The organism is Pseudomonas sp. GW821-FHT02B10, from assembly GCF_059421865.1.
Genome location: NZ_JBWKVU010000006.1, coordinates 226,825 through 273,714, shown reverse-complemented (window position 1 = coordinate 273,714; position 46,890 = coordinate 226,825). Strand labels below are relative to the sequence as shown.

General features: G+C 62.3%; 40 protein-coding genes and 4 tRNA genes (1 of these 44 only partly in view). 23 read left to right on the top strand and 21 right to left on the bottom strand.

Annotated features, from left to right (window positions below):
- Position 1: 1 nt before the first annotated feature.
- The 4 genes from AC07VU_RS16215 to gltX all read right to left on the bottom strand — a co-directional run bounded on the left by AC07VU_RS16215 (position 2) and on the right by gltX (position 2,067).
- A tRNA-Ala gene (locus AC07VU_RS16215) sits at positions 2–77 on the bottom strand.
- A 53-nt stretch (positions 78–130) separates the two neighbouring features.
- Positions 131–206: transfer RNA gene (locus tag AC07VU_RS16210), tRNA-Glu, on the bottom strand.
- A 78-nt stretch (positions 207–284) separates the two neighbouring features.
- Positions 285–360: transfer RNA gene (locus AC07VU_RS16205), tRNA-Ala, on the bottom strand.
- Between the two features lie 225 nt (positions 361–585).
- On the bottom strand, positions 586–2,067 hold the full coding sequence (gene gltX / locus AC07VU_RS16200) for a glutamate--tRNA ligase (protein WP_495030134.1): 1,482 nt from the start codon (positions 2,065–2,067) through the stop codon (positions 586–588).
- 236 nt (positions 2,068–2,303) lie between these two features.
- On the opposite strand from gltX, the gene AC07VU_RS16195 reads away from it, so the two are divergent.
- Positions 2,304–3,365, top strand: coding sequence for an HlyD family secretion protein (locus tag AC07VU_RS16195; protein WP_274306110.1), 1,062 nt, complete (start codon positions 2,304–2,306; stop codon positions 3,363–3,365).
- Entirely contained in the window at positions 3,355–4,905 is a 1,551-nt protein-coding gene (locus AC07VU_RS16190) for an MDR family MFS transporter (RefSeq protein WP_476644206.1), read from the top strand. Before AC07VU_RS16195 ends, AC07VU_RS16190 begins: the two co-directional genes overlap by 11 nt.
- 126 nt (positions 4,906–5,031) lie before the next feature.
- Here AC07VU_RS16190 and uvrB read toward each other — a convergent pair whose 3' ends face one another.
- Positions 5,032–7,047, bottom strand: coding sequence for an excinuclease ABC subunit UvrB (uvrB, locus tag AC07VU_RS16185; RefSeq protein WP_007923725.1), 2,016 nt, complete (start codon positions 7,045–7,047; stop codon positions 5,032–5,034).
- 336 nt (positions 7,048–7,383) lie between these two features.
- On the opposite strand from uvrB, the gene AC07VU_RS16180 reads away from it, so the two are divergent.
- Both AC07VU_RS16180 and AC07VU_RS16175 read left to right on the top strand, forming a co-directional pair.
- Positions 7,384–8,580 carry an amino acid aminotransferase gene (locus AC07VU_RS16180; protein ID WP_274306109.1) on the top strand — a complete coding sequence of 399 codons (1,197 nt, stop codon included), beginning with the start codon at positions 7,384–7,386 and terminating at the stop codon, positions 8,578–8,580.
- 134 nt (positions 8,581–8,714) lie between these two features.
- Positions 8,715–8,909: a hypothetical protein gene (locus AC07VU_RS16175; RefSeq protein WP_274306108.1), complete on the top strand. Its 195-nt coding sequence runs from the start codon at positions 8,715–8,717 to the stop codon at positions 8,907–8,909.
- A gap of 6 nt (positions 8,910–8,915) precedes the next feature.
- Here the strand turns inward: AC07VU_RS16175 and AC07VU_RS16170 are convergent, their stop codons facing one another.
- Positions 8,916–9,149 carry a hypothetical protein gene (locus AC07VU_RS16170; RefSeq protein WP_007923734.1) on the bottom strand — a complete coding sequence of 78 codons (234 nt, stop codon included), beginning with the start codon at positions 9,147–9,149 and terminating at the stop codon, positions 8,916–8,918.
- Positions 9,150–9,419: 270 nt separating this feature from the next.
- Here AC07VU_RS16170 and AC07VU_RS16165 point away from each other — a divergent pair.
- Together AC07VU_RS16165 and AC07VU_RS16160 are read left to right on the top strand one after the other, a co-directional pair.
- Positions 9,420–9,495: transfer RNA gene (locus tag AC07VU_RS16165), tRNA-Asn, on the top strand.
- 567 nt (positions 9,496–10,062) lie between these two features.
- Positions 10,063–11,220 carry an MFS transporter gene (locus tag AC07VU_RS16160; RefSeq protein WP_274306107.1) on the top strand — a complete coding sequence of 386 codons (1,158 nt, stop codon included), beginning with the start codon at positions 10,063–10,065 and terminating at the stop codon, positions 11,218–11,220.
- Positions 11,221–11,271: 51 nt separating this feature from the next.
- On the opposite strand, the gene AC07VU_RS16155 is transcribed toward AC07VU_RS16160, so the two are convergent.
- A complete protein-coding gene (locus tag AC07VU_RS16155; RefSeq protein ID WP_087088548.1) occupies positions 11,272–12,810 on the bottom strand; it encodes a nucleobase:cation symporter-2 family protein in 1,539 nt (512 codons plus the stop codon).
- Between the two features lie 239 nt (positions 12,811–13,049).
- Between AC07VU_RS16155 and AC07VU_RS16150 the strand changes: the two genes are divergently transcribed.
- Entirely contained in the window at positions 13,050–13,475 is a 426-nt protein-coding gene (locus tag AC07VU_RS16150) for a hypothetical protein (RefSeq protein ID WP_274306106.1), read from the top strand.
- 55 nt (positions 13,476–13,530) lie between these two features.
- Positions 13,531–13,953 (top strand): DUF4952 domain-containing protein, encoded by a 423-nt coding sequence (locus AC07VU_RS16145; RefSeq protein WP_274306105.1) that lies wholly within the window; start codon positions 13,531–13,533, stop codon positions 13,951–13,953.
- Positions 13,954–13,965: 12 nt separating this feature from the next.
- Here AC07VU_RS16145 and AC07VU_RS16140 read toward each other — a convergent pair whose 3' ends face one another.
- On the bottom strand, positions 13,966–14,802 hold the full coding sequence (locus tag AC07VU_RS16140; protein WP_274306104.1) for an arylamine N-acetyltransferase family protein: 837 nt from the start codon (positions 14,800–14,802) through the stop codon (positions 13,966–13,968).
- 271 nt (positions 14,803–15,073) lie between these two features.
- On the bottom strand, positions 15,074–16,636 hold the full coding sequence (locus AC07VU_RS16135) for a sensor domain-containing diguanylate cyclase (RefSeq protein ID WP_274306103.1): 1,563 nt from the start codon (positions 16,634–16,636) through the stop codon (positions 15,074–15,076).
- 257 nt (positions 16,637–16,893) lie between these two features.
- Between AC07VU_RS16135 and AC07VU_RS16130 the strand changes: the two genes are divergently transcribed.
- Complete coding sequence (locus tag AC07VU_RS16130) at positions 16,894–17,382, top strand: hypothetical protein (RefSeq protein ID WP_009043006.1); 489 nt, start codon at positions 16,894–16,896, stop codon at positions 17,380–17,382.
- Positions 17,383–17,433: 51 nt separating this feature from the next.
- Here the strand turns inward: AC07VU_RS16130 and AC07VU_RS16125 are convergent, their stop codons facing one another.
- The gene (locus AC07VU_RS16125; protein ID WP_101337314.1) at positions 17,434–18,288 is read right to left on the bottom strand and encodes a LysR family transcriptional regulator; all 855 of its coding nucleotides are present in this window, start codon (positions 18,286–18,288) and stop codon (positions 17,434–17,436) included.
- 94 nt (positions 18,289–18,382) lie between these two features.
- Between AC07VU_RS16125 and AC07VU_RS16120 the strand changes: the two genes are divergently transcribed.
- The 3 genes from AC07VU_RS16120 (at position 18,383) to tal (ending at position 21,365) form a co-directional block, all read left to right on the top strand.
- A complete protein-coding gene (locus AC07VU_RS16120; RefSeq protein ID WP_457275982.1) occupies positions 18,383–19,021 on the top strand; it encodes an FMN-dependent NADH-azoreductase in 639 nt (212 codons plus the stop codon).
- A gap of 226 nt (positions 19,022–19,247) precedes the next feature.
- Positions 19,248–20,249: a tRNA dihydrouridine(20/20a) synthase DusA gene (dusA, locus tag AC07VU_RS16115; protein WP_277588244.1), complete on the top strand. Its 1,002-nt coding sequence runs from the start codon at positions 19,248–19,250 to the stop codon at positions 20,247–20,249.
- A 189-nt stretch (positions 20,250–20,438) separates the two neighbouring features.
- Positions 20,439–21,365, top strand: a complete 927-nt coding sequence (tal, locus tag AC07VU_RS16110) for a transaldolase (RefSeq protein WP_007926971.1) — start codon at positions 20,439–20,441, stop codon at positions 21,363–21,365.
- A gap of 74 nt (positions 21,366–21,439) precedes the next feature.
- Here the strand turns inward: tal and rssC are convergent, their stop codons facing one another.
- Positions 21,440–21,922, bottom strand: coding sequence for an anti-sigma factor antagonist RssC (gene rssC, locus AC07VU_RS16105; RefSeq protein WP_007926970.1), 483 nt, complete (start codon positions 21,920–21,922; stop codon positions 21,440–21,442).
- Positions 21,922–23,103, bottom strand: coding sequence for a two-component system response regulator RssB (gene rssB / locus AC07VU_RS16100; RefSeq protein ID WP_274306092.1), 1,182 nt, complete (start codon positions 23,101–23,103; stop codon positions 21,922–21,924). Before rssB ends, rssC begins: the two co-directional genes overlap by 1 nt.
- Before the next feature lie 277 nt (positions 23,104–23,380).
- On the opposite strand from rssB, the gene AC07VU_RS16095 reads away from it, so the two are divergent.
- The gene (locus AC07VU_RS16095; protein WP_101337311.1) at positions 23,381–23,680 is read left to right on the top strand and encodes a PilZ domain-containing protein; all 300 of its coding nucleotides are present in this window, start codon (positions 23,381–23,383) and stop codon (positions 23,678–23,680) included.
- 57 nt (positions 23,681–23,737) lie between these two features.
- On the opposite strand, the gene AC07VU_RS16090 is transcribed toward AC07VU_RS16095, so the two are convergent.
- A complete protein-coding gene (locus AC07VU_RS16090) occupies positions 23,738–24,421 on the bottom strand; it encodes an MlaA family lipoprotein (protein ID WP_007926966.1) in 684 nt (227 codons plus the stop codon).
- A 201-nt stretch (positions 24,422–24,622) separates the two neighbouring features.
- Here AC07VU_RS16090 and pcrP point away from each other — a divergent pair, with 201 nt between their 5' ends.
- Positions 24,623–25,243 (top strand): HAD superfamily inactivated hydrolase PcrP, encoded by a 621-nt coding sequence (gene pcrP / locus AC07VU_RS16085; protein ID WP_274306089.1) that lies wholly within the window; start codon positions 24,623–24,625, stop codon positions 25,241–25,243.
- 113 nt (positions 25,244–25,356) lie between these two features.
- Positions 25,357–25,620 (top strand): DUF4404 family protein, encoded by a 264-nt coding sequence (locus AC07VU_RS16080; protein ID WP_007926964.1) that lies wholly within the window; start codon positions 25,357–25,359, stop codon positions 25,618–25,620.
- 45 nt (positions 25,621–25,665) lie between these two features.
- On the opposite strand, the gene queF is transcribed toward AC07VU_RS16080, so the two are convergent.
- Both queF and copI read right to left on the bottom strand, forming a co-directional pair.
- The gene (queF, locus tag AC07VU_RS16075) at positions 25,666–26,496 is read right to left on the bottom strand and encodes an NADPH-dependent 7-cyano-7-deazaguanine reductase QueF (RefSeq protein WP_007926963.1); all 831 of its coding nucleotides are present in this window, start codon (positions 26,494–26,496) and stop codon (positions 25,666–25,668) included.
- Positions 26,497–26,564: 68 nt separating this feature from the next.
- Positions 26,565–27,119 carry a copper-resistant cuproprotein CopI gene (gene copI / locus AC07VU_RS16070; protein WP_495030133.1) on the bottom strand — a complete coding sequence of 185 codons (555 nt, stop codon included), beginning with the start codon at positions 27,117–27,119 and terminating at the stop codon, positions 26,565–26,567.
- A gap of 155 nt (positions 27,120–27,274) precedes the next feature.
- Here copI and AC07VU_RS16065 point away from each other — a divergent pair, with 155 nt between their 5' ends.
- Complete coding sequence (locus tag AC07VU_RS16065) at positions 27,275–27,955, top strand: heavy metal response regulator transcription factor (RefSeq protein ID WP_124308064.1); 681 nt, start codon at positions 27,275–27,277, stop codon at positions 27,953–27,955.
- Positions 27,955–29,316: a heavy metal sensor histidine kinase gene (locus tag AC07VU_RS16060; protein WP_274306086.1), complete on the top strand. Its 1,362-nt coding sequence runs from the start codon at positions 27,955–27,957 to the stop codon at positions 29,314–29,316. The genes AC07VU_RS16065 and AC07VU_RS16060 overlap by 1 nt, the downstream gene beginning before the upstream one ends.
- A gap of 62 nt (positions 29,317–29,378) precedes the next feature.
- Here the strand turns inward: AC07VU_RS16060 and AC07VU_RS16055 are convergent, their stop codons facing one another.
- From AC07VU_RS16055 to AC07VU_RS16045, 3 genes are all read right to left on the bottom strand, one after another.
- Positions 29,379–30,623, bottom strand: a complete 1,245-nt coding sequence (locus AC07VU_RS16055) for a lipoprotein-releasing ABC transporter permease subunit (protein WP_277588242.1) — start codon at positions 30,621–30,623, stop codon at positions 29,379–29,381.
- Positions 30,624–30,687: 64 nt separating this feature from the next.
- Complete coding sequence (gene lolD / locus AC07VU_RS16050; protein ID WP_164523762.1) at positions 30,688–31,371, bottom strand: lipoprotein-releasing ABC transporter ATP-binding protein LolD; 684 nt, start codon at positions 31,369–31,371, stop codon at positions 30,688–30,690.
- A gap of 7 nt (positions 31,372–31,378) precedes the next feature.
- Positions 31,379–32,629: a lipoprotein-releasing ABC transporter permease subunit gene (locus tag AC07VU_RS16045; RefSeq protein ID WP_007926943.1), complete on the bottom strand. Its 1,251-nt coding sequence runs from the start codon at positions 32,627–32,629 to the stop codon at positions 31,379–31,381.
- Between the two features lie 94 nt (positions 32,630–32,723).
- On the opposite strand from AC07VU_RS16045, the gene AC07VU_RS16040 reads away from it, so the two are divergent.
- Entirely contained in the window at positions 32,724–33,311 is a 588-nt protein-coding gene (locus AC07VU_RS16040; RefSeq protein ID WP_274306083.1) for a PilZ domain-containing protein, read from the top strand.
- Positions 33,312–33,372: 61 nt separating this feature from the next.
- Positions 33,373–34,095, top strand: a complete 723-nt coding sequence (locus tag AC07VU_RS16035) for a glycerophosphodiester phosphodiesterase (protein ID WP_007926940.1) — start codon at positions 33,373–33,375, stop codon at positions 34,093–34,095.
- Positions 34,096–34,137: 42 nt separating this feature from the next.
- On the opposite strand, the gene sthA is transcribed toward AC07VU_RS16035, so the two are convergent.
- Both sthA and AC07VU_RS16025 read right to left on the bottom strand, forming a co-directional pair.
- On the bottom strand, positions 34,138–35,532 hold the full coding sequence (gene sthA / locus AC07VU_RS16030) for a Si-specific NAD(P)(+) transhydrogenase (RefSeq protein ID WP_007926939.1): 1,395 nt from the start codon (positions 35,530–35,532) through the stop codon (positions 34,138–34,140).
- Between the two features lie 201 nt (positions 35,533–35,733).
- Positions 35,734–36,711, bottom strand: coding sequence for an FAD:protein FMN transferase (locus AC07VU_RS16025; protein ID WP_495030132.1), 978 nt, complete (start codon positions 36,709–36,711; stop codon positions 35,734–35,736).
- A gap of 373 nt (positions 36,712–37,084) precedes the next feature.
- Between AC07VU_RS16025 and AC07VU_RS16020 the strand changes: the two genes are divergently transcribed.
- Positions 37,085–38,383: an MFS transporter gene (locus tag AC07VU_RS16020; RefSeq protein WP_092418195.1), complete on the top strand. Its 1,299-nt coding sequence runs from the start codon at positions 37,085–37,087 to the stop codon at positions 38,381–38,383.
- Positions 38,384–38,487: 104 nt separating this feature from the next.
- Here AC07VU_RS16020 and AC07VU_RS16015 read toward each other — a convergent pair whose 3' ends face one another.
- Complete coding sequence (locus AC07VU_RS16015; RefSeq protein WP_007921292.1) at positions 38,488–39,951, bottom strand: glyceraldehyde-3-phosphate dehydrogenase; 1,464 nt, start codon at positions 39,949–39,951, stop codon at positions 38,488–38,490.
- A 350-nt stretch (positions 39,952–40,301) separates the two neighbouring features.
- Here AC07VU_RS16015 and mfd point away from each other — a divergent pair, with 350 nt between their 5' ends.
- The 3 genes in view from mfd to AC07VU_RS16000 are tightly spaced (at most 11 nt apart) and all read left to right on the top strand, a layout consistent with a single transcriptional unit that may run on beyond the window.
- The gene (mfd, locus tag AC07VU_RS16010; RefSeq protein ID WP_495030131.1) at positions 40,302–43,751 is read left to right on the top strand and encodes a transcription-repair coupling factor; all 3,450 of its coding nucleotides are present in this window, start codon (positions 40,302–40,304) and stop codon (positions 43,749–43,751) included.
- A gap of 10 nt (positions 43,752–43,761) precedes the next feature.
- The gene (locus AC07VU_RS16005; RefSeq protein WP_092418193.1) at positions 43,762–44,325 is read left to right on the top strand and encodes a CsiV family protein; all 564 of its coding nucleotides are present in this window, start codon (positions 43,762–43,764) and stop codon (positions 44,323–44,325) included.
- Between the two features lie 11 nt (positions 44,326–44,336).
- Positions 44,337–46,890, top strand: the 5' portion of a protein-coding gene (locus tag AC07VU_RS16000) for a DEAD/DEAH box helicase (protein ID WP_457275979.1). 140 nt of this gene lie beyond the right edge of the window; the window shows 2,554 of its 2,694 coding nt (coding positions 1–2,554); its start codon is at positions 44,337–44,339; the stop codon falls past the right edge of the window.

Here is a 46,890-nt window from a genome sequence, read left to right as displayed (position 1 = left end):
TTGGTGGAGCTAGACGGGATCGAACCGTCGACCTCTTGCATGCCATGCAAGCGCTCTCCCAGCTGAGCTATAGCCCCAGATTTTTCGCCTCGCGGCGGAGCAACATCTTGCAACATCGCTTCTGTAAAACTGGCGTCCCCTAGGGGACTCGAACCCCTGTTACCGCCGTGAAAGGGCGGTGTCCTAGGCCACTAGACGAAGGGGACGCAAACCCTTCTAACAACTGATCAGCGCTGAGAACTGATCGATTCAAGGCCGGTGTGGCCAGACCTTGAACTGTAAATTGGTGGAGCTAGACGGGATCGAACCGTCGACCTCTTGCATGCCATGCAAGCGCTCTCCCAGCTGAGCTATAGCCCCTCGTCGGTGAGGACGGGGCGAATCTTAAGGGCGTATCGGAAGGCTGTCAAATTTTTTTTCAGCTTTTTTTAAAAAAATTTGCCGGCATAACAATCACTTACCGCCCTCCCCCGTAAATCCGGGGCTTTTGCCGACCGTTGCGCCCTCCAGCAACGGTCGCGATCTCACTTCTTGCGCAGGTCCGTGGGAGCCAGCATGCCGGCTCCCGCGAATCAGCAGGCTGAATCAGGCGATCGCGCCCAGCAGCTTTTCCCACTCTTTGTTTTCTTTCTTCGACACGCCACCCAGCAGGTCGATGGCCTGGCGCAGGCGGAAACGGGTCAGGTCCGGGCCCAGAATTTCCATGGCATCGAGCACCGAGACCGAGCTGGCCTGACCGGTGATCGCGGCGAACATCAGCGGCATGGCATCACGCAGCTTCAGCTCCAGGGATTCGACCACGGCCTGGATGGTCGCGGTGATGCTGTCCTTTTCCCACTGGCGCAGGCTTTCCAGCCTCCACAGGATCAGTTGCATCAACTGCCGCACCTGATCGCCCGAAAGCTTCTTCGATTCGAACAGCTTGGCATCCGGGGTCACGCCACCGGCGAAGAAGAACCCGGCCAACGGTGCGATCTGGCTGAAAGTTTCCACCCGGCCCTGCACGTGCGGTGCGATCTTCATCAGGTATTCGGGGTTCAGCGCCCAGGTCTGCACGCGGCTGGCGAACTCTTCCACCGGCAGGTCGCGCAACCACTGGCCATTGAGCCACGACAATTTCTCGATATCGAAAATCGGCCCACCCAGGGAGACCCGCGACAGGTCGAAGTTGTCGACCATTTCCTGCAGCGAGAATTTCTCGCGCTCGTCCGGCATCGACCAACCCATGCGACCCAGGTAATTGAGCATGGCTTCCGGCATGAAGCCCATGCGCTCGTAGAAGGTCACGGAGGTCGGGTTCTTGCGCTTGGACAGCTTGCTCTTGTCCGGGTTACGCAGCAGCGGCATGTAGCACAGCTGCGGCTGCTCCCAGCCGAAATACTCGTAGAGCAGAATCAGTTTCGGCGCCGAAGGCAGCCATTCTTCGCCACGCAATACGTGGGTGATGCCCATCAGGTGGTCGTCGACCACGTTGGCCAGGAAGTAGGTCGGCAGGCCATCGGTCTTCATCAGCACCTGCATGTCCATGCGATCCCACGGGATCTCGACATCGCCACGCAGCATGTCCGGCACCACGCAGACGCCTTCGCTCGGCACCTTCATGCGGATCACGTGCGGCTCGCCAGCGGCCAGGCGCCGCGCGACCTCTTCCTTGGACAGCAGAAGCGCGCGACCGTCGTAGCGCGGCGTCTCGCCACGGGCCATCTGCTCGGCGCGCATCTGGTCCAGCTCTTCGGCGGTGCAGAAGCACGGGAAGGCATGGCCCATGTCGACCAACTGCTGGGTGTACTTCTGGTAGATCTCGCTACGCTCGCTCTGCCGGTAAGGACCGTGCGGGCCACCTACGTCCGGGCCTTCGCTCCAGTTGATGCCCAACCAGCGCAAGGCGTCGAAAATCTGCTGCTCGGACTCGCGGGTCGAACGCAGTTGATCGGTGTCTTCGATGCGCAGGATGAACTCACCGCCATGCTGCTTGGCGAAGCAGTAGTTGAACAAGGCGATGTAAGCGGTACCTACGTGGGGATCCCCGGTAGGCGATGGCGCGATGCGCGTGCGGACGGTGGTCATGGCATGTCTCGGAAAGAATATGAAAAGCGAAGATCAAACAAGAGGCGAATGGTAACAGGCGATGCCGGCCCCGCTCCAGTGAGCAGGGCATTTAAGCCAAGGTTGAGGCCACTCGAGTCGCCCGGGCCGCCGAACCATCGATTGTCCGCCCGTGGCATTTACCACTGGTCGGCCGTATGCCAGATTCGCCCTCTGACAAATTTCCTTACATTTACCTGAGCGCAACCTGCCGCCCCATGCCTGTTCAACTCAAGCGTCGCCTGTTTATTTTCCTGTTTCTGGTCCTGCTGATTGCCCTGGGCTTTCTGGCGCAGTGGTTTTTCCATGGACGCTTTTATGAAAGCACCGATAACGCCTATGTCCAGGGTGAAATCACCCGCGTTTCCAGCCAGCTTGGCGCGCGCATCGACGAGGTGCTGGTGCAGGACAACCAGCACGTCGAAAAAGGCCAGCTGCTGATCAGGCTCGAAGGCGATGATTTCCACCTCGCCGTGGATCGCGCCAACGCTACCCTGGCCACCCGCGAGGCCGAACGCCTGCAAGCCCAGAGCAGACTCACGCAACAGGCCAGCCTGATCGCCGCCGGCGAAGCCCAGGTGGCTTCCAGCCAGGCCAGCCTCGGGCGCTCGCAGATCGACCTGTCCCGCGCGCAAACCCTGCGCAAGCCGGGTTATGTCTCGGAAGAGCGGGTCACCACCCTGTCCGCCGACAACCATATCGCCCGCTCGCAAGTGGCCAAGGCCCAGGCCGACCTGCAAGGCCAGCACCAGCAGGTCAATGCCCTGAGTGCCGAGATCAAGCGCCTCGACGCGCAGATCGCCAACGCCCGCACCGACCTGGCCCAGGCCGAACTGAACCTGACCCGCAGCGAAATCCACGCCCCCATCAGCGGCCTGATCGGCCAGCGCGCGGCGCGTAACGGCCAGTACGTGCAGGCTGGGGCCTATCTGCTGTCGATCGTGCCGGACCAGGACATCTGGGTTCAGGCCAACTTCAAGGAAACCCAGATCGGCCATATGCAACCGGGACAAAAGGCCGAGCTGCTGTTCGACGCCTACGGCGACACGCCGATCGAAGCCCGCGTCGACAGCCTGTTCGCCGCCTCGGGCGCGCAGTTCAGCCTGCTGCCGCCGGACAACGCCACCGGCAACTTCACCAAGGTGGTGCAGCGCATTCCGGTGAAGCTGACCTTTGCCGCCGACAACCCGCTGCACGGCAAGATCCGCCCGGGCATGTCAGTCACTGTCAAAGTGAATATCCAGCCCCTGAACCCAGAACCCTCGAACGATGGCCGGTGACCAACTGTTGCGCCCGGTCGGCGAACCGACCCGGCGCGACTGGATCGCGGTGATGAGCGTGATGCTCGGCGCCTTCATGGCGGTGCTGGACATCCAGATCACCAACGCCTCGCTCAAGGACATCCAGGGCGCGCTGTCGGCAACCCTCGAAGAAGGCTCGTGGATCTCCACTTCCTACCTGGTGGCGGAGATCATCATGATCCCCCTCACCGCCTGGCTGGTGCAGCTGCTGTCGGCGCGACGCCTGGCGGCCTGGGTGTCGGCGGGTTTCCTGATCGCCTCCCTGCTCTGCTCCATGGCCTGGAGCCTGGAAAGCATGATCGTGTTCCGCGCCCTGCAGGGCTTTACCGGCGGCGCGCTGATCCCGCTGGCATTCACCCTGACCCTGATCAAGCTCCCCGAGCACCATCGCGCCAAGGGCATGGCCATGTTCGCCATGACCGCCACCTTCGCCCCGTCCATCGGCCCGACCCTGGGTGGCTGGCTCACGGAGCACTGGGGCTGGGAATACATCTTCTATATCAACATCCCGCCCGGCCTGATCATGATCGCCGGCCTGCTCTATGGCCTGGAGAAGAAGGAAGCCCATTGGGAGCTGCTGAAAAGCACCGACTACGCCGGCATTCTCACTCTGGGGGTCGGCCTCGGTTGCCTGCAGGTGTTTCTCGAGGAAGGTCACCGCAAGGACTGGCTGGAATCGAACCTGATCGTCAGCCTGGGCAGCATCGCCCTGCTGAGCCTGATCACCTTTGTCATTGTCCAGGTGTCCAAGCCCAACCCGCTGATCAACCTGGGCATCCTGCGCAACCGCAACTTCGGCCTGTCGAGCATTTCCAGCCTGGGCATGGGCGTCGGTCTGTATGGCTCCATCTATCTGTTGCCGCTGTACCTGGCGCAGATCCAGAACTACAACGCCTTGCAGATCGGCGAAGTGATCATGTGGATGGGGGTGCCGCAGCTGTTCCTGATTCCGCTGGTGCCGAAGCTGATGCAGTTCATCTCGCCCAAATGGCTATGCACCCTGGGCTTTGGCCTGTTCGGCCTGGCGAGTTTTTCTTCGGGGGTGCTCAACCCGGACTTCGCCGGGCCGCAGTTCAACCAGATCCAGATCATCCGCGCCCTGGGGCAGCCGTTGATCATGGTCACCATTTCTTTGATCGCCACCGCCTACATCCTGCCGCAGGACGCCGGCTCGGCCTCCAGCCTGTTCAACATCCTGCGCAACCTCGGCGGTGCGATCGGCATCGCCCTGCTCGCGACCCTGCTCGATGCGCGGACCAAGACTTACTTCGACTACCTGCGCGAATCCATAGTGCCGAGCAACCCGCAAGTGGCCGAACGCCTGGCGACCCTGGCCGAGAAGTTCGGCAGCGATACCGCCGCCCTCGGCAAGCTCAGCGAAATCACCCACCAGCAGGCGCTGATCATGGCCTACAACGACGCCTTCCATTTTGTCGGGATCGCCCTGGGCGTCAGCATGCTGGCGATTCTGCTGACCAAGGCGCTGCCGGCCGGGATCAAGGCCGGGGAAGCGCACTGACTTGCCAGGGTAACCGCTGTAGCCGCTGCCGCAGGCTGCGATAGGTCCGAAGGACCTTCAGCGGTAGTGATACCGCCACGGCCGTACCGGCCGATCGCAGCCTGCGGCAGCGGCTACAGGTGAGGCTCAAACCGTCAGCAAGCGCTCGCGCAGCTTGCCGATTTCGTCGCGCATCTGCGCCGCGGCTTCGAACTCCAGGTCGCGGGCCAACTGGTACATCTTCTCTTCGAGCTGGCGAATGCGCTTGGTGATCTCGCTGGGCGAGCGCAGTTCGTTTTCGTAGCGGGCGTTTTCCTCGGCGGCCTTGGCCATGCCTTTGCGCTTCTTGCTGCGCGAACCGGGCACGGTGGCGCCTTCCATGATGTCGGCGACGTCCTTGAACACGCCTTTGGGGGTGATGCCATTGGCCAGGTTGAAGGCAATCTGCTTGTCGCGACGGCGCTCGGTCTCGCCAATCGCCCGCTCCATGGAACCGGTGATGCGGTCGGCGTAGAGAATCGCCCGGCCGTTGAGGTTACGCGCGGCCCGGCCGATGGTCTGGATCAGCGAGCGCTCGGAGCGCAGGAAACCTTCCTTGTCCGCATCGAGAATCGCCACCAGCGACACTTCCGGCATGTCCAGGCCTTCGCGCAGCAGGTTGATCCCCACCAGCACATCGAAGGTGCCCAGGCGCAGGTCACGGATGATCTCGACCCGCTCCACGGTGTCGATGTCCGAGTGCAGATAACGCACGCGCACACCGTGATCGGCAAGGTAATCGGTCAGGTCCTCGGCCATGCGCTTGGTCAGGGTGGTCACCAGGACCCGCTCTTCCACGGCCACGCGCTTGGTGATTTCCGACAACAGGTCATCGACCTGGGTCAGCGCCGGACGTACTTCCACCTGCGGGTCGACCAGGCCGGTCGGGCGCACCACCTGCTCGACCACGCGGCCGGCATGCTCGGCTTCATAGTTGCCCGGCGTGGCCGAGACAAAGATCGTCTGCGGGCTGACCCCTTCCCACTCGTCGAAGCGCATCGGCCGGTTGTCCAATGCCGAGGGCAGGCGGAAACCGTACTCCACCAGGGTTTCCTTGCGGGAGCGGTCGCCTTTGTACATGGCGCCAACCTGCGGCACGCTGACGTGGGACTCGTCGATCACCAGCAAGGCGTCCGCCGGCAAATAGTCATACAAGGTCGGCGGCGCCGCCCCGGCAGGCCGTCCGGACAGGTAGCGCGAGTAGTTCTCGATGCCGTTGCAGTAACCCAGCTCGAGGATCATCTCCAGGTCGAAACGGGTGCGCTGCTCCAGGCGCTGGGCTTCCACCAACTTGTTGTTGCTGCGCAGGTACTCCAGGCGTTCCTGCAACTCGACCTTGATCCCCTCGATGGCATCCAGCAGGGTTTCCCGCGGCGTCACGTAGTGGCTCTTGGGATAGAAGGTGAAACGCGGCAGCTTGCGGATCACTTCGCCGGTCAGCGGGTCGAAAGCGGAGATGCTTTCCACCTCGTCATCGAACAGCTCGATGCGGATTGCTTCCAGGTCGGATTCCGCCGGGTAGATATCGATCACATCGCCGCGCACCCGGAAGGTGGCGCGGGCAAAATCCATGTCATTACGGGTGTACTGCAGGTCGGCCAGGCGGCGCAGCAAGGCGCGCTGGTCGAGCTTGTCGCCGCGATCGACGTGCAACACCATCTTCAGATAGGTTTCCGGGCTGCCCAGGCCGTAGATGCACGACACCGTGGTGACGATGATCGCGTCCTTGCGCTCCAGCAGCGCCTTGGTCGCCGACAGGCGCATCTGCTCGATATGGTCGTTGATCGAGGCATCTTTCTCGATAAAGGTGTCGGACGAAGGTACATAGGCTTCCGGCTGGTAGTAGTCGTAGTAGGAAACGAAGTACTCCACCGCGTTGTTCGGGAAGAACGCCTTGAATTCGCCGTACAACTGCGCGGCCAGGGTCTTGTTCGGCGCCAGTACCAGGGTCGGTCGCTGTACCTGGGCGATCACGTTGGCGATGCTGAAGGTCTTGCCCGAGCCGGTCACACCGAGCAGCGTCTGGTGCGCCAGCCCGGCCTCGATGCCCTCGACCATCAGCCGGATGGCCTCCGGCTGGTCGCCGGCGGGCTGGAAGCGGGTGACTAGCTGGAATTCAGACATAACGTACCTCTGGGTTCACTCCAGCACGACGCCGCCGCACAGGAACGAGAAAGACCACAAACGACGAGCGTCGCCGGGAAAATACTGGATTGTGCTGGATGTGGAGGCAAATTCCACAGCTTTCAAGGCAAAGGTCCCTGGGCCCTGTACGACTTTGACGTTGCAATAAGACTAACGGTCGAAAAATAAACCGAAAAACTTGCCGGAAAAGCCCTTTCAGCTGTCGCCGCGCGCAGTGATGTGCCTCTATACTAGCTCCCCGTTTGTGCACCGCTCTAGTGCATTCGGCTGGAGCGCGACACGTCCCTCCACACTCCATTCAGAGCCGCCGTAATAATGAGCCTGTTCTCCGCTGTCGAAATGGCACCACGCGATCCTATCCTGGGCCTCAACGAAGCATTCAACGCCGATACCCGTACCAACAAGGTCAACCTGGGGGTCGGTGTTTACTGCAACGAGGAGGGGCGAATTCCACTCCTGCGCGCCGTTGTCGAAGCCGAGACGATCCGCGCCGCTCAACATGCCTCCCGTGGCTACCTGCCGATCGACGGTATCGCCGCCTATGACCAGGCCGTGCAGAAGCTACTGTTCGGCAACGACTCGCCGCTGCTGGCCGCCGGTCGCGTGGTCACCACCCAGGCCGTCGGCGGTACCGGCGCGCTGAAGATCGGCGCCGACTTCCTCAAGCAGCTGCTGCCTGACGCGGTCGTGGCCATCAGCGACCCAAGCTGGGAGAACCACCGCGCGCTGTTCGAAACCGCCGGTTTCCCGGTGCAGAACTACCGCTACTACGACGCCGCCACCCACGACGTGAACCGCGCCGGCCTGCTGGAAGACCTGAATGCCCTGCCAGCCCAGTCGATCGTGGTCCTGCACGCCTGCTGCCACAACCCGACCGGCGTCGACCTGAGCCCGGAAGACTGGAAAAACGTGCTGCAGGTGATCAAGGCGAAAAACCTGGTGCCGTTCCTCGACATGGCCTACCAGGGCTTCGGTGACGGCATCGCCGAAGACGCCGCCGCCGTGCGCCTGTTCGCCGAATCGGGCCTGACCTTCTTCGTCTCCAGCTCGTTCTCCAAGTCGTTCTCGCTGTACGGCGAGCGCGTTGGCGCCCTGTCGATCGTCAGCGAATCGAAAGAAGAAAGCGCGCGCGTGCTGTCGCAGGTCAAGCGCGTGATCCGCACCAACTACTCCAACCCGCCGACCCACGGTGCAAGCATCGTCGCTGCCGTGCTCAACAGCCCGGAACTGCGCGCCCAGTGGGAAGCCGAACTGGCCGAAATGCGCCTGCGCATCCGCGGCATGCGCCTGCAGATGGTCGACCTGCTGGCCAAGGGCGCGCCACAGCGCGACTTCAGCTTCGTGGCCCGTCAGCGCGGCATGTTCTCCTACTCCGGCCTGACCGTCGATCAAGTGACGCGCCTGCGCAACGAGTTCGGCATCTACGCCCTGGACACCGGCCGCATCTGCGTGGCCGCGCTGAACCAGAACAACATCGACGTTGTGACCAAGGCCATCATCCAGGTGATCTGAGCCAGGCGCGGTGAGTGAAAAGGGGGGAAGCCTGAAGGCTTCCCCCTTTTTTGTGGGCCGCCCTCGCAGCCCGATGCCCACTAGACTGAATCCAGCTTGCCTTCTTCCCCATCGCTTCCCTATCGAGAATCCCCATGAGACACGACGACCTGCGAGCCGACCGCGACGAACTGGACCACTTCCCCCGCCCGCAGAAACGCGAAAGGAACCTGGTCCTGCAAATTTCCCTGGGGGTATTTTTCGGCGGCCTGGCGCTGTGGCTGGTGCAACTGGCCGCCACCTCGCTGGCCGCGAAGCTCATGCTGGGCACCTTCACTTTCGGCGGCTGAGAACGCTCAACCGGCCAGTTCAGCGCTGCGCTGGCTGGCGGCATCATCGAAGGCCACGTACAGCGACTCGGCGACCTGGCTCTTGATGGCCTTGGCGCTTTCCAGCCCGAGGACAAAACCTTCGGCCTTGCCACCCGCGCGGTTCAGTTCAGCGGCCGATCCGGCCTGAGTAATGGCATCCCACAGTTTCATGGCCTGGGGACCGACACCTTTGGGCAGGCTGATCTGCTCGATGCTCATAAAACCTCCTCAGGCAGAGGCGACAGGGCAAGCAGTGTGGCGGGTAAAAACTTGAACAGGGTCATGAGCGTTACCTTTTCGGCTGGAAGCCGGGAGCGCGTGAAACCACTGCCGGGGCGCCATGGTAGACCTGTGCCGCGATTCCGGTAACCGCCAACGGCCAAATAGCCGCGGATTGGCACAATGGCCAGGGTCGACCAGGCTCACTCAAGCGAAAAATTATTTGGGGATGCTTGACTTCTCCTTCTTAATCAGTAAGATACGCCGCATTCCGCGATAGCTCAGTTGGTAGAGCAAGTGACTGTTAATCACTGGGTCCCTGGTTCGAGTCCAGGTCGTGGAGCCATCTTCCTACACTGATTGGCCAGCAACACTTCAAGGAGCGCCCTGCTCCTGCGGCGAATCAGTTCAGCGTCACCCTCCCCCAAGATCGATTCAGCGCATGCCAGACCGGCATGCGGATACGCGTTTGTGCTGCAGCCTGTCTCCGATTGCCTGTCTCCGATTGCCTGGCGCCAGCGCCTGAAGTAGGCTGTGCCCCTTCTCACGCCAGCCGTCACGACTCATGTTTTTCCCCGCACAGCCCCCTCACAGCTTTCTCTCGATGAGCCCATCGCAGACCTTCGCGGTGTCGCAATCCGACTGCGCGATCAATCGACGCCGCCGCAGCGTGCTGTTCGCCTTCACCTTCTCCCCTCACGCCTGAACCCCACCGTTGCGCCTGAAGCCGGCGCGGACCTGATACAGCGGCAGCGCTTGTTCGCCGCGCACTGCCCCATCCGCCGCTTTGCACCGCAGAACCCCGGCCCGACCTACGCCCGCGTATGCCGAACCGCAACCCTGCCCGAGCAAAAGCGCCGCGCCACAACAAACCGTCTTTAAGCACCCGCCCCATCGGGTGCAGGTGTATTCCATGAATAAAACCCTGTTGGCCGCGCTGATCCTCGGCATCTCGATTGTCGGCCTGAGCATCGGCTCCACCGTGCCGGTCATTGCCTTGCGCCTGTACCAGGCCGGTGCCTCGAACACCCAGATCGGTATCATGTCGGCCCTTCCCGCCGCCGGCATGATGCTGTCGGCTTTCCTGGTGAACGGCCTGTGCCGGAAACTCAGCCGCCGGCAGATCTACCTACTGTTTTTCAGCCTGTGCGCCCTCAGCATCGGCGCCCTGGAACTCCCCGAAATCAGCCTGACCGGCCTGGGGCTGGCGCGGATCGTCATGGGCTTCGGCGCCGGGCTGATCATCATCCTGGGAGAAACCTGGGTCAACGAGATGGCTGCGGACACCGTGCGCGGACGAGTGATCGCGGTCTACACCACCTGTTTCACCGTGTTCCAGATGATCGGCCCCGGCCTGGTGGCCCTGCTCGGCACCGAAGGTCCAGCGGTGATTGCCACGGTCAGCACCGGTTACCTGCTGGCCATTGCGGTGATCTGGCTGACCTTGCCACGCCAGCGCCCCGCCGCCGGACACGCAGAAAACCAGAACTTCTCGGTGCTGGGCTTTATCCGGGTGGCGCCAGCGCTGTGCGTGGGTATCCTGTTCTTCGCCTTCTTCGATACGGTGATTCTCTCGCTGTTTCCGGTCTACGCCGCGACTCACGGCTACGCCATCAAGCTCGCGGCGCTGATGGTCAGCATCATTCTGCTGGGGGATGCGGCGTTCCAGTTTCCTCTGGGCTGGCTGTCGGACAAGGCCGGGCGCGCCGCCATCTACCTGGGCTGCGGCGTGGTGTCGTTGGTGATCGGCCTGGGGCTGCCACTGCTGATGAACTACCCGGCGCTGCTCTGGCCGAGCCTGGTGATACTCGGCGCGGCGGCCGGCGGGGTGTACACCCTGGCGATCATCCTGATCGGCCAGGAGTTCAGCGGCCCTGATCTGGTCACGGCCAACGCCAGCGCGGGCTTGTTGTGGGGGATCGGCAGCCTGCTGGGCCCCTTGCTCAGCGGTGCAGCCATGAGCGGTGGCGCCCACGGCCTGCCCTTGACGCTGTCGGCGGCAGCCGCCGTGGTGGTGCTGTTCGCCTTGGCGCTGGTCCGCCAAGGGCTGCCAGACCGAGTCGCAGAGTAGCTAGCCGGCCAGGCCGGATTGATTGCGTCCAGCCTGGCGACTCGGCCGGCCCTAGACCTTGCTGGTTTCGACCGCGCCCGAGGCATGGGACGACGCCTGATGAGCAGCCGGAGAATGCTCCCCATGGGACGTATCCACCACCGGAATCTCGTTGCCCTCGGCATCGTGCAGCTTGCCGCCGCTGAAATAATCGCCCTCACGCAACGCTGCCAGGTCCTGGTAGCGCAGGGTGCGCTCGGACGCCACGGCAAACACCGATTGCTGGTCCGAATTGCCCAGGGTGAAGTGGTTAAAGGTGAGGTTCAGCACGATGGCCATGATCGCCGAGGAGCTGATGCCGGAATGGAAGATGGTGGCGAACCAGCTCGGGAAATGGTCGTAGAAGTTCGGCGCGGCGATGGGAATCATGCCGAAGCCGATCGAGGTGGCAACGATGATCAGGTTGACGTTGTTGCGGTAGTCGACCTTGGACAGGGTCCGGATACCGCTGGCCGCCACGGTGCCGAACAGCACGATACCGGCCCCGCCGAGCACCGAGGTCGGCACGGCGGCGATCACCCGCCCCATGAACGGCAGCAGGCCGAGGATCACCAGGAACACCCCGCCGGTGGCCACCACATAACGGCTCTTGATCCCCGTCACCGCCACCAGCCCGACGTTCTGCGCGAAGGCGCTCTGGGTGAAGGAGCCGAAGATCGGCGCGATCATGCTCGACAGCATGTCGGCGCGCAGGCCGTTGCCCAGGCGCTTGGAGTCGACCTTGGTGTCAATGATCTCACCCACCGCGAGGATGTCGGCCGAGGTTTCCACCAGGGTCACCATGACCACGATGCACATCGACAGGATGGCGGCGAAATGGAAAGTCGGCATGCCGAAATGAAAGGGTGTCGGGAAGCCGAACATTGGCCCCTGGGTGACCATGGAGAAATCGGCCATGCCCAGGAACACCGCGATGATCGTGCCCACCACCATGGCCAGCAGGATCGACAGCCGGGAGATGGTCGCGCTACCGATCTTGCTCAGCAGCAACACCAAGACCAGGGTGATCGCCGCCAGGCCGATATTGGCCATGCTGCCGAAGTTTTCCGCATGGCTATTGCCACCCATGGCCCAGCGCGCCGCCACTGGCATCAGGGTCAGGCCGATGGTGGTGATCACGATGCCCGTGACCAGCGGCGGAAAGAACTTGGTGATGCGCGAAAACACCGGAGTGATCAGCAGGCCGATCAGCGAGGCGGCGATCACCGCCCCGAGAATCGACTGGAAGCCCCCTTCGCCACCGCTGCTGACAATCGCCACCATGGTCGCCACGCCCGAGAAGGACACGCCCTGGACCAGCGGCAGCTGACAGCCGAAAAACGGCAGGCCGAGGGTTTGCAGGAGAGTCGCCAGACCGCCGGCGAACAACGACGCCGCGATCAGCAGACCGATGTCCGCCGGCGCCAGGCCGGCGGCCTGGCCAACGATCAAAGGCACCGCAACGATACCGCCGTACATGGTCAGGACATGCTGCAGGCCGTAAGCCATATTCGCGCCAAGACCCAGGTTTTCATCTTCAGGCCGTTGCGGTGAAACAGAGGGCGTTTTCATGGTTGGGGGGTTCCCTGGTTTTTGTTATGGGCACACTGTATTCAACAGTCGGGACAAATGTCTATAGAGTTGTATACACTTTATTCAGCGCCGCCCAACCTCATAAACCAGCAAAACCTGATAGCCAGCCTCCGCCTTTTTCCCGCCGACCCCCGCCCCAGACAACCACCCTGATAGAATCCCAGCCCCCGCGGCGCCCACACAGGTGACGCCCTCCGTCCGCGCATGGAAGCGATCGAATGAATCATCTCCGAAATAGCTTCAGCCTCGCCTATGGCAGCTTCCGCACGGTCGTGGCCTTGCAGGGTTTTGTCCTGGCCATGTATAGCGCCAGCTTCACCGACAGCCTGTGGCAAGGGTTCTGGGCTGGCCTGGGGACCTTTGCCCTATTCGTCGCCGGCGGCGCGATATTCGGCTTTCTGCCCATGGCGCTGGCGTTTACCCCGCTGTACGCCCTGCTCTGCGCCAAAGGCCTGGCCAATTGGTTCAGCAGCCTGCTGCTGGGGTTGTCGATCGCCGGTGTACTTTGCCTTCACCCGGCCTTGCGCCTGCTGATGCCGCTCTGGCTGCTGGACAGTGCGTTGATTGCGCTGCTGACTCACTGGACGTATCACCGCCAGCTGAAGGATGGTTATGAGCAGATGCCTTTATGGCGCTGCCCCTGAGCTGCCTGGGGGCTTTGCTCAGCAAAAGAGTGCTCAGCCTGGAAGGAATCGCCACGTGAACAGATGCCTCTCGATCCTGATCGGCCCTGTGTTATTAATGCTAGCGTCCGGCGCCCAGGCCGCGCCGGTCTGCGGCGATTTCCTGGCACGGATCGGCAACAAACCCGCCTATATCGAGTTCCTCGAATGTCACGCCGAACCCGAGTTGCAGACCAAGCCGCTGCGCGCCACCTACCGCCTGGCGGGGCGTGATGCCCAGGCCGCCGAACGCTACCTGAGCGAGCAGTTCCGGATGCCGCCCCTGCGGCGCTCCTGCTGTGTCTGGGATGCGCCGCCTGGCTTCTACCGCGACCCGCGCAGCCAGTTGGGCTACAGCCTGTTCATGGGGTCGGCGGAAACCTTCGTCGATCGCCGCGAAGCCTGGGGGGATATCGACTATTTCTATCTGACTATCGACCTCGACACCGAGGAACCCTGAAGCCCGGACCGATCAGGCCGGTTGCGGCAGCGCGAGCAATTCGCCAAGGACCTCTCGCAGCCGCGGATGCTGCGGTACCCGAATGGCGAACTCGTTCCGCAACAGGGCAATCAACTCGTCGGGGTCGGTGATCTGCCGGCGCTCGCTGTCCTGGCCCAGGCGATGCACGGCGTAGCTGCCGTTATTCAGGGTCCGGCGCAGGCCTTCGCCCATCAGCGCGACTTTCAGCTGACCGAGAAACGGCGAGTTCTTGTGGGTCGAGACGAACCAGTTACCCATTTCGTAATCCACGGCCTCCTGGCGCTGCAGGTCGAATACATACATCGCCCGCCACTCGCCGGCGACCTTGGCGCGCAGGGTGTAACTGCCATCACGCTCGGTGATGCGATAGGGCTCGTGGGGCGTGGCCTGCTCGTCCTCGGTATCGAGCAGCAGCGGCGCGGTGGGCACCATGCCGCCAAAGCCGACATCCGAAACATAACGCACACCGTCCAGGGTCAGCAGCACCAGGCGGTGAGCGCGTGCGGACCAGGCATCTTCCGGCCCGCCCATCACCACTCGCCCGGTAATGCCCCGCGTCTCATAGCCCAGGTGCTGCAACAGCACCTGGTACATCTGGTTGAGTTCGTAGCAGTAGCCGCCACGGCCCTCATGCAGGACCTTGTGCTCCACCGAAGCCAGGTCGATCGGCACCGGCACGCGCAACAGGGTCGACAGGCTTTCAAAAGCGAAGGTGCTGGTGTGGCGCAACTGCAACTCGCGCAAGGTCGCCAGGCTCGGCGGCGGCGCGCTGTCGTAGCCGAGCCGTTGCAGGTAAAGCGCGAAGTTCATCAGGTGGGGCTGACTCATGGAGTTGTCCTTATGCATGAGGTGTCGCGTATCGGCGCTATGTATAAGCCATAAAAGCCCCGAACCGACAATTGATTTGGCCAATATCCCTGCTCGAAACAGCCCGTTAATGGACCGCCTCCGCTGCCGGAAAAACCTGCCCTATCAACCAGAAGACGCGCAACGCAATCCTGCATCCGGAGGCGAAGCAGGCAGGAATCGTGCGTCATGGACCGGAGTGAGACAACGTCTCGAACAGCCGCTGGATTACCCGAATTAGGACAACGAGCAATCAGCGATCCGAGCGAGCCAACAGTTGGCTGACGCTCTCGATCGCCACCTGATTGCGTCCGGATTTCTTGGCCTGGTACAGCGCGGCATCGGCGTGCTCGAGGAACGCTTCGATGCTGTCGTGCCCGTTCGGCACGAAGCAGTAGCAACCCAGGCTGAGGGTGACTCGTGCAAAGGGCGAGCCGGTATGCGGGATGTTTTTCTCCATGACGCCGTAGCGAATCTGCTCGGCCATGGCCAGCGCCCCGTGTATCTCGGTATCGGGCAACAGGATCACGAACTCCTCCCCGCCATACCGCACCGCCAGGTCGGCCTTGCGCTGACAGCAATCCCTCAGCACCTGCGCCACCTCCGCCAGGCACTGATCCCCGGCGACATGGCCGTAGGTGTCGTTGTAGCGCTTGAAGAAATCGATATCGAGCATGATCAGGCTCAGCGGGCTCGCCTGCCGCCCGCCGCGCCCGAACTCGGTTTCCAACGCCCGCTCGAGCAGCCGACGATTGGCCAGGCCGGTCAGGCTGTCATGGGTCGCGATCACCTCCAGCGCCGCCTGTGCGGTCCGCAGGTCGGCCTCGATACGCTCGCCGTTGCGTACCTGGTGCACGAAGACCCAGCCGAACAAGCCGATCCCCAATACCACCAGGGCGACAATGGCGCTGGACTGGTAGGCGCTGGCGTACCAGTCCTTGAGGACCGCATCCTTCGAACTCGCCGCGCTCACCACCAGCGGGTAGGCGTCCAGTTGCCGATAGCCGTAGAGCCGCATCTTTCTGTCGACCAGCGAACGAATCATCGCAGTGCCCGAAGAAGACTCAGGCAAGTACTTGCTGAAAATTTCCCCGCGCGCCAGGGATGCGCCGATCTGCCGCTCCTCCAGCGGACGCCGCGCCAGCAGGGTGCCATCGGACAGGGCGAGGAACATGCTGCCGTTGTCATCGATGTCGAAGCTTTTGAAGAACTGGTCGAAATAGGCCAGCCGGATACCGGCCAGCAGCACGCCTTCGAAATTGCCCTGCTTGTCGTTCAGGCGCCGCGTCAGCGGAATGATCCACTCGCCGTTTTCCCGACTGCGGATCGCAGGCCCGACGTGGGCCAGCAAGGAAGCGTTCTGCTGATGAAAGCGGAAGTAATCGCGATGGGCCATGCCTGCGCTGCGTGGCAAGCGCTCGAACGAGGTGACCACCCAATGCCCCGCCCGGTCGAACAGGAACAGGCCATGCAGCTGTTTGAGCGCTTGCGCCCTCTGCGCAAAGATCTTCTGCAGGAAAGGCTTCTGCTCAGGGCCATAACCATCCTTCTGAATCCAGTCGGCCAGGCTGGCCAGCACCAGGTCGGCCTCGATGAAGGTGTCCTCGGCCTGTTGCGCCATGGCCCGGGTCAGGTTCGACGAGGCGACCTGCGCCCGCGCCATATCATAGTGATAGGACTGCGCCAGTTGCAGATAAAGCAGGCCGCACAGGCACAGGCAAACCATCGAAATGAATACCACCGCAGCCTTGAGCAGCGGAAGCCGTTTCAAGGTTCGATCGGAGGCATGGTGAGGATCGTGAATCGGGATAGGCAAAGCATCATCCTGGCAGGGTAAGGCATCCAATGCAGCCGGGCCGGCCAATCCTAAGAGGTAATAGCGGACAGTTCAGGGTGGCGACGTCTGAAAATGTAGAGCATTTTTCTGATGCTCATCAGGGATATATAAAAAACACCCTGCCACAATACAAACATCGGCATCCAGCAGAGGGTCATGAATCGCTGGCCACCCTCCGCCAAGGTAAAGTACCTTCCGAGACTACACTTACCCTCACATCACGATAGGAAGTCGGAATGAGTAAGGTCGATGAACTCGCCGCAAGGCTGAAACAAAAACAGGACAGCTGGGCCAAGGAAGACATCTCGGCAGACAAGGCCATCGAGCTGTGGCCTGCACAGGTCTATGAGATGTACCACCAGGTCGAGACCTGGCTGACTCCACTTTCAGAGGTCGGGCTGAATATCCGGCGCGTCCCCACTCGCGTGTTCGAGAGCCACCCCTCTGGCGCCACCTTCAACTATGCCATCGATCAACTGCTGATCGAGGGCAACCACCAGAGCATCCTCCTCGACCCCATCGCCCGCTTCACCACGGGTGGCGCCGGGCGTGTCGAAATCCACGGCAAAGGCCCTGAACGCTACCTGCTGCGCAACGGCAGCGAACATGGAGAGGGGCACTGGCTGATCCAGACGGTTCCCGGCTCCGGTAAATCCAGGCCGGACCCGCTCGAACTCAATGAAGACACCTTGTTGTCCGTGATCCAGGAAGGCCTGGATCTCTGAACTCCGCTCAAGCGACTGCCCCTCGGGCAGTCGCGTCGCTGAAGCCGACGGCTAGAGCCGCCGCGCCGCACAATACGCCACTATCACCTGGGACAACGCAGCCACTATGCCCTGATCGGCATCCTTGGCCGTGAACAGCCGAAACTCCGCGTCAGGCAGCACCGGCAAGCCATGCTCAGCCCCCAATACCGCAAGCCCTTGCCCCAACTGACTGGTGGCTATCGGCGCCACCGCGAACCCGGAGAGGGCCGCCGTGCGCAACGCCGCAGTGCTCGGGCAAAGCATTGCCGTGCGCTGGGCGATTCCTGCTTGCGCCAGACGCTGCAGGGCTACCGCCCGATAAGGGCATGGCTCGGGAAACAGCGCCAGTGGCAGCGGAGTCGGCAAGCGACCCACCAGATACGCGGAACTGGCCCATACCAGCGGTTCCTGCCACAACAGCAGGCCCGGCTCACGGGTTTCACACAGCGAACCTATGACCACCTCCAGGCCGCCCTGCTGCATGCGCTCCAGCAGCGTGCCGGGAATATTCACCTGTATATCGATTTCCATGCCCGGATACTGCGCCGCGAACTCCTGCAAAAGGCGCAGCAGGCGGGGCTCGACAAAGTCCTCGGACATGCCGATTCGCACCCGGCCGTGAAATGGCGAACGCGTCAGCTCGGCCCAGGCATCGCGGTTCAAGGCGAGGATGGCTCGCGCATAGGCCATCAGGCGCTCGCCATCGGCAGTCAAGTGCTGGGAACGCGTGGTACGGGTCAGCAGCGGCTTGCCGACCTGCTCTTCCAGGCGTCGCAGATGCCCGCTGACCGCCGACTGCGTCAGGTGCAGCCGTTCGGCGGCACGGCTGAAGCCTTCCTCGTCCACCACCGTTACAAAGGTCTTGAGCAACAGAACATCGAACATATAAAGATACGTGATCAATCAGCCATTTATTTACAATTTATATTCCGTAAATCGCTATGTTGCAATGTCGGCATTCCTCATCCGAGATGCCGTCATGACCCGCCTGCTGCATATCCAATGCTCCCCCCGCAAAGAGCGCTCCGCCTCGCAACAAATCGCCCGAGGTTTTATCGACCGCTATCAGACCCACCATCCACACACCGAAGTCAGCACCCTGGACCTGTGGAGCCTGGACCTGCCGGAATTCGACCAGCACGCCATGGACGCCAAGTACGCTGGCCTGCAAGGCATGGCCCTGTCCCCCGACCAGCAAGACGCCTGGAACACCCTCGAAACCCTCGCCGCCCACCTGCACCACGCCGATCTGCTGGTACTTTCCGTACCCCTGTGGAACTACAGCATCCCCTACAAGCTCAAGCACTTCATCGACCTGGTCACGCAGAAAGACATCCTCTTCAGCTTCACCGCCGAACACGGCCTGCGCGGCCTGCTGCACAACAAAACCGCAGTCGTCGCCTACGCCCGCGGCCTCGACTTCTCGCCGCTATCCGACACGCCTGCGGAACGCTTTGACTTCCAGAAGCCCTATGTCGAGGCCTGGCTGAAGTTCATCGGCGTCACCCAGGTCCACGCGCTGATCGTGGAAAAGACCATCCTGGGGCATGAGGTGGATCAGGTGGCGCGGCGAGAGGCCGGGAATCGGGCCAGGGAACTGGCGGACAGCTTCAAGTGATTTAAATGCAGCGAACATTCGCCTAGCCATGCGGCTATCGAATCACACATAAAAAGCGGGCGACCTTAAGATCGCCCGCTTTTTATTAGCCTGCCGTTGTTCATACAACCGACCGGAATATAGGAACCGAAGACCATTCATCCTCCTGATACGCGCGCCCTTGCAACCCCGGAACTCCATTCCTGATAAACTTCCCCTCCTTCGCCTCACCCATCCAGATTGCCCAATGCTCTTATCTCCTGCTCCAACTGCCTCGCCAGCCCTCTCCCGCCGCTTCTCCGTGGCGCCGATGATGGACTGGACTGACAGGCACTGCCGCTTCTTCCTGCGCCTGCTGTCCAAGCAGGCCCTGCTCTACACCGAGATGGTCACCACCGGTGCGTTGCTCAATGGCGACCATGAGCGTTTTCTGCGTCACGACGAGTCCGAGCATCCCCTGGCGTTGCAGTTGGGTGGCAGTACGCCGGCGGATCTGGCGGCTTGCGCGCGGATGGCGCAGGAGCATGGTTACGACGAGGTGAACCTCAACGTTGGCTGCCCGAGCGATCGGGTGCAGAACAATATGATCGGCGCCTGCCTGATGGGGCACCCGGGCCTAGTGGCCGATTGCGTGAAGGCGATGCGCGACGCGGTGAGCATTCCGGTGACGGTCAAGCATCGGATCGGCATCAATGGCCGCGACAGTTATGAACAACTGTGCGATTTCGTCGGCCAGGTGCGCGAGGCTGGGTGCACCAGTTTTACCGTGCATGCGCGGATCGCGATTCTCGAAGGGCTGTCGCCGAAGGAAAACCGTGACATTCCTCCCCTGCGTTATGACGTGGCGGCACGCTTGAAAGCGGATTTCCCCGAGCTGGAGATCATCCTCAACGGCGGCATCAAGACCCTGGAAGCCTGTCATGAGCATCTACAGACTTTCGACGGGGTGATGCTGGGCCGCGAGGCCTATCACAACCCTTACCTGCTGGCAGAGGTGGATCAGCAGTTGTTCGGCAGCACCGCACCGGTGATTTCCCGGGCCGAGGCGCTGGCGCAGTTGCGACCTTATATCGCCAGGCACCTGGCCACGGGCGGCGCCATGCACCACATCACTCGCCATGTGTTGGGGCTGGGCACCGGTTTTCCGGGAGCGCGCAAGTTCCGCCAGTTGCTCTCGGTGGACATTCACAAGGCCAAGGATCCGCTGGCGCTGCTGGATCAGGCCGGACAGTTACTCGAAGGTCGCTAACAGTCGCTCGGGTTGAACCTGATGGGTGTTTTGGCATCGTAGTAAACGGATAGCGCCCCAGCATTCAAACACCTGTTTTTCAGGTTGTCGCCCTTGGGGCTCGTTTAGGCATCCGGTTACGCATTCGCACCCTTGAGCGGCTGTCAGCGCTCGGGTAATGTCAACAGACCCACAGGACAGAGCACTCTCATGACTTCCAAGCTGGAACAACTCAAGCAGTTCACCACCGTGGTTGCCGACACCGGCGACTTCGACGCTATCGCCCGGGTAAAACCGGTAGACGCCACCACCAATCCTTCCCTGTTGCTCAAGGCCGCGGCCATTCCGGGTTACGCCGAGCTGCTGAACGCCTGCGTCAGTGACGTCAAGGGCGATGTCGGCCTGGCCAGCGACCGTTTTGGCGTCGCAGTGGGCAAAGAAATCCTGAAAGTGATCCCCGGCCGCATTTCCACCGAAGTGGATGCCCGCCTGTCGTTCGACACCGATGCCATGCTCAAGCGCGCCCATCGCCTGATCGAGCTGTACGACAAGGCCGGCATCGGCCGCGAGCGTGTACTGATCAAGATCGCCTCCACCTGGGAAGGCATCCGTGCCGCCGAGCAGCTGGAACGCGAAGGCATCCAGACCAACCTCACCCTGCTGTTTTCCTTCGCCCAGGCGATCGCCTGCGCCGAGGCCGGGGTGTTCCTGATCTCGCCGTTCGTGGGCCGCATCTATGACTGGTACAAGAAGGCCAGCGGCAACGACTACACCGGCGCCGACGATCCGGGCGTGCAGTCGGTGACCCGCATCTACAACTACTACAAGGCCAATGACTACAAGACCGTGGTCATGGGCGCCAGCTTCCGCAACCTGAACCAGATCGAGCAACTGGCCGGCTGCGACCGTCTGACCATCAGCCCGGACCTGATCGAGAAACTGGCCGCCGACACCGGCAAGCTGGAGCGCAAACTGGCGCCCGGCCACGCTGGCGAAGCTCGCCAGAGCCTGAACGAAGCGCAATTCCGCTGGGCCTCCAACGAAGACGCCATGGCCACCGAAAAACTGGCCGAAGGCATCCGTCAGTTCGCCCGCGACCAGGAAAAACTCGAGGCACTGCTGGCCGCCAAACTCTGATCGAGCGAGCGCCAACGCAAAAAGGGCGGACCCTCACGGGTTCGCCCTTTTTTATGTGCTGCCGCTTTATAGGATCAATTGCGTTCCAGGGCATTCACCAGATCGTGGAAAGCCTCGCGGTTGGAATCGTTCAAGCCCATGAGGATCTTGTGCGCCTCCAGCACCTTGAGCCGCACCACCTCTTCCGACTGGTCCTGGGATGGCAGGTCGGTCAGGCATTCCGGGCATGGGATCGGACGGTCAACGATGTTGAACACCTGATCGAAGCCCATGGATTGCAGTAGTCGGGTGATGTCTTCGTGGGTGGTGACGACGGTCGGCAACAGGCCGACCTTCTGCCGCGACAGGATCGACAGCTTGGCCAGCAGGCCCAGGGTGGTGCTGTCGATGCTGCGGGTTTCGGTCAGGTCGATCACGATCGCCGAGAAGTTCAGCGCCGTGAAGATTCGCTCAATAGTCGCATCCAGCGCCGAACACAGGGTCAGGCGCACTTCACCGATAAACTTCAGGACAAAGGTGCCGTCCTGCTCGGCGAACTGGATTCTACCGGTACTCATTAAAGATTCCTGCTCAACACCAACAGGGCGATATCATCCGGCATCTCCCCTAGCGTGGCCAATCCAAAAACCTGCCGCAGGCCATCCAGGCTGCCGCCTGCCGTTCTCACCCGTTCAGGTAAGGCGGCCTCTTTCTCTTTGAGTGTGGGTTCCGGCAAAAGGTCCAGAATGCCATCAGACATCAGCGTCAAGCTGAAGCTCGGAGGCAGTTCCAGAATGTGGTCTTCATAGGTGGCTTCATTGAACAAGCCTACCGGCAGACCCCGCCCTTCCAGGTAACGCACACTGTCTGGCATGTACAACACAGGCAATGGCAGGTGTCCGCCAATGCTATAGGTCAACAAGCCCGTCTCCTCGTCGATGACGCCACCGACCATTGTCACGTGTTTGCCCAGCTTACAGCTGATCAGGCCACGGTTGATATGGCCCAGGACTTCCGACGGCTTGAATTCCGGCAAAGTGCCGTTGCGCTTGGACTCGAACAGCAAGCGCGTGGTCATGAACTTGAGCAGCACCGTGACAAAGGCCGAAGACGCGCCATGCCCGGAAACATCCGCCAGGTAAAAGGCTACGCGGCGCTCGTCGACACGAAAGTAGTCGACGAAATCGCCGGACAGGTACAACGACGGAATGATCTGGTGCGCGAACTTGAACTCATCGATGGTCCATGGGCTCACCGGCAGCATGTTCATCTGCACCTGGCGCCCGGCGTTCTGATCTTCCTGCAGCAGGCTCAGGCTGGCTTCGAGCTCGCGGTTGGCGGCTTCCAGCTTCTCCCGGTAGCGCTGGTTTTCCAGCAACAGGCGCGCGCGATCCAGGGCCCGGCGCACCGAGTGTTCCAGCACCGCGAGGTCTTCCAGCGGCTTGATCAGGTAGTCCGCCGCGCCCAGGCGCAAGGCCTCGACGGCATCGTTCATCACACCGGCACCGGAAACCACGATGACCGGGGTTTGCGGTTCGATGTCGGTTACCTGACGGATAAGTTCGAGGCCGCCCATCTGCGGCATGCGCAGATCGCAGATCACCAAGTCGGGCTTTTCCTGCTCGAACACCTGAAGTCCCTGCTGACCGTTACTGGCCTGCAGGACGCTGAAGCCACTGTCTTCCAAATAGGCCGCGAGGCTCGCGCGCACTACTTCGTCGTCATCGATTATCAGCAGCGTGGCACTGGTTTTTGGCATGTGGGCAAACGGCGCCAGAATTAGGTTGGCGTAGGTGGCTGGGCACGAGGCCTGGACACACACTACTGGATTCGCTTTCTAGCCACTCTGGAAATGGAGTCAGGGCCCGTAGCCCTGCACGCTCGACCATCAGAGGTGCCCTTCTAAGGCGCAGACGGTACTCCCATCCGCGGGGCGTTTCAAGCTCATGCCGATGGTCGCCGGACGTCTTTACACCTCAAATCACCGGGAGTTATAAGAACAGGCAAATCCGCAACTTAAACGCAGGTTGGAGCCTATGAGCCCAAACGATCGTGACTACAGTGAAAAGCGCGATTACATCCGCATGCGGGTGGATGCAGAGGTCACGCTAATCCACCAGGGCCAGGTGATTGCGGCCGTCTGCATCGACCTTTCCAGCAGTGGCATGCAGGTTCAGGCTCCGCGCTCATTCAAGGTCGGCGACCTGCTCAGCGTGCGTATCGACTCCGAGCACGCCGCCCTCAGGGGACTGGAAGCGGACACCGAAGTGGTCTGGGTCACCGAGCTGGAAGGCAAGGGCCAGAAACTTGGCCTTACAATCCTGAAGATGAGCTGATTCTAAGATCAACAAAAAAGGCGGCCCCAAGGGCCGCCTTTTTCATGGACAGGTCGCTTAAAAATCGTCTTCGACCTTGCCGTCCTTGACCTTGAATTCGCGGTTCTGCAGGTACGCATTGCGAATGAAGGTGTACTTGTCGCCACTGATCAGCTTCTCGCTCGACAGCAGGCTCGCGCGGGTGTCGACGACCTCCAGGGCAAACACGCTGTTACGCACCGGCACGTCGTTCACATAACGGTAACCGTCGGTGAAGCTATCCACATACTTGGCCGGCGCATCGCGCAGGGTGCTCGGACCGAAGAACGGCAGCATCACGTAAGGACCACTGCCGACTCCCCAGTAACCCAGGGTCTGGCCGAAGTCTTCATCGTTACGTTGCAAGCCCATCTTGGTGCCCACATCGAAGAAACCCGCCACACCGATGGTGGTGTTCATCAACAGCCGCGCGGTGTCGACGGCAGCGGCATGGGGCTTGGCTTGCAGGATATCGTTGGCCAGGTTGCCGACATCACCGATATTACGGAAGAAGTTGTGAATGCCGTCTTCGAGAAATTGCGGCGTTACTGCCTGATAACCTTGCGCCAGAGGTTTCAGCGCATAGGTGTCGATGGTGTCGTTGAACGTGAAGATCGGGCGGTTGATGCTTTCCCACGGATCGTCTTCCGCAGCGTGGGCCAAAACCGGTACCAGCAGCATGCCGGCACACATAAGCTGAGCGAGACGATTGCTCCAGCGCATAGCAGAAACTCCTTGGATTGTACTGTCGCGGGCGCTATGCCCTGGCGGTAAGCGCGCTAGTATAAGTCGGATATATCCATTTATGCAGCACTGGTGCAGTGCTTCACCCTCTCCCCCTCGTTTGCATGGCCTGTTCACAGGGATGTCATCCAACGGTCATCTGTCGTCGATACTCTTGTGAGGTATTTCAGGGACGTCACGATGCCTCACGCCGAAGCCTTGCCTGTATCCGCCCCCACCTTGACCGCCGTGCTCTTTGGCCTCAGCGGTTGCCTGGTGGATTTCGGTGCGCGGATGCGCCTGCATAGCGCCGACCACCCGGTCCTGGAACAGGCCCACGCCACTCACGGCGCCCTGGACATTCTGCACAGCCTGCAACACCAGGGCGTGCCCTGCGCCTGGCTCGACGAGTTGCCCGCCCCCCTCAGCCAGCACCTGGCAAGTTCACTACCCGACTGGCTCACCCCCTCCCCCAACACAGGCTCCCGCTGGCCGGCTCCCGATGCCTGCTGGCAGGCGCTGATGGCCCTGAATGTCAGCCGCCTGGACGGCTGCGTGCTGGTTAGCGGCGAACCGCGCCTGCTGCAATCTGGCCTCAACGCCGGCCTGTGGACCATCGGCCTGGCATCCTGCGGTTCGCTCTGCGGCATGAGTCCGACGCAATGGCAGGCACTGAGCCAGCAGGAGCGCGAGCTCAAGCGTGGCAAGGCCACCCTGCATCTATTCAGCCTCGGCGTGCACTCGGTGATCGACCATCTGGGCGAGCTGCCAACCTGCCTGGCCGATATCGGCCAGCGTCGCCAGAAAGGTGAAAAACCCTGACTTGATCAAGATCATGCACATTGCCCGCGAGTGGATTACGCTAAGGCTCAGACATGGACCTTTAGCGAATCGGCGCGGTCCATGGCTGTGCCTATCAATGAAGGGAGAACGCCATGCCTGCCCGCGAACTGCAAGAACAGCTCAATACCCTGCGCGAGCAATTGGAGCAGAACCCACCGCTTTCGGAAGCAGAACGCGCCAATCTGCAGGAATTGATGCAACAGATCGAGCTCGAGCTCAAACTGGAAAACGCCACCCAGGACACCAGCCTGGCCGACGGGGTCAACCTCGCCGTCGAACGCTTCGAGCTTGAACACCCCGCCATTGCCGGCACTTTGCGCAACATCGTGCAAACTCTCGGCAACATGGGGATTTAACCCCTTACAGACAAAAAAGCCCCGCTACCAGAGCGGGGCTTTTCATTACTGGCGAACCAGTCGAAAGTTGGCGAAACTCGCGGTTTCGGTGCTGCGATACGGGTTGATGTCCAGTCCACCACGACGCACATAACGCGCGTACACCGTCAGCTTCTCCGGCTGCAGCAAACGCTGCAGGTCGAGGAAGATCCGCTCCACGCATTGCTCATGGAAATCCGAGTGCTGGCGGAAGCTCACCAGGTAGGCCAGCAGGCTGGCGTGGTCCAGCGCCGGACCACGGTACTCCACCACCACGCTGCCCCAGTCCGGCTGACTGGTGACCGGGCAATTGGATTTGAGCAGATGGCTGTGCACGCTCTCCTCGACGATCCGCGACCTGTCGCACTGCAACAGCTCCGGACGCGGGTGTTCATAGCTGCTGACGCTGATATCCAGCTCGTCGATGCAGGCACCCGGCAAGGCCACCACACCTTCTGCCTCCACTTCGCCCAGGCTGCGGATGCGCACGCCCACCGGCTTGCCGGCCGCCGCAGAGAGGTCGGCACGCAAGGTCTCCTCCAGGCTCTGGCGATCCGCGAAAGGAGTCTGGTTCAGCGAGTTGAGATACAGCTTGAACGACTTCGACTCGATGATGTTCGGTGAGTCCGCCGGAATGCTGAACTCGGCGATGGCCACCACCGGCTTGCCGGAGGGCAACAGCCAGGACAGCTCGAAGCAGTTCCAGAAGTCCACGCCTTTATAAGGCAGGGTGTCGGCGCTCAGGCCCAGCTCGGCCCATTTTGCCGCCCGCGGGATTGGGAACAGCAAGGATGGCGTGTAGGTGGAGACGTATTCACTGGACTTGCCCAGCGGCGAATGTTCGGCTGCGGGATGCATGGCGGAAACCTGACTGAAGAATCAGGCGATTCTATCAGTCTTTGCCTCCGCCTTTGAGTCCCAGGCGCTTACTGGCTGACCGTCAGCTTGCCGACCATGCCTGCCTGATAGTGCCCCGGGATATTGCAGGCGAACTCCAGGCTGCCGGCCTTGCTGAAGGTCCAGGTCAGCTCAGCGGTCTTGCCTGGCTCTACCAGCACGCTGTTCGGGTCGTCGTGCGTCATGCCGGGCATCGCGCCATGGCCCATGGCGGCGTGATCCATGGCCCCGGCGGGCATGTTCTTCATCGCGGTGGGCGTGAGCATGCCGCTCTGCTGCATCTTCAGCATTTCCTGCTGGTGCTCGGCATGCATGGTCGCGGTACCGAGATTGAGCTCATGCAGCAACTGGCCCTTGTTGATCAAGACGAAACGCACGGTCTCGCCAGCCTTGATGTCCAGGCTCTTGGGGGTGTAGGACATGTCGTTCATGACCACTTCCACCGTACGCGTGGCCTTGGCCGCCGAGGCCGCCTGACCGAAATCGTAGGTCTGCACCGGCGATGCCCAGGCCGGCGCACCCAATGCCAGCAAACACGCGGCCAGCGTCAACGAACGAGGTAAAACACCCTTGGGCAAAAACATAATCGCACTCCAATAAGATGAGGTTCAGCTTGTGTGAAACTCTAAGGCCGCAGCGCTGCCAACTGGCTGACTGCTAGATTACAACTTTGTCAGCTTGTGCCATGCGGCCACCGCCCACGGTATAAAGCCCGCGTTCCATTTGCCATGAGCCGCCCATGAAACTGCTGATCGTCGAAGACCAACCGAAAACCGGCCACTACCTGCGCCAGGGCCTGAGCGAGGCAGGCTTCAACGCCGAACTGGTGGCCGATGGCACCACCGGCCAACACCTGGCACTGACCGGCGACTATTCCCTGTTGATTCTCGACGTGATGCTGCCGGGCCGCGATGGCTGGCAGATCCTGCAAGCCGTGCGCGGCGCCGGGCTGGAGATCCCGGTGCTGTTCCTGACCGCGCGCGATGCGGTGGAAGACCGGGTTCACGGCCTGGAGCTGGGCGCCGACGATTACCTGGTCAAGCCTTTCGCCTTCTCCGAATTGCTGGCCCGGGTCCGCAGCCTGCTGCGCCGCGGCAGCTCCACGCCCCAGGAAACCACCCTGCAACTGGCGGACCTGCGCCTGGACCTGATTCGTCGGCGAGTCGAACGCAGCGGCCAGCGCATCGACCTCACCGCCAAGGAGTTCTCGCTGCTGGAAATGCTCCTGCGGCGCCAGGGCGAAGTGCTGCCCAAGACGCTGATCGCCTCCCAGGTCTGGGACATGAACTTCGACAGCGACACCAACGTCATCGAGGTGGCGATCCGCCGCCTGCGCCTGAAGATCGATGACGATTACCCGAACAAGCTGATCCACACCGTGCGTGGCATGGGCTACGTGCTCGAAGAGCGCCAGGCCTGATGCGCCGCTTGACCCTGAGCGGCCGCCTGGCCCTGTTGTTCGCCGGCTGCACCGCGGTGGTTTCGCTGCTGGCCGGGGTGCTGTTCAGCCGCGCCAGCGAAGCGCACTTCATCGAACTCGACCAGCAACTGCTGGAAGGCAAACTGATCGCCATGCGCAGCGCGCTGCAGGGCGCCGACGACCCGCAACGCTTTGCCGAACGCAAGGCGCAGTTGCAGGATGAACTCAGCCATCAACCGGACCTGACGCTGCGGGTCACAGGCGCGGATGGCGCCCTCTGGTTTGACAGCGCCACGGGTTTGCCGGCCGCTCCGGCCCAGCCGACCGGGCTGCACAGCCTGCAACACGACGGTACCGCCTACCGCATCTACAGTGCGGCCCTGGAACCTGGCCAGGCCGGCTCGCCAGAGCTGACCCTGATGCTCGACATCACCCACCACCAGCACTTTCTGCAGCGTATGCAGCACCTGATCTGGCTGACCGTCGGCCTTTCGGCCCTGGCCACTGCGCTGCTCGGGGCCTGGGCCGCGCGCAGCGGCCTGCGTCCGTTACGGCGGATGAGCGAGGTCGCCGCGGGTGTTTCAGCCAGCTCGCTGACCCAGCGCTTGCCGGAGCAGCAGATGCCCGGCGAACTGGCCGAACTGGCCCAGGCCTTCAATGCCATGCTCGGACGCCTGGACGACTCCTTCCAGCGCCTCTCCGCGTTCTCGGCGGACATCGCCCATGAACTGCGCACCCCGCTGTCGAACCTGCTGACCCACACCCAGGTCACCCTCACCCGCCCACGGGCGCTGGAAGACTATCGCGAAGCCCTGCACAGCAACCTCGAAGAGCTGCAATGGATGGCCCAACTGGTCAACGACATGCTCTACCTGGCCAAGGCCGACCACGGCCTGCTGACGCCAAAGCGCGAAGCCCTGGAGCTGGGTGAGGAAACCGACATGCTGCTGGAGTTCTATTCGCCCCTGGCCGAAGACGCCGGCATCGCCCTGGGGCGCGAAGGCAGTGCGAAGATCCAGGGCGACCGCAGCATGTTGCGTCGCGCCCTTTCCAACCTGCTGGACAATGCCCTGCGCTTCACCCCGGCTGGCGGCGAAGTGCGGGTGCGGCTTGGCGAGACCGCCAAGGGTTCATACCTGCGGGTGGAAAACACCGGCGAAGGCATTGCGCCCGAACGCTTGCCACGGCTGTTCGACCGCTTCTACCGCGCCGACCCGGCGCGCCATGAAGGCAGCAGTGAACATGCAGGCTTGGGGCTGGCCATCACTCAATCGATCATCCGCGCCCATGGCGGGCAGATTCGTTGCGAATCGGCGCAGGGCCGGACGAGCTTTGTGATTGAGTTGCCGAGGCAGGACTAGCGCAGGGGTTGCGAGCAAGCTCCCCGGAGGAGTGAGCTTGCTCGCGATAGCGGGCTTGGGCCTTACGAGTAACGCAACGCCGTCGCCGGCTCGACCTTCGCCGCGCGCCAGGCTGGATACAGGGTCGCCAGGAAGCTCAGAACGAAACCCGCGGTACAGATCAGGGCCACATCGCCGCCCTGCAGCTCGGAAGGCAGGTTGCTGACGAAGTACACGTCGGAACTGAAGATGTGCTGGCCGCTGACCCGCTCCAGCCACCCCACCAGCGCACTGACGTTCAACGCCGCGATCACCCCCAGCACGCCACCGATCAAGGTACCGACGATACCGATCACCGTCCCCTGGACCATGAAAATCGCCATGATCTGCCGTGGCGTGGCGCCGATGGTGCGCAGGATCGCGATGTCCGCACCTTTGTCGTTCACCACCATGATCAGCGTGGCGATGATGTTGAACGCGGCCACGGCCACGATCATCAACAGCAACAGGCCGATCATGGTCTTTTCCATCTTCATCGCACTGAACAGGCTGCCCTGGGTGTGGGTCCAGTCATCGGCCTTGAAGCCAGCGCCCAGGCTGGCCGCGATATCGCCGGAAACCTTGGGCGCGGCGTACAGGTCCTTGACCGCCAGGCGCACGCTCTGCACCTGGTTCGGCTGCCAGTGCTGCATCTCGGCGGCATCGGCCACATGGATCAGGCCCATGGAACCATCGAGCTCGGCCCCGACCTTGAATACCCCGACTACGTTCAAGCGCTGCATGCGCGGGGTGATGCCGCCCGGCGCGGAGCTGATTTCCGGCACGATCAGGGTCAGCTTGTCGCCGACATTCAGGCGGAAGCGCCGTGCCGTGATCTCACCGATCACCACCCCGAACTCGCCCGGTTTCAAGGCATCCAGGCGACCCTGGACGATGTGCTGGGCAACGATGGAGACCTTGCCTTCCTGGGCCGGGTCGATGCCGCTGATCTGGATCGGCTGCATCGAGCCCTTGTAGGAGAGCATGCCTTCCATCTCGGTGAACGGCACCGCGGCCATCACCTCGGGATTTTTCATCGCCGCGGCGGCCACCGGCTGCCAATCGTCGATCGGCTTGACGCCGACGATAGTGGCGTGGGGCACCATGCCGAGGATGCGCGAGCTCATTTCGCGCTGGAAACCGTTCATCACCGACAACACCACGATCATCGCCAGCACGCCCAGGGCGAGGCCGATCATCGAGGTCATGGAGATGAAGGAAACAAAGCGATTGCGGCGCTTGGCGCGGGTATAGCGCGTGCCGATAAAGATCGATAACGGTCTGAACATTCGCTGGGGCACCGTATGGAAATTAAAGACCCGGCGCCTGTTTCAGGCGCCGGGTTGCAGCCAGTCAGATGGGCGTCAGGAAACCTTCCTGCAGGTGCAGGACGCGGTCCATCTGGCGAGCCAGGTTCATGTCGTGGGTCACCACCAGGAACGCGGTACGCATCGAGGTGCTGAGTTCCAGCATCAAGTCCTGGATGCCTTGCGCGGTGTGGGAGTCGAGGTTGCCGGTCGGCTCGTCGAGCATCACCAGCCCTGGCTTGTTGACCAGAGCACGGGCGATGGCCACACGCTGGCGCTCACCACCGGACAGTTCGGCCGGCTTGTGCTCCAGGCGATGGGCCAGCCCTACCCGCTCCAGCAAGGCGGTGGCCCGTTGACGGGCTTCCGGGATCGCGGTCTTGCCGATCAGCAGCGGCATGCAGACGTTTTCCAGGGCGGTGAATTCCGGCAGCAAGTGGTGGAACTGGTAGACGAAGCCGAGGGCGCGGTTGCGCAGCAGGCCGCGCCCCTTCTCGCTCAGCGCCGAAAGCTCCTCGCCGTCGAGCCAGACGCTGCCCTTGGTCGGCGTGTCGAGGCCACCCAGCAGGTTGAGCAAGGTACTTTTGCCCGAACCTGAGGTACCGACGATCGCCACGCGCTCGCCCGGGTGCAACTCCAGTTGCAGGCCGGACAACACCACCACCGATTCCGGACCTTCCTCGTAGGACTTGCCCAGGTCGCGGCAGCTCAGAATTGCTTTTTCACTCATGCCCAACTCACTCATAACGTAGCGCCTCCGCCGGCTGGGTGCGCGCGGCACGCCAGGCTGGATACAGGGTGGCGAGGAAACTCAGGACCAGTGCCGCGCCGCAGACCATCAACACATCCTCGGCCATCAGTTGCGATGGCAGGTAGTCGATGAAGTACACGTCGGCATTGAGGAATTTGTGCCCGATCAGGCCTTCGAGGGCGGAGATCGCCGCGCTCACGTTCAACGCCGCGAACATCCCGACCACAGCGCCGATCAAGGTACCGATCACGCCGATCACCGTGCCCTGGACCATGAAGGTCGCCATGATGCTGGCCGGCGTCGCGCCCAGGGTACGGAGGATCGCGATATCGCCCTTCTTGTCGTTCACCACCATCACCAGGGTGGAGATGATGTTGAAGGCGGCCACGGCGACGATCAGCAGCAACAACAGGCCGATCATGGCTTTTTCCATGCGGATGGCCTGGTACAGGTTGCCGTGGGTACGGGTCCAGTCACGGGCGTAGTACTGGTTCTCGCCCAGTTGCTCGGCAATTTCCCAGGCGGTGCGCGGCGCCTGGAACAGATCGTCGAACTTCAGGCGCAGGCCCTGCACCTGGTCCGGTTTCCAGCGGTGCAGGCGGCCCAGGTCGTCGAGGTTGGTCAGGCCCAGATAGCCGTCCAGCTCGCCGGCGCCGACATGGAAGATGCCGACCACGGTAAAACGCTTCATGCGCGGGAACATCCCGGCCGGGGTCACCGTGACCTCGGGCGCGACGAAGGTCAGCTTGTCGCCCAGGCCAACCCCCAGCTTGGTCGCGGCCTTGTCGCCGATCACGATGCCGAAGCTGCCGGGGGCTAGGTCGTCCAGCTTGCCCTGCTTCATGAAGTTATCGATGATCGAAACCTGGCGTTCCTTGGCCGGATCGATGGCGTTGAGCAGGACTTTCTGCACCTGGCCGTTATTGGTCAGCAACCCCTGCATCTGGGTGAACGGCGCAACCGCCAGCACCTTGGGGTTCTGCTTGACCTTGTCGGCCAGGCCTTGCCAGTCGCTGATCGGCTCACCGGATTCGATGGTCGCGTGGGGCACCATGCCCAGCACGCGGGTGCGCATCTCATGGTCGAAGCCGTTCATCACCGACAGCACGACAATCATCACGACCACGCCAAGGGCGAGTCCGATCATCGAGGTCAGGGAAATGAATGACACGAAATGATTGCGGCGCTTTGCACGGGTATAACGCGTGCCAATAAATACGAAGAGAGGTCTGAACATGTCGGGGCTTGTTCGGAGGAAAAGAAGACGTCCTTGTGGCGGGTCCTAGTAAGCAGCTTTACACTCAGACCACCGCCGCTACCATGGGTTCGCCATGTCGACATTAGATGAAGAAGATCGCCGCGAATACTACCGTATCGAGGACACGATCGCACTGGAAATTAGCCCCTTGTCCGCCCACGAAGCGGCGAGCAAGGAAGTGTTGCAGGATGCGTCGCCGCTGTTCAACCTGCTCAGCGAGCTGCATTTGAGCGAATTCGAATCGCAGCACCTGCTGCGCCAGGTCAGCGAGCGCGACCGGACCCTGGCCAACTACCTCAAGTCCATGAACAAGCGCATCGACCTGCTCAGTCAGGTGGTGGCGCAGACCGTGCTCGGCAAGTTCGGCGAGCCGCAGCGGGTGATTCTCTCCGAGGGCGGCATCGAGTTCGAACATCACCTGTCCTACTCGGCCGGCACCCACCTGGCGGTCAAGCTGCTGCTGATGCCCCAGGCCTTGGGCCTGTTGTTGCGGGCCAAGGTCACCCATTGCGAAACCCGCAGTTTCGGCACTTTCGAAATCGGTACCGAGTTCGAAGCATTGACCGACGCCCAACGCCAGTTGCTGGCGCGCTATATCCTGCAGAAGCAAGCCCAGGAACGTCGCCAGGCCCGAGAGCAGAACGACCCGGCAGCCGATTGACCTGCGGCCCCATCGCGCAGCACCGACCATCTAATGGAAAAATTTCCGTGAAGGAGCAATCGTGACCCTGATTTATGGCCACCGCGGCGCTAAAGGCGAAGCACCGGAAAACACCCTGACCAGCTTCCAGCAGTGCCTCAAGCATGGAGTGCGCCGCTGCGAACTGGACCTGCACCTGTCCATGGACGGCGAGTTGATGGTGATCCACGACCCGACCCTCAAGCGCACCACCGACCGCCGCGGCAAGGTGGTCGAACACAGCGCCGAAGAACTGGTGTCCTATGACGCTCGCAAGGGCGGCCCGGGCTGGGTCACGCCCTGCCCGATCCCGCGCCTGGAAGAACTGTTCGAAAAATGCGACTTCGAGCACTGGCAGCTGGAGGTCAAGAGCGCTTCGCGCACCCGTGCCGCCACCACGGTGTTGGCGATTCGCGAGATGGCGCAGCGTTTCGGCCTGCTGGACAAGGTCACCGTCACCTCCAGCTCACGGGAAGTGCTCAAGGCGGCTGTCGAGCTGACCCCGGATCTGTCGCGCGGGCTGGTCGCCGAATACGCCTGGCTCGACCCGCTGAAGGTCGCGCAAAGCTACGGCTGCGAGATTCTGGCGTTGAACTGGACACTCTGCACCCCGGAGCGGCTGCAACGGGCGCAGCGTCAGGGCTTGCATGTGTCGGTGTGGACAGTCAACGAGCCTGCGCTGATGCGCAGGCTCGCCGACTTCGGCGTAGACAGCCTGATTACAGACTTTCCCGGTTTGGCCAGCGCCACGCTCGAGAGTTACTGAAATCGGTCTCCCCGGCCGGCTCAGGCCACCGGCCGGAGTCGCTCAAAAAAGCCGGTTGAGGCCGTCGTAAGCGGCTACCCGATAGGCTTCGGCCATGGTCGGGTAGTTGAACGTGGTGTTGACGAAGTACTTCAGGGTATTGAGCTCACCCGGCTGGTTCATGATTGCCTGGCCGATGTGCACGATCTCCGAAGCCTGGTAACCGAAGCAGTGCACGCCCAGGACTTCCAGGGTTTCGCGGTGGAACAGGATCTTCAGCATGCCTTGCGGCTCACCGGCGATCTGCGCGCGGGCCATGCTCTTGAAGAAGGCCTTGCCCACTTCGTACGGCACCTTGGCCTGGGTCAGTTCCTGCTCGTTCTTGCCGATCGAACTGATCTCCGGAATGGTGTAGATCCCGGTCGGCACGTCGTTGACGAAGCGCCAGCTGCCGTTGTCGACGATGCTGCCGGCGGCCGAACGCCCCTGGTCATGGGCGGCACTGGCCAGGCTCGGCCAGCCGATCACGTCGCCGGCGCCGTAGATGTTCGGCACGCAGGTGCGGTAGTTCTCGTCCACCTCGATCTGGCCACGGCTGTTGACCTTGACCCCGATGTTTTCCATGCCCAGCCGGTCGGTATTGCCGGTCCGGCCATTGCACCAGAGCAAGGCGTCGGCCTTGATCTTCTTGCCCGACTTGAGGTGCAGGATCACGCCATTGTCGAGGCCTTCGACGCGGTCGTATTCCTCGTTGTGGCGCACGGTGATGTTGTTGTTGCTGAAGTGGTAGCTCAGCGCCTGGGAGATCTCGGAGTCCAGGAAGCTCAGCAACTGGCCGCGGTTGTCCACCAGCTCGACCAGTACCCCCAGGCCACTGAAGATCGAGGCGTATTCACAACCGATCACGCCAGCGCCGTAAACGATGAGTTTGCGCGGGGTGTGGCCGAGGCTGAGGATGGTGTCGCTATCGTAGATACGCGGGTGGTGGAAATCGATATCGGCCGGGCGATACGGACGCGAGCCGGTGGCGATGATGATGTGCTTGGCCACCAGCTTCTCGACCACACCGTTGGCGCAGACCACTTCGATGGTCTGCTCGTCGGCGAAGCTGCCGGTGCCGAAGAACACGTCGACCCGGTTACGCGCGTAGTAGCCGGTGCGCGAGGCGACCTGCTTGGAGATGACCTTCTCGGCGCTTTTCAATACGTCGGGGAACGAGAACCAGCGTGGCTCGCCAATGGCCCGGAACATCGGGTTGGTGTTGAACTGCATGATCTGCCGGACCGAGTGACGCAAGGCCTTGGACGGGATGGTGCCCAGGTGGGTGCAGTTACCGCCGACCTGGCGACGGCTATCGACCATCGCTACCTTGCGCCCAGCTTTCGCGGCGTTCATCGCCGCACCTTCTCCAGCGGGGCCTGAACCCAGCACCACTACGTCGTAGTTGTAGACAGCCATGCGTACTCCTCAGAACAGGCCGCGGCACCCGATGTGGCACCTGCGGCTAAATCATGCCGCGGCCAGCGGCATGAAGGATCAATTTGGCTCGGTTACGAACCCGGGCACAGTCTATAGAAGCGTCAACGCCGCGCACATTAACCCTTGGTCGCGTCGCCGGCTACTTTTGCCTGCGACATCGCGCCGCGGCACCGCGCAAGATTACTGCTTTTGTCCGGCAAACAGGCGATCAAACGCGCGGTTGCTGCGTGTGACGAAGCCTGTATCGGCGCGAATCACAAAAAATGCGGCGATATCGTGTTTTTCCGCGTAATCCCAACCGCGCTCGGGACCGAGGATCAGCAGCAGGGTCGACAAACCATCGGCCATCACGGCCGCGGGATGAATCACCGTGACCGAAGCCAGCCCATGCTCGACAGGCCTGCCGGTGCGGGCGTCGAAGGTGTGGGAATAACGCTGTCCGTCGCGCTGGAAATAATTGCGGTAGTCGCCGGAAGTCGAAACCCCATAACCATCGACGGCGATGACCCGCTCGGCCAGCTGTCGATCGCCCCGCGGCTCCTCCAGGGCAATGCGCCACGCCGAACCGTCGGGTTTCCTGCCGACTGCCTTGAGTTCGCCAGTGGCTTCGACCAGGTAACTGTCGATGCCCATTTCCGCGAACCTGGCGGCAATCCGGTCCACCGCATGACCGGCGGCGATGCTGTTGAAATCCACCTCGACCGCGGCGTCCTTGCACAGCTGGTCGCCCTCGATACGCAGATGGGTATAGCCGACTCGCTGCCGCACCTGCGCCAGCGCCGTATCGCTCGGCACCGCTTCCCCGCGCCCCTGCGGACCGAAGCCCCAGAGGTTGAGCAACGGCTCGACCGTCAGATCGAAGGAGCCCTGGCTGTCCCGCGACAGCTGCTGGCCAATCTCGATCAATCGCAGGACCGCCACCGGCATCACCTGGCAGCTATTGGCCGGCAGGTCGTTGAAGCGTTCGATGTCCGAGTCGCTGCGATAGGTCGACATCTGCCGGTCGACCTGCGCAAGTATCCGCTCGACCTGGGCCTGCACCTCACTCGGCGCGGCCAGCCCTGCCCGCCTCACGTACTTGATCGAGTAGGTGCTGCCCATGGTCGGGCCGCCAAAGCTTTCCAGCGAATCGCCCCGGCCGCATCCGGCCAGGGCCATTGCCAGAACGACAGGAAGCCACCCTCGCACCCAAGATCCACCCAGCAAGACTTCGCCTCCCGACAATCGATTTCCCTCTCGGTTTCGTCCGACCAGGGCGGGCCATTATGCGGCAGACAGCGCGGATTTGATGCAGGCCGAACCCGGCTCATCGCGAGCTCGCTCCTGCGGGTTTATTCCGCGAACTGGCTGGCAATAAATCCCGAGCCGTCCATCTACTTAGCAAGCAAGCTAAGAGTTTTTGTTGCCTCGGCAGACTCATACACATATTGTTACAAACTGTCTGGCCTGCGGCTTAGCTGCCCCAGACCGTGCAGCCAGGACGGATAACGACCAGGGATCGCTAACAAAATAGCCAAAGTGAGTGAATAAAATGTCCACGACCACGGGCAAAGGCAAGGCGATCTTTCGCGTTGTCAGCGGCAACTTTCTGGAGATGTTCGACTTCATGGTCTACGGCTTTTACGCCACGGCCATTGCCAAGACCTTCTTCCCTGCCGACAGTGCTTTCGCGTCATTGATGCTGTCGCTGGCGACCTTCGGCGCCGGCTTCCTGATGCGCCCGCTGGGCGCGATCTTTCTTGGCGCTTATATCGACCGTCATGGCCGGCGCCGGGGCCTGATCATCACCTTGCTGCTCATGGCCGCGGGCACCGTGCTGATCGCCTGCGTCCCGGGTTATGCCACCCTCGGCGTCGCCGCGCCGTTGCTGGTGCTGCTCGGCCGCTTGCTGCAGGGCTTCTCTGCCGGTGTGGAACTGGGTGGCGTCTCGGTTTACCTGGCGGAAATCTCCACTCCGGGCCGCAAGGGCTTCTTCGTCAGCTGGCAATCGGCGAGCCAACAGGCCGCCGTGGTCTTCGCCGGCCTGTTGGGCGTTGGCCTGAACCACTGGCTGAGCCCGGAACAAATGGGCGACTGGGGCTGGCGCATGCCGTTCCTGGTGGGCTGCATGATAGTGCCGGCGATCTTCATGATCCGTCGTTCGCTGGAAGAAACCCCGGAGTTCCAGGCACGCAAGCACCGCCCTACCCTGCGGGAAATCATCCGTTCCATCGGCCAGAACTTCGGCATCGTCCTGGCCGGCATGGCACTGGTGGTGATGACCACTGTGTCCTTCTACCTGATCACCGCCTACACCCCGACCTTCGGTAAGGCCGAATTGCAGCTGTCGGACCTGGACGCTCTGCTGGTCACCGTGTGCATCGGCCTGTCGAACTTCTTCTGGCTGCCGGTGATGGGCGCCGTCTCGGACAAGGTCGGGCGCAAGCCGCTGCTGCTGGCGGCGACCGTCCTGGCGATCCTCACGGCTTATCCGGCCCTGTCCTGGCTGGTGGCCAACCCGAGTTTCAGCCACCTGCTGATCGTCGAGCTGTGGCTGTCCTTCCTCTATGGCTCATACAACGGCGCCATGGTGGTGGCTCTCACCGAAATCATGCCGGTTGAAGTGCGCACCACCGGCTTCTCCCTGGCCTACAGCCTGGCCACCGCCACCTTTGGCGGCTTCACGCCGGCGGCCTGCACCTACCTGATCCATGCGCTGGACAACAAGGCGGCGCCGGGGATCTGGCTCAGCGGCGCGGCGGTGCTGGGCCTGATCGCGACCCTGGTGCTGTTCCGCGGCAACAAGCATGAACTGCGCACTGCGCAGGCAGCAGTAGTGGGTGGTGCCTGATCGACCGCGAAAAGGCCCGCCCAATCAACTCATCTCGCCACCCATCAAACGCCACAAACAAAAACGCCCCGACAAGTCGGGGCGTTTTCATGTGCGGCTAAGGCTTAGCGCGGGAACGCAGGCGGGTTCACACCGGCCATGTCTTCCATCACGCGAACCACCTGGCAGCTGTAACCGAATTCGTTGTCGTACCAGACGTACAGAACAACGCGGTTATCCTGGGTGATGGTCGCTTCAGCGTCCACCACACCGGCGTGGCGCGAGCCCACGAAGTCGGTGGAAACCACTTCCTGGGAATTGACGAAGTCGATCTGCTTGTGCAGATCGGAGTGCAGCGCCATGTAGCGCAAGTACTCGTTCATCTCTTCACGGGTAGCGGCTTTCTCAAGGTTCAGGTTGAGAATGGCCATCGACACGTTTGGCGTCGGAACGCGGATCGCGTTACCGGTCAGCTTGCCGGCCAGCTCAGGCAGGGCCTTGGCGGCAGCGGTGGCAGCACCGGTCTCGGTGATTACCATGTTCAGCGCGGCGCTACGGCCACGACGATCGCCCTTGTGGAAGTTGTCGATCAGGTTCTGGTCGTTGGTGTACGAGTGAACGGTTTCGACGTGACCGTTGACGATGCCGAACTTGTCGTTCACGGCCTTGAGCACCGGCACGATGGCGTTGGTGGTGCAGGAAGCGGCGGAAACGATCTTGTCGTCAGCAGTGATTTCGGCGTGGTTGATACCGTGAACGATGTTCTTCAGCTTGCCTTTGCCAGGCGCGGTCAGAACGACGCGGTCGATACCCGGGCAGGCCAGGTGCTGACCCAGGCCGTCGGCGTCACGCCATACACCGGTGTTGTCCACCAGCAGCGCGTCTTTGATGCCGTACTGGGTGTAGTCCACCTCGGTCGGGTTCTTCGCGTAGATAACCTGGATCAGGTTGCCGTTGGCGGTGATGGTGTTGTTGGCTTCGTCGATGGTGATGGTGCCGTTGAACGAACCGTGCACCGAATCGCGACGCAGCAGGCTGGCGCGCTTGGTCAGGTCGTTTTCGGCGCCTTTGCGCACCACGATGGCACGCAGGCGCAGGCCGTCGCCGCCACCGGTTTTTTCGATCAGGATGCGCGCCAGCAGACGGCCGATACGACCGAAGCCGTACAGGACCACGTCGGTGCCTTTGCGGGGCGAAGCATTTTGCTGGCCAACCACGTCAGCCAGTTCTTCGCGAACGAATTGCTCGGCGGTGCGGCCATTGCCTTCGTTACGGAATTTGAACGCCAACTTGCCCAGGTCCACCGAAGCCGCGCCGAGCTTGAGCTCGCTCATGGCCTTGAGCAGTGGGAATGTTTCGTGGACGGAGAGTTCGCTATCGTCGGAAGAGCGATGGCGAGCAAAGCGGTGAGCTTTGAGAATCGCGATGACAGACTGGTTGATCAGGCTGCGGCCATAGATCGAACTCACCACATTGTTATTGCGGTAGAGCTGACCGATAAGCGGAATCATCGCTTCTGCGAGCGCTTCACGGTCGATCCATTCACCAAGACACTGGTCGGGCTTCTGAGTCACGGGAACCTTCCACATGTAGGGGCTGAAAAAAGGGGCTACATTATGCAGCCGAGTCCCCTGCGTAGCAATGCGCGCCTGTCGCGCGGAACGTAACAAAAACCCATCCGGAAAAAACACACCCCGCTCCAGCCCAGTAAATACGCGGGTTCCAGAAAGGCCTCATTTTGCGCGGTATCCCAGCGTTGTCTGTAACCCTCCGTAACACCGCCCCGATTCGGCACTACATTTCCCGCCAAGAAACGCGTTTTTTTGTCATAACCACTACATTTTCCGCAACCGCGTAATAGACACATCAGCAACTGACAGCCGGTACGCCGGACCGCTACAATTACCGACTTTGTCGCAACGCTGGAGCTCAACCTTCCGTGCCCGTTCTGCGTCTACCGCAACTCCCTGCCGCCGCCGGCAAACAGCACTGGGGCAATCTGCCCGGTGCCGCCCTCAGCCTCGCCATTGCCGAGGCTGCCAGCGCCGCCAAGCGCTTCACCCTGCTGCTGACCGCCGACAGCCAAAGTGCCGAACGGCTGGAGCAGGAGCTGAGTTTCTTCGCCCCGGATTTGCCCGTGCTGCATTTCCCGGACTGGGAAACCCTGCCCTACGACCTGTTCTCGCCGCACCAGGACATCATCTCCCAGCGGATCGCCAGCCTGTACCGGCTGCCGGAGCTGGAGCATGGCGTGCTGGTGGTGCCGATCACCACCGCCCTGCATCGCCTGGCGCCGACCAAGTTCCTGCTGGGCAGCAGCCTGGTGCTGGACATCGGTCAGAAGCTGGATGTCGAACAGATGCGCACTCGCCTGGAAGCCAGCGGCTATCGCTGTGTCGACACGGTCTACGAGCACGGCGAGTTCGCGGTGCGCGGCGCCCTGATCGACCTGTTCCCGATGGGCAGCAAACTGCCTTATCGCATCGACCTGTTCGACGATGAAATCGAGACCCTGCGCACCTTCGATCCGGAAAACCAGCGCTCCATCGACAAGGTCGATTCGGTGCGCCTGCTGCCGGCGAAAGAATTCCCGCTGCAAAAAGAAGCCGTCACCCGCTTCAAGGCCCGTTTCCGCGAACGCTTCGACGTCGATTTCCGCCGCAGCCCGATCTTCCAGGACCTGAGCAGCGGGATCACCCCGGCCGGTATCGAGTATTACCTGCCGCTGTTCTTCGAAGACACTTCGACCCTGTTCGACTACCTGCCCCAGGACACCCAGGTGTTTTCCCTGCCGGGCATCGAACAGGCGGCCGAGAACTTCTGGAACGACGTGCGCAACCGTTACGAAGAACGCCGCGTCGATCCATCCCGTCCTTTATTGCCGCCTGCCGAATTGTTCCTGCCGGTGGAAGACTGCTTTGCCCGCCTGAAAAGCTGGCCGCGGGTGGTTGCCAGCCAGCAGGACATCGAGGCCGGTGGCGGCCGCGAGCGCTTCCCGGCGCAGCCCCTGCCCAACCTCGCCATCGAAGCCAAGGCCAATCAGCCGCTGGCGGCCCTGGCGAATTTCCTCGATGAATTCTCCGGACGCGTACTGTTCACCGCCGAATCCGCCGGGCGCCGCGAGGTGCTGCTGGAGTTACTGGAGCGCCTGAAGCTGCGGCCGAAGACCGTCGACAGCTGGCCGGACTTCGTCGCGGGCAAGGATCGCCTGGCGATCACCATCGCACCGCTGGACGAAGGCTTGCTGCTGGACGATCCGGCCCTGGCGCTGGTGGCCGAAAGCCCGCTGTTCGGCCAGCGCGTGATGCAGCGCCGGCGCCGGGAGAAACGCGCCGACGCCAACAACGATGCGGTGATCAAGAACCTCACCGAGCTGCGCGAAGGCGCGCCGGTGGTACATATCGATCACGGCGTAGGCCGCTATCTGGGCCTGGCCACCCTGGAAATCGACAACCAGGCCGCAGAATTCCTCACCCTCGAATACGCCGAGGGCGCCAAGCTCTATGTGCCGGTGGCCAACCTGCACCTGATCGCCCGCTACACCGGTAGCGACGATGCCCTGGCGCCGCTGCACCGCCTGGGTTCGGAAACCTGGCAGAAAGCCAAGCGCAAGGCCGCCGAGCAGGTGCGCGATGTCGCCGCCGAACTGCTGGACATCTACGCTCGCCGCGCGGCCCGCGAAGGTTATGCCTTCGCCGATCCGAAAGCCGACTACGCCACCTTCAGCGCCGGCTTCCCGTTCGAAGAAACCCCCGACCAGCAAACCACCATCGAAGCGGTGCGCGAGGACATGCTCGCGGCCAAGCCGATGGATCGCCTGGTCTGCGGCGACGTCGGTTTCGGCAAGACCGAAGTGGCGATGCGCGCCGCTTTCATCGCCGTGCACGGCGGCAAGCAAGTGGCGATCCTGGTGCCCACCACCCTGCTCGCCCAGCAGCACTACAACAGCTTCCGCGACCGCTTCGCCGACTGGCCGGTGAGCGTGGAAGTGATGAGCCGCTTCAAGTCCGCCAAGGAAGTGAATGCCGCGGTGGCCGACCTGGCCGAAGGCAAGATCGACATCGTCATCGGCACCCACAAGCTGCTGCAGGACAATGTGAAGATCAAGAATCTCGGGCTGGTGATCATCGACGAAGAGCACCGCTTCGGCGTGCGCCAGAAAGAACAGCTCAAGGCCCTGCGCAGCGAGGTCGACATCCTGACCCTGACCGCCACGCCGATTCCGCGCACGCTGAACATGGCGGTGTCGGGCATGCGCGACCTGTCGATCATCGCCACGCCACCGGCCCGACGCCTGTCGGTGCGCACCTTCGTCATGGAGCAGAACAAGAGCACGGTCAAAGAGGCCCTGCTGCGCGAGCTGCTGCGTGGCGGCCAGGTCTACTACCTGCACAACGACGTGAAGACCATCGAGAAATGCGCCGCCGACCTCGCCGAACTGGTGCCGGAAGCGCGCATCGGCATCGGCCACGGGCAGATGCGCGAACGCGAACTCGAACAGGTGATGAGCGACTTCTACCACAAGCGCTTCAACGTGCTGATCGCCTCGACCATCATCGAGACCGGCATCGACGTGCCGAGCGCCAACACCATCATCATCGAGCGCGCCGACAAGTTCGGCCTGGCCCAGTTGCACCAGTTGCGCGGCCGGGTCGGTCGCAGTCACCACCAGGCCTACGCCTACCTGCTGACGCCACCGCGCCAGCAGATCACCCCGGACGCGGAAAAGCGCCTGGAGGCGATCGCCAACACCCAGGACCTCGGCGCCGGCTTCGTGCTCGCCACCAACGACCTGGAAATCCGCGGCGCCGGCGAACTGCTGGGGGATGGCCAAAGCGGGCAGATCCAGGCGGTGGGCTTCACCCTTTATATGGAAATGCTCGAGCGCGCGGTGAAAGCCATCCGCAAGGGCGAGCAGCCGAACCTCGACCAGCCGCTGGGTGGTGGTCCGGAAATCAACCTGCGCCTGCCGGCGCTGATTCCCGAAGACTACCTGCCGGATGTGCACGCGCGACTGATCCTCTACAAGCGCATCGCCTCGGCCACCGACGAGGACGGCCTGAAGGACCTGCAGGTGGAGATGATCGACCGCTTCGGCCTGCTGCCGGAACCGACCAAGAACCTGGTACGCCTGACCCTGCTGAAACTGCAGGCCGAGCAACTGGGCATCAAGAAGGTCGACGGCGGCCCGCAGGGCGGTCGTCTCGAGTTCGCTGCCGATACCCCGGTGGACCCGCTGGCGCTGATCAAACTCATCCAGGGCCAACCCAATCGCTACAAATTTGAAGGCGCCACGCTGTTCAAATTCATGGTGCCGATGGAACGTCCGGAAGAACGCTTCAACACATTGGAGGCGCTGTTCGAGCGCCTCACCCCGAAAACTGCTTGAAGGACGCCCCATGCGCCTGTTTCGCTCACTGACCTTGCTCCTGACCCTGGTCGCTCCCTCGGCGTTTGCCGACATGTATCAGGTCGAAATGATTCTGGTCCGGCAGAACGCGGTTCCCGCCATCGTCAGCCGCGCCGCCCCCGAAGACTGGGCCGCCGGCGCCCAACGCCTGGGCGCCGACAGCCAGCGCACCCCGGCGCTGGGTGGCGTGGTCGAGAAACTCACCGCCAGCGGTGACTACAGCGTGCTGATGCACAAGGCCTGGCAACAGGCGCTGGACGAAAACCCGGTGAAAGTCGCGGTCAGCGAGGGCCAGGAACAGTTCGGCCAGTTCCCGATCGAGGGCACCCTGACCCTCAAGCTCGGGCGCTTCACCGATGTGGATGCGCAGTTCTGGGTCAACCGGATCGACAGCAACGGCCTGGTGACCGCCAGCGAACGCCTGAAACAGGAAAGCCACACCAAGAACGGCCAGCTCAACTACCTCGACAACGGCCACCTGGCCCTGCTGATCAAGATCACCTCGCTGTCGGCCCCCACGCCGCGCGAGGCGCCGCCTGAAATCGTGGACTGACAGAAGTCCCTATGCCCCCGACCCTGACCAAACCCCTGGCACCTTCCTGGGTCAGCCGATTCAAGGAACAAGCCCTGGAGCGTGGCCGCCGCTACGCCCTGGAGAACCGCGTCAGGATCGTCCAGGCCGGCGACAGCGTCATCACCGCCAGTTGCGAGGGCTCGGGGGGCAACGTCTATCGACAGACCATCAGCCTGCGCGAGTCGGCCAAGAACACCTTGCTGATGGTCGAAGCCTCCTGCACCTGCCCGGTGCGCAGTAATTGCAAACACATTGCCGCGGTGCTGCTGAAAATCGAGGAGACCCTGGCCTACCCGGCGGCGGCGAAAGACGCCAAGCTGCTGGAAAAACTCCAGGCCGTCCTGGAAAACCGCAGCCCCGCCCCGCTGCCGCAACAGATCGTCGACAACGTGCAACCGGTGCCCCGGTTGTGGCTGGCCAGTATCGAGTTCAGCGCCTTCGAACCGCGCAACGGCAAGATGCAGCGCTACATCCAGCACCGTGCCGCGCTGTCGTTCAGCTACCTGGAGGAATACGTCAGCGGGCAGAAAAACGCCGACGTGGTGATTCGCCAGGAACACCAGACCCTGCGCATCAGGCGCCAGCCGGAAGTCGAACAACGCTATCGCGAACAACTGCGGGCGCTGGGTTTCAAGATTGCCACCCGGCAAAGCAAAGCCCTGCCGGAAAGCGCCGGCGAGCTGTATGAAATGGTCAATGACAGCGCCTGGCTGACCTTCACCCTCAACGAACTGCCCAAGCTGCGCACCCAGGGCTGGGAGCTGCAGATCGACGACGACTTCGGCTTCGACCTGACCGCCGTGGACGACTGGTACGCCACGGTGGACGAAGCGCCGGGGCGCGACTGGTTCGATCTGGAACTGGGCATCATCGTCAACGGCGAGCGCCTGAGCCTGCTGCCGATCCTGCTCAACCTGATGCGCTCCCACACCGAGATCCTCAACCCGGAGCGCCTGGCCAGACGCCGCGACGACGAGCTGATCCTGGTGAACATTCCCGGGCGCCCCAACTCGCCCAACGGCCCCCTGCAAGTGGCCCTGCCCTATGGCCGGCTGAAGCCGGTGCTGGCCACCCTGGGCGAGTTCTATCTGCAGGAACCCGGCGAAACCACACTGCGCCTGAGCAGTGCCGACGCGACGCGCCTCAATCCGCTGGAAGACCTGCCCCTGCTCTGGGAAGGCGGCGAACACATCCGCTCCTTCGCCCAGCGGCTGCGCGACATCAAGGACTACTCGGCCCCCGCGCCGGCGGGCCTGAACGCCACGCTGCGCCCCTATCAGCTCGAAGGCCTGAGCTGGATGCAGTCCCTGCGCCAACTGGAGGTCGGTGGCATCCTGGCCGACGACATGGGCCTGGGCAAAACCCTGCAGACCCTGGCCCATGTGCTCAGCGAAAAGAACGCCGGGCGCCTGGACCGGCCGTGCATGGTGGTGATGCCCACCAGCCTGATCCCCAACTGGCTCGACGAGGCGGCGCACTTCACGCCGCAACTCAAGGTCCTGGCCCTGTATGGCGCCGGCCGCCATAAGCACTTCGCCCGGCTGAACGACTACGACCTGATCCTGACCACCTACGCGCTGCTGCCCAAGGATGTCGAGCAACTCGCCGCCCTGCCCCTGCATGTCCTGGTGCTGGATGAGGCGCAATACATCAAGAACCCGTCGAGCAAGGCGGCCCAGGCCGCGCGCGCGCTCAATGCCCGGCAGCGCCTGTGCCTGAGCGGCACGCCGCTGGAAAATCACCTGGGCGAGCTGTGGTCGCTGTTCCATTTCCTGTTGCCCGGCTGGCTGGGGGACGTGAAGAGCTTCAATCGCGACTACCGCGTGCCGATCGAAAGGCACGCCAGCGAAGTGCGCCTGCAGCACCTCAATGGGCGGATCAAGCCCTTCCTGCTGCGCCGCACCAAGGAACAGGTGGCCACCGAACTGCCGCCCAAGACCGAGATCATCCATTGGGTGGAGCTCAATGAAGCCCAGCGCGATGTGTACGAAACCATGCGCCTGGCCATGGACAAGAAAGTCCGCGACGAGATCACCCGCAAGGGCGTGGCCCGCAGCCAGATCATCATTCTTGAAGCGTTGCTGAAACTGCGCCAGGTGTGCTGCGACCTGCGCCTGGTCAACGAAGACGCGGTGCCGGCGCGAGGCAGCTCCTCCGGCAAGCTCGACAGCCTGATGGAGATGCTCGAGGAACTGTTCGACGAGGGGCGGCGCATCCTGCTGTTCTCGCAATTCACCTCAATGCTGAGCCTGATCGAAGCCGAACTGAAGCGCCGCAATGTCGCCTACGCCCTGCTGACCGGACAGACTCGCGATCGCCGCACGCCGGTCAGGGACTTCCAGGGCGGCAAGCTGCAGATCTTCCTGATCAGCCTGAAAGCCGGCGGCGTCGGCCTCAACCTGACCGAAGCCGACACCGTGATCCACTACGACCCCTGGTGGAACCCGGCCACGGAAAACCAGGCCACCGACCGCGCCTATCGGATTGGCCAGGAAAAGCCGGTGTTCGTCTACAAGCTGATTGCCCGCGGCACAGTGGAAGAGA

Bases quoted from the DNA above. Each gene is read 5' to 3' on its own strand.
- gltX (WP_495030134.1), bottom strand. From the start codon at position 2,067: ATGACCACCGTCCGCACGCGCATCGCGCCATCGCCTACCGGGGATCCC.
- AC07VU_RS16195 (WP_274306110.1), top strand. From the start codon at position 2,304: ATGCCTGTTCAACTCAAGCGTCGCCTGTTTATTTTCCTGTTTCTGGTC.
- AC07VU_RS16190 (WP_476644206.1), top strand. From the start codon at position 3,355: ATGGCCGGTGACCAACTGTTGCGCCCGGTCGGCGAACCGACCCGGCGC.
- uvrB (WP_007923725.1), bottom strand. From the start codon at position 7,047: ATGTCTGAATTCCAGCTAGTCACCCGCTTCCAGCCCGCCGGCGACCAG.
- AC07VU_RS16180 (WP_274306109.1), top strand. From the start codon at position 7,384: ATGAGCCTGTTCTCCGCTGTCGAAATGGCACCACGCGATCCTATCCTG.
- AC07VU_RS16175 (WP_274306108.1), top strand. From the start codon at position 8,715: ATGAGACACGACGACCTGCGAGCCGACCGCGACGAACTGGACCACTTC.
- AC07VU_RS16170 (WP_007923734.1), bottom strand. From the start codon at position 9,149: ATGAGCATCGAGCAGATCAGCCTGCCCAAAGGTGTCGGTCCCCAGGCC.
- AC07VU_RS16160 (WP_274306107.1), top strand. From the start codon at position 10,063: ATGAATAAAACCCTGTTGGCCGCGCTGATCCTCGGCATCTCGATTGTC.
- AC07VU_RS16155 (WP_087088548.1), bottom strand. From the start codon at position 12,810: ATGAAAACGCCCTCTGTTTCACCGCAACGGCCTGAAGATGAAAACCTG.
- AC07VU_RS16150 (WP_274306106.1), top strand. From the start codon at position 13,050: ATGAATCATCTCCGAAATAGCTTCAGCCTCGCCTATGGCAGCTTCCGC.
- AC07VU_RS16140 (WP_274306104.1), bottom strand. From the start codon at position 14,802: ATGAGTCAGCCCCACCTGATGAACTTCGCGCTTTACCTGCAACGGCTC.
- AC07VU_RS16130 (WP_009043006.1), top strand. From the start codon at position 16,894: ATGAGTAAGGTCGATGAACTCGCCGCAAGGCTGAAACAAAAACAGGAC.
- AC07VU_RS16125 (WP_101337314.1), bottom strand. From the start codon at position 18,288: ATGTTCGATGTTCTGTTGCTCAAGACCTTTGTAACGGTGGTGGACGAG.
- AC07VU_RS16120 (WP_457275982.1), top strand. From the start codon at position 18,383: ATGACCCGCCTGCTGCATATCCAATGCTCCCCCCGCAAAGAGCGCTCC.
- dusA (WP_277588244.1), top strand. From the start codon at position 19,248: ATGCTCTTATCTCCTGCTCCAACTGCCTCGCCAGCCCTCTCCCGCCGC.
- tal (WP_007926971.1), top strand. From the start codon at position 20,439: ATGACTTCCAAGCTGGAACAACTCAAGCAGTTCACCACCGTGGTTGCC.
- rssC (WP_007926970.1), bottom strand. From the start codon at position 21,922: ATGAGTACCGGTAGAATCCAGTTCGCCGAGCAGGACGGCACCTTTGTC.
- rssB (WP_274306092.1), bottom strand. From the start codon at position 23,103: ATGCCAAAAACCAGTGCCACGCTGCTGATAATCGATGACGACGAAGTA.
- AC07VU_RS16095 (WP_101337311.1), top strand. From the start codon at position 23,381: ATGAGCCCAAACGATCGTGACTACAGTGAAAAGCGCGATTACATCCGC.
- AC07VU_RS16090 (WP_007926966.1), bottom strand. From the start codon at position 24,421: ATGCGCTGGAGCAATCGTCTCGCTCAGCTTATGTGTGCCGGCATGCTG.
- pcrP (WP_274306089.1), top strand. From the start codon at position 24,623: ATGCCTCACGCCGAAGCCTTGCCTGTATCCGCCCCCACCTTGACCGCC.
- AC07VU_RS16080 (WP_007926964.1), top strand. From the start codon at position 25,357: ATGCCTGCCCGCGAACTGCAAGAACAGCTCAATACCCTGCGCGAGCAA.
- queF (WP_007926963.1), bottom strand. From the start codon at position 26,496: ATGCATCCCGCAGCCGAACATTCGCCGCTGGGCAAGTCCAGTGAATAC.
- copI (WP_495030133.1), bottom strand. From the start codon at position 27,119: ATGTTTTTGCCCAAGGGTGTTTTACCTCGTTCGTTGACGCTGGCCGCG.
- AC07VU_RS16065 (WP_124308064.1), top strand. From the start codon at position 27,275: ATGAAACTGCTGATCGTCGAAGACCAACCGAAAACCGGCCACTACCTG.
- AC07VU_RS16060 (WP_274306086.1), top strand. From the start codon at position 27,955: ATGCGCCGCTTGACCCTGAGCGGCCGCCTGGCCCTGTTGTTCGCCGGC.
- AC07VU_RS16055 (WP_277588242.1), bottom strand. From the start codon at position 30,623: ATGTTCAGACCGTTATCGATCTTTATCGGCACGCGCTATACCCGCGCC.
- lolD (WP_164523762.1), bottom strand. From the start codon at position 31,371: ATGAGTGAAAAAGCAATTCTGAGCTGCCGCGACCTGGGCAAGTCCTAC.
- AC07VU_RS16045 (WP_007926943.1), bottom strand. From the start codon at position 32,629: ATGTTCAGACCTCTCTTCGTATTTATTGGCACGCGTTATACCCGTGCA.
- AC07VU_RS16040 (WP_274306083.1), top strand. From the start codon at position 32,724: ATGTCGACATTAGATGAAGAAGATCGCCGCGAATACTACCGTATCGAG.
- sthA (WP_007926939.1), bottom strand. From the start codon at position 35,532: ATGGCTGTCTACAACTACGACGTAGTGGTGCTGGGTTCAGGCCCCGCT.
- AC07VU_RS16025 (WP_495030132.1), bottom strand. From the start codon at position 36,711: ATGGCCCTGGCCGGATGCGGCCGGGGCGATTCGCTGGAAAGCTTTGGC.
- AC07VU_RS16020 (WP_092418195.1), top strand. From the start codon at position 37,085: ATGTCCACGACCACGGGCAAAGGCAAGGCGATCTTTCGCGTTGTCAGC.
- AC07VU_RS16015 (WP_007921292.1), bottom strand. From the start codon at position 39,951: ATGTGGAAGGTTCCCGTGACTCAGAAGCCCGACCAGTGTCTTGGTGAA.
- AC07VU_RS16005 (WP_092418193.1), top strand. From the start codon at position 43,762: ATGCGCCTGTTTCGCTCACTGACCTTGCTCCTGACCCTGGTCGCTCCC.